Source organism: Brevundimonas sp. AVps5 (assembly GCF_058681515.1).
The window spans coordinates 1,346,258-1,398,887 of the sequence record NZ_CM178740.1; the positions used below are offsets into that span (position 1 = coordinate 1,346,258).

68 protein-coding genes, 1 tRNA gene and 1 pseudogene (2 of these 70 cut by a window edge) are annotated in these 52,630 nt (G+C 66.6%); 53 read left to right on the forward strand and 17 right to left on the reverse strand.

The annotated features are described in order from the left end of the window. The 3 genes from ACW18A_RS06890 to ACW18A_RS06900 all read left to right on the forward strand — a co-directional run. Nucleotides 1-155 carry the end of a hypothetical protein gene (locus tag ACW18A_RS06890; protein WP_492024042.1) on the forward strand. The gene continues 385 nt to the left of window position 1, outside the view, so the window shows 155 of its 540 coding nt (coding positions 386-540); its start codon lies beyond the left edge, outside the window; its stop codon occupies nt 153-155. Nucleotides 156-280: 125 nt separating this feature from the next. Next, a complete protein-coding gene (locus tag ACW18A_RS06895; protein ID WP_492024043.1) occupies nt 281-1,261 on the forward strand; it encodes an SPFH domain-containing protein in 981 nt (326 codons plus the stop codon). Between the two features lie 14 nt (nt 1,262-1,275). Continuing rightward, entirely contained in the window at nt 1,276-1,737 is a 462-nt protein-coding gene (locus tag ACW18A_RS06900; RefSeq protein WP_492024044.1) for an NfeD family protein, read from the forward strand. A gap of 4 nt (nt 1,738-1,741) precedes the next feature. Here ACW18A_RS06900 and ACW18A_RS06905 read toward each other — a convergent pair whose 3' ends face one another. Further along, entirely contained in the window at nt 1,742-2,341 is a 600-nt protein-coding gene (locus ACW18A_RS06905; protein WP_492024045.1) for a hypothetical protein, read from the reverse strand. 63 nt (nt 2,342-2,404) lie between these two features. Beyond that, nucleotides 2,405-2,851: a ribonuclease HI gene (rnhA, locus tag ACW18A_RS06910; protein ID WP_492024046.1), complete on the reverse strand. Its 447-nt coding sequence runs from the start codon at nt 2,849-2,851 to the stop codon at nt 2,405-2,407. A gap of 103 nt (nt 2,852-2,954) precedes the next feature. On the opposite strand from rnhA, the gene ACW18A_RS06915 reads away from it, so the two are divergent. Genes ACW18A_RS06915 through tatC form a run of 3 tightly spaced genes read left to right on the forward strand, consistent with a single transcriptional unit; the run spans nt 2,955 to nt 4,641 of the window. After that, nucleotides 2,955-3,173, forward strand: coding sequence for a twin-arginine translocase TatA/TatE family subunit (locus tag ACW18A_RS06915; protein ID WP_492024047.1), 219 nt, complete (start codon nt 2,955-2,957; stop codon nt 3,171-3,173). 26 nt (nt 3,174-3,199) lie between these two features. Further along, the gene (gene tatB, locus ACW18A_RS06920) at nt 3,200-3,763 is read left to right on the forward strand and encodes a Sec-independent protein translocase protein TatB (RefSeq protein ID WP_492024048.1); all 564 of its coding nucleotides are present in this window, start codon (nt 3,200-3,202) and stop codon (nt 3,761-3,763) included. Continuing rightward, nucleotides 3,760-4,641, forward strand: coding sequence for a twin-arginine translocase subunit TatC (tatC, locus tag ACW18A_RS06925; RefSeq protein ID WP_492024049.1), 882 nt, complete (start codon nt 3,760-3,762; stop codon nt 4,639-4,641). Before tatB ends, tatC begins: the two co-directional genes overlap by 4 nt. Before the next feature lie 104 nt (nt 4,642-4,745). On the opposite strand, the gene ACW18A_RS06930 is transcribed toward tatC, so the two are convergent. Beyond that, on the reverse strand, nt 4,746-5,777 hold the full coding sequence (locus tag ACW18A_RS06930) for an AraC family transcriptional regulator (RefSeq protein ID WP_492024050.1): 1,032 nt from the start codon (nt 5,775-5,777) through the stop codon (nt 4,746-4,748). Nucleotides 5,778-5,863: 86 nt separating this feature from the next. On the opposite strand from ACW18A_RS06930, the gene ACW18A_RS06935 reads away from it, so the two are divergent. The 3 genes and pseudogenes from ACW18A_RS06935 to ACW18A_RS06945 form a co-directional block, all read left to right on the forward strand. Continuing rightward, the gene (locus tag ACW18A_RS06935; RefSeq protein WP_492024051.1) at nt 5,864-6,673 is read left to right on the forward strand and encodes a DUF2306 domain-containing protein; all 810 of its coding nucleotides are present in this window, start codon (nt 5,864-5,866) and stop codon (nt 6,671-6,673) included. 152 nt (nt 6,674-6,825) lie between these two features. Further along, nucleotides 6,826-7,317, forward strand: a complete 492-nt coding sequence (locus tag ACW18A_RS06940; protein WP_492024052.1) for a hypothetical protein — start codon at nt 6,826-6,828, stop codon at nt 7,315-7,317. Nucleotides 7,318-7,386: 69 nt separating this feature from the next. Beyond that, a pseudogene (locus tag ACW18A_RS06945) lies at nt 7,387-7,536 on the forward strand (twin-arginine translocase subunit TatC); the annotation flags it as partial. Here the strand turns inward: ACW18A_RS06945 and ACW18A_RS06950 are convergent. The 3 genes from ACW18A_RS06950 to ACW18A_RS06960 form a co-directional block, all read right to left on the reverse strand. After that, on the reverse strand, nt 7,533-8,159 hold the full coding sequence (locus ACW18A_RS06950; protein ID WP_492024053.1) for a glutathione S-transferase family protein: 627 nt from the start codon (nt 8,157-8,159) through the stop codon (nt 7,533-7,535). The pseudogene ACW18A_RS06945 and the gene ACW18A_RS06950 overlap by 4 nt on opposite strands. A gap of 74 nt (nt 8,160-8,233) precedes the next feature. Next, a complete protein-coding gene (gene glnA / locus ACW18A_RS06955) occupies nt 8,234-9,643 on the reverse strand; it encodes a type I glutamate--ammonia ligase (protein WP_492024054.1) in 1,410 nt (469 codons plus the stop codon). Between the two features lie 55 nt (nt 9,644-9,698). Next, nucleotides 9,699-10,037, reverse strand: coding sequence for a P-II family nitrogen regulator (locus ACW18A_RS06960; RefSeq protein ID WP_492024055.1), 339 nt, complete (start codon nt 10,035-10,037; stop codon nt 9,699-9,701). 118 nt (nt 10,038-10,155) lie between these two features. Here ACW18A_RS06960 and ACW18A_RS06965 point away from each other — a divergent pair, with 118 nt between their 5' ends. The 4 genes from ACW18A_RS06965 (at nt 10,156) to ACW18A_RS06980 (ending at nt 13,753) form a co-directional block, all read left to right on the forward strand. Then, complete coding sequence (locus ACW18A_RS06965) at nt 10,156-10,974, forward strand: NAD(P)H-hydrate dehydratase (protein WP_492024056.1); 819 nt, start codon at nt 10,156-10,158, stop codon at nt 10,972-10,974. 41 nt (nt 10,975-11,015) lie between these two features. After that, nucleotides 11,016-11,525, forward strand: a complete 510-nt coding sequence (locus tag ACW18A_RS06970; protein WP_492024057.1) for a flavin reductase family protein — start codon at nt 11,016-11,018, stop codon at nt 11,523-11,525. Further along, nucleotides 11,522-12,376 carry an NAD(P)-dependent oxidoreductase gene (locus tag ACW18A_RS06975; RefSeq protein ID WP_492024058.1) on the forward strand — a complete coding sequence of 285 codons (855 nt, stop codon included), beginning with the start codon at nt 11,522-11,524 and terminating at the stop codon, nt 12,374-12,376. The genes ACW18A_RS06970 and ACW18A_RS06975 overlap by 4 nt, the downstream gene beginning before the upstream one ends. Nucleotides 12,377-12,676: 300 nt before the next feature. Further along, on the forward strand, nt 12,677-13,753 hold the full coding sequence (locus tag ACW18A_RS06980; RefSeq protein WP_492024059.1) for an alpha/beta fold hydrolase: 1,077 nt from the start codon (nt 12,677-12,679) through the stop codon (nt 13,751-13,753). On the opposite strand, the gene ACW18A_RS06985 is transcribed toward ACW18A_RS06980, so the two are convergent. Both ACW18A_RS06985 and ACW18A_RS06990 read right to left on the reverse strand, forming a co-directional pair. Next, the gene (locus tag ACW18A_RS06985; protein WP_492024422.1) at nt 13,750-13,905 is read right to left on the reverse strand and encodes a hypothetical protein; all 156 of its coding nucleotides are present in this window, start codon (nt 13,903-13,905) and stop codon (nt 13,750-13,752) included. The two genes, ACW18A_RS06980 and ACW18A_RS06985, sit on opposite strands and share 4 nt — an antisense overlap. After that, nucleotides 13,884-14,666 carry a LytTR family DNA-binding domain-containing protein gene (locus ACW18A_RS06990; RefSeq protein ID WP_492024060.1) on the reverse strand — a complete coding sequence of 261 codons (783 nt, stop codon included), beginning with the start codon at nt 14,664-14,666 and terminating at the stop codon, nt 13,884-13,886. Before ACW18A_RS06990 ends, ACW18A_RS06985 begins: the two co-directional genes overlap by 22 nt. 134 nt (nt 14,667-14,800) lie before the next feature. Between ACW18A_RS06990 and ACW18A_RS06995 the strand changes: the two genes are divergently transcribed. Next, nucleotides 14,801-15,751 (forward strand): alpha/beta hydrolase family protein, encoded by a 951-nt coding sequence (locus tag ACW18A_RS06995; RefSeq protein WP_492024061.1) that lies wholly within the window; start codon nt 14,801-14,803, stop codon nt 15,749-15,751. On the opposite strand, the gene ACW18A_RS07000 is transcribed toward ACW18A_RS06995, so the two are convergent. Beyond that, nucleotides 15,748-16,356: a peptidylprolyl isomerase gene (locus tag ACW18A_RS07000; protein ID WP_492024062.1), complete on the reverse strand. Its 609-nt coding sequence runs from the start codon at nt 16,354-16,356 to the stop codon at nt 15,748-15,750. The two genes, ACW18A_RS06995 and ACW18A_RS07000, sit on opposite strands and share 4 nt — an antisense overlap. Then, a complete protein-coding gene (hemB, locus tag ACW18A_RS07005) occupies nt 16,353-17,354 on the reverse strand; it encodes a porphobilinogen synthase (protein ID WP_492024063.1) in 1,002 nt (333 codons plus the stop codon). Before hemB ends, ACW18A_RS07000 begins: the two co-directional genes overlap by 4 nt. A gap of 263 nt (nt 17,355-17,617) precedes the next feature. Here hemB and ACW18A_RS07010 point away from each other — a divergent pair, with 263 nt between their 5' ends. The 5 genes from ACW18A_RS07010 (at nt 17,618) to ACW18A_RS07030 (ending at nt 21,401) form a co-directional block, all read left to right on the forward strand. After that, a complete protein-coding gene (locus ACW18A_RS07010; protein WP_492024064.1) occupies nt 17,618-18,757 on the forward strand; it encodes an acyl-CoA dehydrogenase family protein in 1,140 nt (379 codons plus the stop codon). A gap of 81 nt (nt 18,758-18,838) precedes the next feature. Next, nucleotides 18,839-19,117 (forward strand): type II toxin-antitoxin system Phd/YefM family antitoxin, encoded by a 279-nt coding sequence (locus ACW18A_RS07015; RefSeq protein WP_492024065.1) that lies wholly within the window; start codon nt 18,839-18,841, stop codon nt 19,115-19,117. Next, nucleotides 19,098-19,511 (forward strand): type II toxin-antitoxin system VapC family toxin, encoded by a 414-nt coding sequence (locus ACW18A_RS07020; RefSeq protein ID WP_492024066.1) that lies wholly within the window; start codon nt 19,098-19,100, stop codon nt 19,509-19,511. The genes ACW18A_RS07015 and ACW18A_RS07020 overlap by 20 nt, the downstream gene beginning before the upstream one ends. A gap of 9 nt (nt 19,512-19,520) precedes the next feature. Then, on the forward strand, nt 19,521-20,564 hold the full coding sequence (locus ACW18A_RS07025; RefSeq protein WP_492024067.1) for an enoyl-CoA hydratase/isomerase family protein: 1,044 nt from the start codon (nt 19,521-19,523) through the stop codon (nt 20,562-20,564). A 30-nt stretch (nt 20,565-20,594) separates the two neighbouring features. Beyond that, nucleotides 20,595-21,401 (forward strand): class I SAM-dependent methyltransferase, encoded by an 807-nt coding sequence (locus tag ACW18A_RS07030; RefSeq protein WP_492024068.1) that lies wholly within the window; start codon nt 20,595-20,597, stop codon nt 21,399-21,401. Here the strand turns inward: ACW18A_RS07030 and ACW18A_RS07035 are convergent. Further along, on the reverse strand, nt 21,398-21,706 hold the full coding sequence (locus ACW18A_RS07035; RefSeq protein WP_492024069.1) for an EthD family reductase: 309 nt from the start codon (nt 21,704-21,706) through the stop codon (nt 21,398-21,400). The two genes, ACW18A_RS07030 and ACW18A_RS07035, sit on opposite strands and share 4 nt — an antisense overlap. 128 nt (nt 21,707-21,834) lie before the next feature. Here ACW18A_RS07035 and ACW18A_RS07040 point away from each other — a divergent pair, with 128 nt between their 5' ends. Then, entirely contained in the window at nt 21,835-22,590 is a 756-nt protein-coding gene (locus ACW18A_RS07040; protein WP_492024070.1) for a class I SAM-dependent methyltransferase, read from the forward strand. Nucleotides 22,591-22,633: 43 nt separating this feature from the next. After that, nucleotides 22,634-23,536, forward strand: a complete 903-nt coding sequence (mmsB, locus tag ACW18A_RS07045) for a 3-hydroxyisobutyrate dehydrogenase (RefSeq protein ID WP_492024071.1) — start codon at nt 22,634-22,636, stop codon at nt 23,534-23,536. A gap of 3 nt (nt 23,537-23,539) precedes the next feature. On the opposite strand, the gene ACW18A_RS07050 is transcribed toward mmsB, so the two are convergent. Next, nucleotides 23,540-24,631, reverse strand: coding sequence for an agmatine deiminase family protein (locus ACW18A_RS07050; protein WP_492024072.1), 1,092 nt, complete (start codon nt 24,629-24,631; stop codon nt 23,540-23,542). Nucleotides 24,632-24,895: 264 nt separating this feature from the next. Between ACW18A_RS07050 and hemA the strand changes: the two genes are divergently transcribed. From hemA to ACW18A_RS07120, 14 genes are all read left to right on the forward strand, one after another. After that, entirely contained in the window at nt 24,896-26,122 is a 1,227-nt protein-coding gene (gene hemA, locus ACW18A_RS07055; protein WP_492024073.1) for a 5-aminolevulinate synthase, read from the forward strand. Between the two features lie 40 nt (nt 26,123-26,162). Beyond that, nucleotides 26,163-26,519, forward strand: a complete 357-nt coding sequence (locus tag ACW18A_RS07060) for a hypothetical protein (RefSeq protein WP_492024074.1) — start codon at nt 26,163-26,165, stop codon at nt 26,517-26,519. Continuing rightward, nucleotides 26,516-26,710 carry a DUF6898 family protein gene (locus tag ACW18A_RS07065; RefSeq protein ID WP_492024075.1) on the forward strand — a complete coding sequence of 65 codons (195 nt, stop codon included), beginning with the start codon at nt 26,516-26,518 and terminating at the stop codon, nt 26,708-26,710. Before ACW18A_RS07060 ends, ACW18A_RS07065 begins: the two co-directional genes overlap by 4 nt. A gap of 70 nt (nt 26,711-26,780) precedes the next feature. Next, entirely contained in the window at nt 26,781-27,197 is a 417-nt protein-coding gene (locus ACW18A_RS07070) for a DUF6326 family protein (RefSeq protein WP_492024076.1), read from the forward strand. Nucleotides 27,198-27,307: 110 nt separating this feature from the next. Beyond that, the gene (glyA, locus tag ACW18A_RS07075; protein WP_492024077.1) at nt 27,308-28,594 is read left to right on the forward strand and encodes a serine hydroxymethyltransferase; all 1,287 of its coding nucleotides are present in this window, start codon (nt 27,308-27,310) and stop codon (nt 28,592-28,594) included. 9 nt (nt 28,595-28,603) lie between these two features. Continuing rightward, nucleotides 28,604-29,080, forward strand: a complete 477-nt coding sequence (nrdR, locus tag ACW18A_RS07080) for a transcriptional regulator NrdR (protein WP_492024078.1) — start codon at nt 28,604-28,606, stop codon at nt 29,078-29,080. Further along, nucleotides 29,080-29,715, forward strand: a complete 636-nt coding sequence (locus ACW18A_RS07085; protein WP_492024079.1) for a RibD family protein — start codon at nt 29,080-29,082, stop codon at nt 29,713-29,715. The genes nrdR and ACW18A_RS07085 overlap by 1 nt, the downstream gene beginning before the upstream one ends. A gap of 57 nt (nt 29,716-29,772) precedes the next feature. Beyond that, on the forward strand, nt 29,773-30,363 hold the full coding sequence (locus ACW18A_RS07090) for a riboflavin synthase (RefSeq protein ID WP_492024080.1): 591 nt from the start codon (nt 29,773-29,775) through the stop codon (nt 30,361-30,363). Next, entirely contained in the window at nt 30,363-31,508 is a 1,146-nt protein-coding gene (ribB, locus tag ACW18A_RS07095; RefSeq protein WP_492024081.1) for a 3,4-dihydroxy-2-butanone-4-phosphate synthase, read from the forward strand. The genes ACW18A_RS07090 and ribB overlap by 1 nt, the downstream gene beginning before the upstream one ends. Further along, the gene (gene ribH, locus ACW18A_RS07100) at nt 31,505-31,966 is read left to right on the forward strand and encodes a 6,7-dimethyl-8-ribityllumazine synthase (RefSeq protein ID WP_492024358.1); all 462 of its coding nucleotides are present in this window, start codon (nt 31,505-31,507) and stop codon (nt 31,964-31,966) included. The genes ribB and ribH overlap by 4 nt, the downstream gene beginning before the upstream one ends. After that, nucleotides 31,963-32,493: a transcription antitermination factor NusB gene (gene nusB / locus ACW18A_RS07105; protein WP_492024082.1), complete on the forward strand. Its 531-nt coding sequence runs from the start codon at nt 31,963-31,965 to the stop codon at nt 32,491-32,493. Before ribH ends, nusB begins: the two co-directional genes overlap by 4 nt. 2 nt (nt 32,494-32,495) lie before the next feature. Continuing rightward, the gene (gene thiL, locus ACW18A_RS07110; RefSeq protein ID WP_492024083.1) at nt 32,496-33,485 is read left to right on the forward strand and encodes a thiamine-phosphate kinase; all 990 of its coding nucleotides are present in this window, start codon (nt 32,496-32,498) and stop codon (nt 33,483-33,485) included. 80 nt (nt 33,486-33,565) lie between these two features. Then, nucleotides 33,566-33,994 carry a hypothetical protein gene (locus ACW18A_RS07115; protein WP_492024084.1) on the forward strand — a complete coding sequence of 143 codons (429 nt, stop codon included), beginning with the start codon at nt 33,566-33,568 and terminating at the stop codon, nt 33,992-33,994. Between the two features lie 236 nt (nt 33,995-34,230). Further along, the gene (locus ACW18A_RS07120) at nt 34,231-36,384 is read left to right on the forward strand and encodes a sodium-translocating pyrophosphatase (protein WP_492024085.1); all 2,154 of its coding nucleotides are present in this window, start codon (nt 34,231-34,233) and stop codon (nt 36,382-36,384) included. Between the two features lie 248 nt (nt 36,385-36,632). Here ACW18A_RS07120 and ACW18A_RS07125 read toward each other — a convergent pair whose 3' ends face one another. After that, nucleotides 36,633-37,112 carry an outer membrane protein assembly factor BamE gene (locus tag ACW18A_RS07125; protein WP_492024086.1) on the reverse strand — a complete coding sequence of 160 codons (480 nt, stop codon included), beginning with the start codon at nt 37,110-37,112 and terminating at the stop codon, nt 36,633-36,635. Between the two features lie 92 nt (nt 37,113-37,204). On the opposite strand from ACW18A_RS07125, the gene ACW18A_RS07130 reads away from it, so the two are divergent. From ACW18A_RS07130 to ACW18A_RS07160, 7 genes are all read left to right on the forward strand, one after another. After that, entirely contained in the window at nt 37,205-37,744 is a 540-nt protein-coding gene (locus ACW18A_RS07130; protein ID WP_492024087.1) for a ubiquinol-cytochrome C chaperone family protein, read from the forward strand. Continuing rightward, on the forward strand, nt 37,741-38,265 hold the full coding sequence (locus tag ACW18A_RS07135) for a YceD family protein (RefSeq protein WP_492024088.1): 525 nt from the start codon (nt 37,741-37,743) through the stop codon (nt 38,263-38,265). Before ACW18A_RS07130 ends, ACW18A_RS07135 begins: the two co-directional genes overlap by 4 nt. Before the next feature lie 129 nt (nt 38,266-38,394). Continuing rightward, nucleotides 38,395-39,438 (forward strand): phosphate acyltransferase PlsX, encoded by a 1,044-nt coding sequence (gene plsX, locus ACW18A_RS07140; protein ID WP_492024359.1) that lies wholly within the window; start codon nt 38,395-38,397, stop codon nt 39,436-39,438. Further along, nucleotides 39,435-40,412, forward strand: coding sequence for a beta-ketoacyl-ACP synthase III (locus ACW18A_RS07145; RefSeq protein WP_492024089.1), 978 nt, complete (start codon nt 39,435-39,437; stop codon nt 40,410-40,412). Before plsX ends, ACW18A_RS07145 begins: the two co-directional genes overlap by 4 nt. Nucleotides 40,413-40,466: 54 nt before the next feature. Next, entirely contained in the window at nt 40,467-40,805 is a 339-nt protein-coding gene (locus ACW18A_RS07150; RefSeq protein ID WP_492024090.1) for an integration host factor subunit alpha, read from the forward strand. Further along, complete coding sequence (locus ACW18A_RS07155) at nt 40,805-41,221, forward strand: MerR family transcriptional regulator (RefSeq protein WP_492024091.1); 417 nt, start codon at nt 40,805-40,807, stop codon at nt 41,219-41,221. The genes ACW18A_RS07150 and ACW18A_RS07155 overlap by 1 nt, the downstream gene beginning before the upstream one ends. Nucleotides 41,222-41,294: 73 nt before the next feature. Beyond that, nucleotides 41,295-41,371, forward strand: a tRNA-Pro gene (locus ACW18A_RS07160). A gap of 125 nt (nt 41,372-41,496) precedes the next feature. On the opposite strand, the gene ACW18A_RS07165 is transcribed toward ACW18A_RS07160, so the two are convergent. Both ACW18A_RS07165 and ACW18A_RS07170 read right to left on the reverse strand, forming a co-directional pair. Further along, nucleotides 41,497-41,709: a DUF2842 domain-containing protein gene (locus ACW18A_RS07165; protein ID WP_492024092.1), complete on the reverse strand. Its 213-nt coding sequence runs from the start codon at nt 41,707-41,709 to the stop codon at nt 41,497-41,499. Further along, entirely contained in the window at nt 41,709-41,963 is a 255-nt protein-coding gene (locus tag ACW18A_RS07170) for a transglycosylase (protein ID WP_492024093.1), read from the reverse strand. Before ACW18A_RS07170 ends, ACW18A_RS07165 begins: the two co-directional genes overlap by 1 nt. A 131-nt stretch (nt 41,964-42,094) precedes the next feature. Between ACW18A_RS07170 and ACW18A_RS07175 the strand changes: the two genes are divergently transcribed. The 8 genes from ACW18A_RS07175 to ACW18A_RS07210 all read left to right on the forward strand — a co-directional run bounded on the left by ACW18A_RS07175 (nt 42,095) and on the right by ACW18A_RS07210 (nt 47,710). Next, complete coding sequence (locus tag ACW18A_RS07175) at nt 42,095-43,186, forward strand: COX15/CtaA family protein (RefSeq protein ID WP_492024094.1); 1,092 nt, start codon at nt 42,095-42,097, stop codon at nt 43,184-43,186. A gap of 183 nt (nt 43,187-43,369) precedes the next feature. Next, on the forward strand, nt 43,370-43,846 hold the full coding sequence (rplM, locus tag ACW18A_RS07180; protein WP_492024095.1) for a 50S ribosomal protein L13: 477 nt from the start codon (nt 43,370-43,372) through the stop codon (nt 43,844-43,846). Nucleotides 43,847-43,887: 41 nt separating this feature from the next. Further along, nucleotides 43,888-44,364 carry a 30S ribosomal protein S9 gene (gene rpsI, locus ACW18A_RS07185; RefSeq protein ID WP_492024360.1) on the forward strand — a complete coding sequence of 159 codons (477 nt, stop codon included), beginning with the start codon at nt 43,888-43,890 and terminating at the stop codon, nt 44,362-44,364. 134 nt (nt 44,365-44,498) lie between these two features. Continuing rightward, nucleotides 44,499-45,005 (forward strand): RNA polymerase sigma factor, encoded by a 507-nt coding sequence (locus tag ACW18A_RS07190; protein WP_492024096.1) that lies wholly within the window; start codon nt 44,499-44,501, stop codon nt 45,003-45,005. Beyond that, on the forward strand, nt 44,995-45,603 hold the full coding sequence (locus tag ACW18A_RS07195; RefSeq protein ID WP_492024097.1) for a hypothetical protein: 609 nt from the start codon (nt 44,995-44,997) through the stop codon (nt 45,601-45,603). The genes ACW18A_RS07190 and ACW18A_RS07195 overlap by 11 nt, the downstream gene beginning before the upstream one ends. 62 nt (nt 45,604-45,665) lie before the next feature. Continuing rightward, nucleotides 45,666-46,601, forward strand: coding sequence for an N-acetyl-gamma-glutamyl-phosphate reductase (gene argC, locus ACW18A_RS07200; RefSeq protein WP_492024098.1), 936 nt, complete (start codon nt 45,666-45,668; stop codon nt 46,599-46,601). A gap of 185 nt (nt 46,602-46,786) precedes the next feature. After that, complete coding sequence (gene msrB, locus ACW18A_RS07205) at nt 46,787-47,290, forward strand: peptide-methionine (R)-S-oxide reductase MsrB (RefSeq protein WP_492024099.1); 504 nt, start codon at nt 46,787-46,789, stop codon at nt 47,288-47,290. 39 nt (nt 47,291-47,329) lie between these two features. Then, nucleotides 47,330-47,710, forward strand: coding sequence for a hypothetical protein (locus ACW18A_RS07210; RefSeq protein WP_492024100.1), 381 nt, complete (start codon nt 47,330-47,332; stop codon nt 47,708-47,710). On the opposite strand, the gene ACW18A_RS07215 is transcribed toward ACW18A_RS07210, so the two are convergent. Both ACW18A_RS07215 and phaC read right to left on the reverse strand, forming a co-directional pair. After that, complete coding sequence (locus tag ACW18A_RS07215) at nt 47,707-48,060, reverse strand: hypothetical protein (protein ID WP_492024101.1); 354 nt, start codon at nt 48,058-48,060, stop codon at nt 47,707-47,709. The genes ACW18A_RS07210 and ACW18A_RS07215 overlap by 4 nt on opposite strands. A 17-nt stretch (nt 48,061-48,077) precedes the next feature. After that, nucleotides 48,078-50,054 (reverse strand): class I poly(R)-hydroxyalkanoic acid synthase, encoded by a 1,977-nt coding sequence (phaC, locus tag ACW18A_RS07220; RefSeq protein ID WP_492024102.1) that lies wholly within the window; start codon nt 50,052-50,054, stop codon nt 48,078-48,080. An 86-nt stretch (nt 50,055-50,140) separates the two neighbouring features. Between phaC and ACW18A_RS07225 the strand changes: the two genes are divergently transcribed. The 3 genes from ACW18A_RS07225 to recJ all read left to right on the forward strand — a co-directional run. Beyond that, nucleotides 50,141-50,596 (forward strand): hypothetical protein, encoded by a 456-nt coding sequence (locus tag ACW18A_RS07225; RefSeq protein WP_492024103.1) that lies wholly within the window; start codon nt 50,141-50,143, stop codon nt 50,594-50,596. A 62-nt stretch (nt 50,597-50,658) separates the two neighbouring features. Beyond that, nucleotides 50,659-51,615 (forward strand): class II fructose-bisphosphatase, encoded by a 957-nt coding sequence (gene glpX / locus ACW18A_RS07230; RefSeq protein WP_492024104.1) that lies wholly within the window; start codon nt 50,659-50,661, stop codon nt 51,613-51,615. Further along, nucleotides 51,615-52,630 carry the 5' portion of a single-stranded-DNA-specific exonuclease RecJ gene (recJ, locus tag ACW18A_RS07235; RefSeq protein WP_492024105.1) on the forward strand. 820 nt of this gene lie beyond the right edge of the window, so 1,016 of the gene's 1,836 nt are visible here — the first part of the coding sequence; it begins with the start codon at nt 51,615-51,617; the stop codon falls past the right edge of the window. Before glpX ends, recJ begins: the two co-directional genes overlap by 1 nt.

Sequence of the window (52,630 nt, forward strand, 5' to 3'; positions counted from 1 at the left end):
AAGACGAGGACTACGACGACGAGGAAGATGAGGACGAAGACGAAGACGAGGACTACGACGACGAGGACTACGACGACGAGGAAGATGAGGACGAGGACGAAGACGAAGACTACGACGACGAGGAAGAAGAAGAGGACGAGGAAGAAGAAGAGTAATCTTCCGACTCATCCTTTGCGACGCGGCGGCTCCCGGGAGGGGGCCGCCGTTTTCGTTTCAGGGTGTCCGGATTCCGTGGCGTGTCGGTGCGCGTCGGGGTAACTTGCGTTCAGGAGGATCCCGAATGACCTATTTCGCCGTCGTGCTGCTGGTTTTCGCAGTCATCTTCGTGTTCAGCACCGTCAAGATCGTGCCCCAGGGGCGGGAACTGACGGTCGAGCGGTTCGGCAAATATACCAAGACCCTGAAGCCCGGCATCAGCATCCTGATCCCCTTTGTGGAACGGATCGGCCGGCGGATGAACATGATGGAGCAGGTCCTGGACGTGCCTCAGCAGGAGGTCATCACCAAGGACAATGCCATGGTGAAGGTCGACGCGATCGTCTTCATCCAGGTGATGGATGCGCCCAGCGCCGCCTATCGGGTCGAGAACCTGCCCTATGCGATCACCCAGCTGTGCTCGACCAATCTGCGCACCGTGGTCGGCTCGATGGATCTGGACGAGGTCCTGTTCCAGCGGGACAACATCAACTCGCGCCTGCTGACCGTGATCGATGCGGCGACCGAGCCGTGGGGCGTGAAGGTCAACCGGATCGAGATCAAGGATCTGACCCCGCCCGTCGACATCACCAACGCCATGGCCCGCCAGATGAAGGCCGAGCGTGAGCGCCGCGCCGTCATCACCGAGGCCGAGGGCGAGAAACAGGCCGCCATCGCCCGCGCCGAGGGCGCCAAACAGGCGGCGATCCTGGAGTCCGAGGGCCGCAAGGAGGCTGCCTTCCGCGACGCCGAGGCGCGCGAACGGGCCGCCGAGGCCGAGGCCAAGGCCACGGCCATGGTGTCCGAGGCGATCGCCCGCGGCGACGTCAACGCGATCAACTATTTCGTGGCCCAGAAATACGTGGAGGCCTTCGCCGAACTGGCGCGCAACCCGACCGCCAAGACCGTCATTGTGCCCGCAGAAATGAGCGGCCTGGTGGGGACCATCGCCGGTATCGGCGAACTGGTCGGACTGGCACGAACCCAGCAGCAGACTGCACGGCCGGCGCCGCCGGCACCGGCGCGTTCGAACAAGGCCGGCGGTGCCGTGCCGCCGACCGCTTGACGGAGGACTGACCGATGGACGTGATTCTGGACATCTACGCCTCCCAGCCGTTCTGGATCTGGCTGGCCGTGGGCGTGCTGCTTCTGGCGGTTGAAGCGGCCCTGTCGACCGAGTGGTTGCTCTGGCCCGCGGTCGCCGCAGGGGTCGTCGCGGTTCTGACCGTTCTGGGTCTGCGAATGGGGCTGGCTGTCGAGGTCGGACTGTTCGCCGGCCTGACTGTGCTGGCGACCGCCCTGTCGCGCCGGCTGATTCAGCGCGTGAACCCCGACGACCATCCGGACATCAACGACCGCGATCTCCGCCTTGTCGGGCAGCGGGCGCGGGTCGTTCAGGCCTTTGTCGAGGGCAGGGGACGGGTATTCGTTTCCGGCGCCGAATGGGTGGCCCTGATCGACGGGGACGCCCCGCCCGTAGGCGACAGCGTCGTGGTGGACCGGCTGGAAGGTCCGTCGCTGAAGGTGCGCCGCGAGGCCTGACCGGTCAGCCGATGCCGGCGACCACGCCGACCTCGTCGCGACAGGCGCTCGACGCAGCGTTCAGCTGATCTGTTTCCTCGCCGGAGAGTCGTTCGAGGTCAGTGATGTCCTGGGCCGTGATGACGCCGGCGTCGAGCACCTCCACCTGTTTGTTGTACAGGGCCACCCGCTTCTCGCTGGCGGCATAGGCGGCGTCGCTGATCTCGTCAGGGAAGACCATCGTCATCTGCAGATACTGTTGGTAGATCGACGTAGAGATGGCGTCGCCGGCTTCCATGCGCGCGGTGATCTCGGCACTGACGTCGTCGTCGATCGGACCCTCGTACAGGGCTGCGGCCTTTTCACTGTCCGACGAGGCGCGGGCGGTCAGTTCGCTGAACTGCAGGCAGGTGGCCAACTGGGTTTCGAAGATCTTCTGCCTGGCCGCCGTCCGTGACACATCGAGCGCCTGCACCGCCGTAAACATGGACGCGGCTGCGACGATCATGGCCGAGATGGCCGAGACGGTGGCGATCGTGCCTTCGACGGAGACGCGCTGGGTCTTGCCCGGTTTGCCGTTGTCGATCGGGTCGGTTTCGGGGGGAATCGGGGTCAGGTCGGTCATACGGAGACCTGACCTCATCCTTGGCCCGTCGGCAAGGTGCCGACCCGCGTTCGTCGGACCCCGTCAGGCCGAGGTGGCTCGCATCCGTTCGATCCCGAGGTTGGCCAGCTGGTCCGCGCGCTCGTTGAGCGCGTGGCCGGCGTGACCCTTGACCCAGTGCCATTTCACCTCGTGCCGGGTGCGGGCGACATCGAGCCGTTTCCACAGGTCATCGTTCTTGACCGGCTTTTTGTCGGCCGTCTTCCAGCCGCGCGCCTTCCAGCCGTGGATCCAGCCGGTGATCCCGTCCATCACGTATTTGCTGTCGGTATGAAGGTCGATCTTGCAGGGGCGCGTCAGGGCTTCCAATGCCATGATGGCGGCGGTCAGCTCCATGCGGTTGTTGGTGGTCAGGGGTTCGCCCCCGCACAGTTCCTTTGTCTTGCCTGACGCCTGCAGGATCGCGCCCCAGCCGCCGGGGCCCGGATTGCCCTTGCAGGCGCCGTCTGTATGGATGGTGACGTGACTCATTTGCGCGCACTTACAGCTTCCCTTGGCGCGTCGCCATCCGCTGGACTATAGGAGCCCTATGTTTGACGCGGGTCGCTTCCGGCCCGTTCGAGGAGACCGTTCCGTGGGCAGCTTCAGCATCTGGCATTGGGCCATCGTCATCGTCGTCGTCGCCCTGCTGTTCGGCGGCAAGGGCAAGATTTCGGGCCTGATGGGCGACGCCGCCAAGGGCATCAAGGCGTTCAAGGATGGCCTGAAGGAAGAGGACAAGAAGGACGGCCCGACCGAGGGTGTGTCCAGCCTGCCGCGCACCGACGCGGAAAAGGAAGAGCTGAAGCGCTAGGTCCGGTACGGGAAAGAGCCTGACGCATGGGCGGCCTCGGCCCCGGGATCGGGGGCCTCGAATATCTCGTGATCGGCATCGTCGCCCTGCTCGTGGTCGGACCTGAGCGGCTGCCCGGAATGTTGCGCCAACTGGGCAAGATGGTCGCCAAGGCGCGCGGCATGGCCAATGAGTTCCGCGCCAGCTTCGACGAGATGGCGCGTCAGTCCGAACTCGACGAGCTGCGCAAGGAGGTCCAGGCGCTGCGCGACGGTCAGGGATCGGTGGGGCAGGGGATGGTCCGCCTCGGCGACGAGGCCAACGCCGCCTTCAAGGACATCAAGGCCGAGCTGGAAGCACCCGCCTATGTCGAGCCGCCGCCTCGTTCGGTGATGCTGGACCAGCCGGAGTTCCCCGAACCGGCGACGACGCCTCCGGTCGTGCCTGCAGCCACGGCGAAGCCCCGCAAGGCCCGCGCGACCGCCACCAAAGCTGCGGCGGCTCCCGCGCCGACGCTGCGCGCCAAACCGGCCGCCAGGCCCGCAGCGAAGACTGCAGCCCCCAAGGCTGTGAAGCCGCGCGCGCCGCGTAAGCCCAAGACCGCCGAATGACCGACCGCGACGAAGCCGAGATCGAAGCGTCGCGTGCGCCGTTGATGGATCACCTGGTCGAGCTGCGTGGCCGGCTGGTGACCTGCGTCGTGGCGTTCGGCCTGGCCTTCATCCTCTGCTTCTTCTTCGCCGGCCCGATCTATGTGTTTCTGGTCAAGCCGTTCGCGGCGGCCAGCGCCCTGCACGCCAATATGGTCGGGCACAGTGTCTCGCCGGTCGACCTGATCCTGGTCACGGCCGGCATCTATCCGATGCCGCCCACCACGAACGAGGCGGCGCAGCTGATCTATACGGCACCGCTGGAAATCCTGTTCACCAAGATGAAGCTGGCCGGTTTCGGGGCGGTCTTCCTGGCTTTCCCGGTGTTGGCTTTCCAACTCTACAGGTTCGTCGCCCCGGGCCTGTATCGCAATGAAAAGGGTGCCTTCCTGCCCTTCCTGGTGGCATCTCCCCTGCTTTTCCTGCTGGGGGCGGCGCTGGTCTATTTCGTCATGCTGCCGTTCGTCATGTGGTTCTCGCTGAGCCAGCAGATCAGCTCGGAGACGGTGGCCGTCGCCCTGCTGCCCAAGGTGTCGGAGTATCTGAACCTGGTGACCGCCCTCGTGCTTGCCTTCGGCCTCTGCTTCCAGCTGCCGGTTGTGATGACCCTGCTGGGTCTGGCCGGGCTGATCACGTCGAAGTTCATGAGCGAGGGCCGCCGCTATGCCATCGTCGGCGTTGTGGTCCTGGCCGCCATCGTGACGCCGCCGGACCCCATCAGCCAGCTGATGCTCGCCGTGCCCCTGTGCATCCTCTACGAGATCTCGATCTGGTGCGTCCGGCTGATCGAGCTTCGTCGCAAGACGGACGACGACGCGGAAGACCTGGCCGCCGCCTGAACAGGACAGGACGTCGGTTGTCGACCCAAGGCGGCGGTTGACGACGTCAGCCTTGGGGACCCTGTCGGGTAGACGGCCCGGCGGTTCCTGGCCAGCCACGGCCTTCAATCTGCAGCCCCATCTGATTTCCCGCCCTGGACCTCGCGGGGGCTCTTGCCGGTCCAGCGTTTGAAGGCGCGGGAGAAGGCGGCGGCTTCGGAGAAGCCGACGAGGTAGGCGGTCTCGTTGACCGAGGCCCTGGCACCGGCCAGGTAGCGCAGCGCCATGCGGTGGCGCAGGGCGTCAAGCACCTGTTCGTAGGTGGCGTCCTCGGCCTTGAGCTTGCGGAACAGGGTCTGGCGGCTGAAGCCGAGGGCTCGGGCGACGGCCTCGGCGCCGACCTCGCCGGTGTGCAGCAGCGGAAGCAGCACAGCCTCGACCCGGCCGCGGACGGTCTTCCGGTCCTCGAGCTCCTGGAGCAGGCCGTCAGCGCGCTGCGTCAGGACGCCGAACACATAGCGCGGCTGAAGCGCCACGGGCCAGGTCGCGATGCGCGGGTCGAGCCGCATGGCGTTCCAGCCACTGGAGAAGGACACCGGGCACTGGAAGATGCGGTCGTGCTCGGCTCTCCAGGCCGGTGCCGGATGGGAAAACTGCACCTCCAGAACGTGCGGCTCGGGCAGGAAGCGGCGCGGGCCGCAGACCAGCCGGACGAAGGCTCCTTCGCTCAGTTCGGGGAAGGTGTCGGGATCAGCGCGCGTATCGACCATCCAGAGCTGGCCGTCGCGCGCGGTCAGCACGAAGCGAGGCCCGTCACTGAGCCCCTCGGTCTCCAGCGTCAGCCGGCCGAAGCGCTGCATCTGGGCGAACGCCTCACCCATGGTGGCCGAGGCATTCATGATCAGCCCGACGATCGACACCTCCGCCAGGTCGACTGCCTCGCCGAAATGAAGGGCCAGCGCCGGGTCGCCGCAGAGGTCCTGGGCCGCCCGCATCAGGGCCACATAGGTCTCGAACGCCAGGCGGGCGTCGGGGTCCTCCAGGTCGGCGGGGTGCAGGCCGGCCCGGCCCATGAGCGCGGCACGATCAGCGCCTCGCTGGACGGCGAACGCGATCAGGCCGGCTGCGACTCCTGCTGACGTCGTCAGGTTCGACATCGATCCGGCCCCCGGTGTTACGAACGATCATGCGTGCGGTACGCACGATCATGGCACCCGCCGCATCTATTGGTAAGGAAGGGTCCATGAAACCCCGGATTCTCGTCTTACCTGTCCTGTTCGCCGTCGCCGCGCTGCTTCCGTCAGTCGCCCTGGCAGACACTCTGCAGGCCAGGCCCGGCGATCCGGCCTGGATGCATCTTGGCGCCAACGCCCTGCTCTGGGCGCACATCGCCGGCGGGGCGATCGGGATGATCACCGGCGTCGTCGCCCTGGCCTCGCGCAAGGGCCAGCGGATCCACCGCGCGGCGGGATCGGTGTTCTTTCTGGCGATGTTCATGGCCTACGCCATCGGCGCGGGCGTGGCGCCGTTCCTTGAAACCGGACAGCGGCCCAACTTCGTCGCCGGGATCATGGCGCTGTACCTTCTGGTCAGTGGGGCCATGGCGGCTCGACGGCGGGACGTGAAGGCCGGCACCCCGGAGGTCATCGGGCTGATCGTCGCCCTCTCCATTACCGCCGCCGGCGTGATCTTCATGCGGATGGGGGCGGCCAGCCCCAGCGGCACGGTGGACGGCTCGCCGCCGCAGGCTTTCCTGCTCTTCACCATCGCCGGGGTCTTCGCAGCGGCAGGTGAGCTGCATGTGCTCGTGCGCAAACAGTTGTCCAACGTCTCGCGGATCGCCCGGCACCTGTGGCGGATGTGCTTTTCGCTGTTCATCGCCTCAGGGTCGTTCTTCCTTGGGCAGATGCAGGTGTTTCCCGAGGCCGTGCAGAACTCCCCGCTGCTGTACATCCTCGCCCTGGCACCGCTGCCGGTCATGCTGTTCTGGCTGGGCAAGGTCCGCTTCGACGACTGGCGCCGTCGGCGGGTGAAGGCGGCGGTCGCGGCCTGAGGGTCCAGAGGTCGCAATTTGCAGCCTGAGACTCTGACTGGCCCGCCTTGGTCTGCGCCGCTTCTGCCCGCAGGATCCGGTGAGCGGCATGACCCGGAATGTCCGGCCGCTGGCGGACCCGGAACTAAAAGTGGCTGAATTGCTGAAGGCGCATGAACATGCTGGATCGTCTATTTCCGCAGAGTCTCACCAACGCCTATCAAGGGTCGTGGGCAGCTGTTTTTCTGCTTTTGCCTGTCTTGATCATGAAGACGGTGATTGGATTTAACTTCAGTGGCCTCAATCCCTTCGTCAGTGTGAGCGTAGTCCTGCAGACGGTAGATGGCGTGCCGCTCGACACGTTCAGCCCTGAAGCAGCGGCGACCATCGTTGGCTCGGCGGGCGCGTGGGGCATGGCGCTATTGGCCTTGTGCCTGTTTGTCTGGCTCGTCGTCGTCCGGTATCGCTCCGGCCTGCCGGCGGCTATTCTGGTGCTCATGACTGAGCAGGTTGGCCGCACGGGTGTCGATACGGCGCGCCTGGTCGCCGAGGTGGTGGCCACACCGGCAATGCCTGCGGCTGGCGCGCTCATCAATCTCGGGATGACCGCGCTTCTAGCCATCGCCTTTCTGCTTTCGTTGATGCGAGCAAGGGCTCCCAACTAGCCGCGGACCCTTGCGGGTTTGGGCAAATCCAATAGCCCGCCCGCGCGATCCGACGGGCAGGCCGACGGACTGGCACCTCCGGACCCTATCAGCCCGCCGATGCTCACCGTGCCTCTGTGCATCCTCTACGAGATCTCGATCTGGTGCGTGCGGCTGATCGAACTGCGCCGCAAGACGGACGGGGACGCCGGGGAAACCGGGTCGGCGGAGCTGGCCTAGGGCGTATCGGCCGTCGCGAATTCAGCGAACCGGGTCTCGTCCGTCAATCTTTGCATCCACAGGCGAACGGCCGGCAGCGGAGCATGCTCTAGCGGCGTGCTGAAGTACCGATGCGCCGACAGGCCCAGAACGATGTCAGCGACCGTGAACGTGGCCCCCGTCGCATAACGTTCGGTCGCGGCAAGTTGGGCATCGAGAATTTGCATCATCCCGGTCCAGCGGTCGATGCTGTGTCCGATCAGGTTGCCGTCCCCGTAGCCGTCAGCTCCACGGACCAGCGCCATGAAGGCGTAGGTCCACGCATTGTTAAGTTCGGTCGCCTGCCAATCCATCCACATCTCTACGGTTGCGGCGGCGGCTGGATCGGTCGGCAGCAGATCGTCACGGTCGTACTTGCGCGCAAGGTAGCGGCAAAGGGTGTTGGACTGCCACAGAACACCGCGTTCGTCCTGGTAGACGGGCACCAGCCCATTCGGGTTCAGATTCAGGAAGGCAGGCGTTCGGGTGGGTGCCGCGGGCGACGCCCAGTGGGCCTCGTGTGTGAAAGGCTCTCCGACTGCCGCCAGCGTCCAGAGGACTTTGCGAACATTGATGGAGGTCTTCCGGCCCAGAAGTCGTGACATGGTGTCTCCAGGCACTGCAAGGCGCCGGACGGTTTCCCGTCCGGCGCCCCGGTGTCGTTAGCCGATCGAACCGATCAGCAGCTGTAGTACATGTCGAACTCGACCGGGTGGGGGTGCAGGGCCAGGCGCATGACCTCTTCCATCTTCAACTCGATGTAGGAGTCGATGAAGTCGTCATCCATGACGCCGCCCTTCTTGAGGAAGGCACGGTCCTTGTCGAGGTTCTCGAGGGCTTCCTTGAGTGAGCCGCAGACCTCGGGGATCGAGTGGCGCTCTTCCGGCGGCAGGTCGTACAGGTTCTTGTCGGCGGGACCGCCCGGATCGATCTGGTTCTCGATCCCGTCGAGGCCGGCCATGAGCAGGGCCACGAAGGTCAGATAGGGGTTGCCCATCGGATCGGGGAAGCGGGCCTCCAGGCGCTTGGCCTTGGGGTTCGAGGTGTGCGGAATGCGGATCGAGGCCGAACGGTTGCGGGCCGAATAGGCCAGTTTCACCGGGGCTTCGTAGCCGGGCACCAGGCGCTTGTAGGAGTTGGTGGTCGAGTTGGCGAAGGCGTTGATAGCCTTGGCGTGTTTGATGATGCCGCCGATGTACCAGAGACACTGCTGCGACAGGCCGGCGTATTTGTCGCCGGCGAACTGGGGCTTGCCGTCCTTCCAGATCGACATGTGGACGTGCATTCCCGAGCCGTTGTCGGCGAACATCGGCTTGGCCATGAAGGTCGCCGACTTGCCATAGGCCGCGGCCACGTTGTGGATCACGTACTTATAGAGCTGAAGCCGGTCGGCCATGGTCAGCAGGTCCGAGAACTTCAGGCCCAGCTCGTGCTGCGCCGGGGCGACCTCGTGGTGGTGCTTCTCCGGGTTGAGGCCCAGGTCGCGCATGACGCCCAGCATCTCGCCGCGCAGGTCCTGGCCCGAGTCGACCGGGTTGACTGGGAAGTAGCCGCCCTTGGGTCCCGGGCGGTGGCCCATATTGCCCTCGGTGTATTCCGCGCCCGTGTTGGCCGGCAGCTCGATCGAGTCATAGCTGTAGCCGGTGTTGTGCGGAGCGGTGTTCCAGCGCACGTCGTCGAAGATGAAGAACTCGGCTTCCGGGCCGAAATAGACCACGTCGCCCACGCCCGAGGACTGGACATAGGCCAGGGCCTTCTTGGCCATCGAGCGGCTGTCGCGGTTGTAGGGTTCGCCGGTGTCCGGGTTCATGACGTCGCAGAACAGGAACATCGTGGTCTGCTGGTAGAAGGGATCGATATAGGCCGTGGTCAGGTCGGGCATCAGCAGCATGTCGGACTCGTTGATCGCCTTCCAGCCGGCGATGGACGAGCCGTCGAACATCGTGCCCTCTTCGAGGAATTCCTCGTCGACCAGGTCGATGTCGAAGGTGACGTGCTGCAGGCGACCCTTGGTGTCGGTGAAGCGGACGTCGACGTATTTCACGTCCTTGTCCTTGATCTCCTGCAGGATTTTCTTGGCGGCGCTCATAGTCGATGATCCTTCTTCGTTTCTTCTGGGGAGGAAGTCTGTTGCGGAGTTCGGCTCAAACGGCCTGGGCTCCGGTTTCGCCGGTGCGGATGCGGATGACGTCGATCACCTCGGAGACGAAGATCTTGCCGTCACCGATCTTTCCGGTGCGAGCGGCGGTCTGGATGGCCTCGACCACGGCCGGGTAGAGGTCGTCAGCGACAACCACCTCGATCTTGATCTTGGGCAGGAAGTCGATGACGTATTCTGCGCCGCGATAGAGTTCGGAGTGACCCTTCTGGCGACCGTATCCCTTGGCCTCCAGCACAGTCATGCCCTGCACTCCGATGTCCTGGAGCGCTTCCTTCACGTCGTCGAGCTTGAACGGCTTGATGACGGCTTCGATCTTTTTCATGGGCGACCCCGAGGCGGCATCAGGTGGGCCAGACGCTCGGGAACCAAAGGGACATCGCATCGCAACATAAGGCAAGGGGCGATTTGCATTTTCGTCACGGAAGCGCGTTGAAAGAAGCATGAGCGAAACCAACGATCCCGTCCTGTGGCGCAGCCTCCTGCCGTGGCCCGGCCCCGATACCCACAAGCATCAGCGCGGCCGGCTGGGCGTGGTGTCGGGCGGAATGCTCAACACCGGGGCGGCGAGGCTGGCGGCGAGGGCCGGTCTGAGGGTCGGGGCAGGGCTGGTGCGCATCCTGTGCCCACCGGAGGCAGGGCCGGTGATCGCGGGGGCGGTGGAGGCGGTGATGGTCGCCGACTTCGATACGCCGGAAGCGCTGGCGGAGCTGGCCGGGCCGCTGGATTGCGTGGTGATCGGGCCGGCGGCGGGGCTGACCGAGGCGACGGCGCCGAATCTGAGGGCGCTCGCGGGGACCGGGGCGGCCCTGGTTGTCGACGCCGATGCGCTGACCCTGTTCAAGGGCAGGACGGAAGAGCTTTTTGGCTTGCTGGACGCGAGGGACGTGATCACGCCGCACGAAGGTGAGTTTGAACGGCTGTTCCCGGGCCTGCTGAATCACGGGCGGGAGGCAGCGGCCCTGGAGGCGGCGCGGGTCAGTGGTGCGCAGGTCGTGCTGAAGGGCCGGGAGACGGTCCTCGCCGCACCGGGCGGCCGGGTGCGGATCAACCGGAACGGCTCGCCCTGGCTGGCGACGGCGGGGAGCGGTGACGTTCTGGCCGGCCTGATCGGCGGACTGATCGCGCAGAAGATGGACGCCTTCGACGCGGCCTGTGCGGCGGTCTGGATGCATGCGGACGCAGGCGGGCGGTTCGGGCCCGGTCTGACCGCCGAGGATTTGCCCGGACTCATCCCTGCGGTGCTGCGCGATCTCCGATGACGCCGGTTGCCTCTGCGTCACGGGTCGCCTAGGTCCATCCGGTGAGCCTTGAATCCCTTCCTGAAGAGGTCGCCGTCGGCGACGTGACCGCCTACCGGCGCGCGCTGGGTGCCTTCGCGACCGGGGTCTGCGTGGTGACGGCCGACAGCAGCCTCGGGCCGCTGGGGATCACCATCAACTCCTTCACCTCCGTGTCGCTGACGCCGCGTCTGGTGCTATGGTGTCTCGATGAGCGGTCGGAGCGGTGGCAGGCCTTCTGTGAGGCGGAGCGGTTCTCGATCCATGTGCTCGACGCCCAGTCGGAGGCCCTGGCGCGCCGGTTCGCCAAGGGCATCGGCCTGATGGAGGCGCACGAGTTCCAGCGGGTCGGCGATGCGCCGCCGAGGCTGGGCGCCGCCGCCGCCCGGTTCGACTGCAAGACCCACGACCGGGTGCAGATGGGCGACCACATGATGATCATCGGCGAGGTCACGGGCTTCGAGTCCTCGGATGCTGCGGCCCTGACCTATTTCCGGGGACGCTACGGTGTCGCGGGGGGAGCCCAGGCGTGAGGATCGGTTTCGCCGGACTGGGCGTCATGGGCGGGCCGATGGCGCGTCATCTGGTCGCGGCCGGACATGAGGTCGCCGGCTACAACCGATCGCCGGAGAAGGCGCGCGCCTGGGCGGAGGCCAACGGCGGCCGGTTCGCCGCGTCTGTGGTCGAGGCGGCGCAGGGCGCGGACCTGTTCGTCCTGTGCGTCGGCACCGACGATGACGTGCGTCAGGTGGTCGGCGAAGCCCTGTCGGTGCTGAAGCCGGGCGCTGTGATCGTGGATCACACCACGACCTCTGCCAGGGTGGCGCGGGAGATGGCCGAGCTGTGCGGTGCGGCGGGTGTCGCCTTCATCGACGCGCCGGTGTCCGGCGGACAGGCCGGGGCAGAGAACGGCCAGCTCAGCGTCATGGCGGGCGGAGACGCATCGGCGCTGGAGACCGCCCGGCCGGCGGTCATGGCCTATTCGAAGGCGATCCAGCACATGGGGCCCCCGGGCTCCGGCCAGCTGACCAAGATGGTCAACCAGATCGCCATCGCCGGCGTGGTCCAGGGTCTGGCCGAGGCGGTCCATTTCGCCCAGGTCGCGGGTCTGGACACCGACGCCGCCTACGACGCCGTGTCCAAGGGTGCGGCCCAGTCCTGGCAGATGGACAACCGCTGGAAGACAGCCGCGAAGGGCGAGTTCGAGTTCGGTTTCGCTGTCGACTGGATGCGCAAGGACCTGGGGCTGGTGCTGGACGAGGCGCGGGCCAACGGGGCGCGACTGTCGCTGACGGCCCTGGTCGACCAGTTCTACGCCGAGGTTCAGGCCATGGGCGGCAACCGCTGGGATACCTCGAGCCTGAAGGCGCGGCTGAAGTCCTGAGCCCGGTCGGGTTGGACTCACAAAAAACGGAGTCCAGGAGTCCAGATCGCTTAGGAAAGACGCGTAGTTATCTGACTCTGAACAACTAATGACTTCGGACGGATTTGCACCCGCCGTGCAACGGGTCCGATCGGCGCGCTGCAGCGTCGGTTCGGCGGGATGTCAAAGACCAGCGATCATCATACCATGACCGCGAGGGGCGCCTGTGATAGCGCCTCGAAAATCATGAATGTCCCGCGATTTCAGCGTCTTGTTCGGCGTCGAAATGCGCACTCGGGGCACAGGGGAATGAAGACGGCCATGCGTATCGCGACGATCCTGCTGTTTCTGCTGGTCTGCTGTGGTCAGGCGCACGCCCGGACCCCGCAGACCTGGAGCCCGACCGAGGGCGATGCAGCCATCGGCGACCTGCCCATGGCGCGGGGAGAGACCCTGACCAACGCCCGCATCCACTACCGGACGCTGGGCGAGCCCCGGCGCGACGCGACCGGCAGGGTGACCAATGCTGTCCTGCTGCTGCACGGCACGGGCGGGACCGGCGCGACCTTCCTGTCTCCGCAGTTCGCGGGCGAACTGTTCGGACCGGGCCAGCCACTGGATGTGACGCGCTACTACATCATCATGCCGGACAGTCTGGGACACGGCGCCTCGACCAAGCCGAGCGACGGCCTGCGGGCCCGGTTCCCGGAGTACGGCTACACCGAGATGGTCGAGGCGCAGCGGCGGCTGCTGGTCGACGGGCTGGACGTTGACCGTCTGCGTCTGATCGTCGGCACCTCGATGGGGTGTATGCACATCTTTGTCTGGGGGACGACGCACCCTGACTTCGCCGACGCCCTGATGCCCATGGCCTGCGAGCCGACCGCCATCGTCGGCCGAAACCGGCTGTGGCGGACCATGCTGAAGGATGCGATCCGGGCCGATCCGGTCTGGGCGGGCGGCGACTATCAGACCCAGCCGGTGCAGGGCCTGCGCACAGCCGTCGACCTGTTGCTGCTGGCAGGGTCGGCCCCGATGGCGATGCAGCGGGATCTGGCGACGCCGGAGACAGCGGATGGCTATCTGGCGACCCAGATGGAACGGCGACTGTCGGCGCTGGACGCCAACGACCTGTGGTACCAGGTCAACGCCTCGTGGGACTATGACCCGTCGGCGGAGCTTGAGCGGATGACGGCACCGACGACCTGGATCAACTCGGCGGACGATTTCATCAACCCGCCGGAGCTGGGTCTGTCGGAACAGTTCGCGCCGAGGCTGGCGAACGGGACCTATCGACTGATCCCCAACAGCGCCGACGGCAAGGGTCACGGAACCCACACCTGGGCGCGGTTCTGGAAGGACGACCTGGTCGCGCTCATGGCCCGTAGCGAGCCTTAAGAACCGACTTCGCGCCAGGCCTGGAGGATGGCGATCTTCGGCTCCCGCATCTGGCCGCGCATGACGCCTTCGCCCCCGGTCGGGGAGGTCGGGCCGGCGAGGAGGGCGCGAACGACCTCCTGATCGCGAATCAGGCTTCGCCGACCGGCCATCCGGCGGCCCTGAGTTCGGCCACCTTGGAGCGGGCGACAGGGGCCTCCAGTCCCGTGGCCAGCTTCAGGCGCAGGTTCCGCCCGTCCTGAACGACGCCCTGCACTGCCTGTCGCGCCACCCACCATGAGCGATGCACCTGCATTCCATCGATACCGCCGACCTGGGTGATGGCGGTGCGCAGGGGCGTCAGCACGAGCACGGAGCCTTGCGGCGTATGGAGGCGGACGTAGTGGTCCTCCATCTGCAGGCACACAAGGTCTCGTCCCAGCCGAGCGGGCAGCCGGTCGAGGATGCGCGCCTCGGCCGTTCCTGCGGTCGCGGCCGGCGATGCAAGCGACGGACCTCGGGCATGCGCCGCGACGTAGATTGCCAGGAATACAAGTTCGATCAGGAGGGTCTGTCCGTACCACTCACCCAGACTCACCGCGTCGCGGATGCCCGGCCAGAGGCCTGTGGCGAAGACGCGGGCGAACAGGCCGAGCGGACCCGTGATCACCACGGCCAGGACAGGAACCCAGACCCACGCGGCGACACCGCGCCGTCGGGCGAGAGGCCAGACCCCGCGCACGCTCGCGCTGATGAGCACGCCGCTGACGAGGCACAGGGTCATCCAGTAGGCGACGCGCACGGGCAGGCTGTCGTTGAAAAAGCTTCCGAACGGCCCGACCGCGCCGAGGATCGCCCCGACGACGGCCCAGGCGACAAGGTCGATCGCCCAGGCGCGCGGCCTATTCATCGACCGGTGCGGCGCATCGTTCATGGCGCGACTATACCGAAGCAGACCGCGAGCGGAACCTTTCGCCGCCCGGCGAACCCGTTCGCCCGTTCACGAAACCGGGCTGGCGGCAGCGAACGGGCGGCAGGCAGGAGGGGTCATCCAACCCGGAGATCCTGATGCCACTGTCCCTGTCCTTCCCGCGCTTCCTGTGCGCCCTGTTCGCCTTCGTCATGATCGGAACCATGCCCGTCGCGGCGCGCGCCCAGTCCGACGCCCCCGACCAGATCATCCAGTTCGCAGGCCCCGGCGGCGAGTTGATCGAGGGCGGCGTCTGGTTGCCGGCAAGCGCCGTCGATGGTTCGCCCCGACCGCTGGTGGTCATCTCGCACGGCAACAGCGGCTGGTATCGCGGCCACTCCGACACCGCTGAGGCCCTGACCGAGGCCGGGTTCGTGGTCGCTGCCCTGACGCATCCCGGAGATAACATCCAGGACCAGAGCCGGGGCCTCCGCCTGACCGGACGCGCGCCCCAGCTCAGCGCCCTGATCGATTACATGACCGGGACCTGGGTCGGGCCGGTGGAGATCGACGACGACCGGATCGGCGCCTTCGGATTCTCGGCGGGCGGGTTCACGGTGACGTCGATCATCGGCGGGGTTTCGGACGCCGGAGCGATCCAGACGCATTGCGCGGCGCAGCCCGAGGTCTTCGCCTGCCGACTGGTCGCGATGTTCGGAGGGCTGGACCTGGCCAACTGGCGTCCCGGGACCCGCGATGCGCGCGTCAGGGCGGCCGTCATCGCCGCGCCGGCGTTCGGCCTGTCGTTCACCGATGAGAGCCTGGCCGCGATCACCGTTCCGGTCCAGCTTTGGCAGGCCGCTGACGACCGGATCCTGCCCTCGCCCTACCACGCCGAACCCGTGCGGGACCGGCTGGGCGGGTCAGTCGACTATCACCGGGTCGAGAACGCCGGCCATTACGACTTCCTGACGGCCTGCGCGCCGGAGATGAGGGCGGCGGTGCCGGAGTTGTGCACGTCGGCACCCGGCTTCGACCGCGCCGCGTTCAAGGCCAGCTTCAATGCCGAGGTTGTGCGGTTCTTCGGCGAGGCGCTCGGCGAACCCTAGGGTGCCGTCTCTCGCCAGGCCTGGAGGATGACGATCTTCGGCTCCAGCATCTGGCCGCGCATGAACCCTTCGCCTTCGGTAGGAGACGTGGGGGCGGCGAGGATGGCGCGGATGACCTCCATGCCCCCGACCACCCGGCCGAAGACGGCAAAGCCGTCGGGATCGACCGAGAACGAACGTCCTGCATCGTAGGACAGGGTCGGGCCGACCGAGACGAAGAAGTCTCCGGTCGCCGTGCCGGGCGCGTAGCGGGCCATCGAGACGGCGCCGTCGATATGGCTGAGGCCCGTCTGCGTGGTCGGCTCGTGGGCGATGGGCGGCAAGACCCGCTCGGGATCGTTGTTCACCCCGCCCTGGACCAGACCCGTCCCGGGGCCGGACGACATGGCGCGATAGAAGGTGGCCCCGTCGAAGCGGTGCTCGTCGACATATCTGAGGAAGTTGGCGGCCGTGACGGGGGCCTTGACGGTCTCGACCTCGATGACGACGCGACCGGCGGAGGTCTCCATCTGCACGCGGGGCAGGGGCGGGGCGGCGTCCTGCGCGACGGCGAGGGCGGGCCACAGGACTGCTGCTGCGACGCCGAGAAGGGTGCGGCGGATCATCCGAGCAACCTCGCGGCCTGCGGGGCGAAATACGACAGCACCCCGGCGCAGCCCGCGCGTTTGAAGCCGTGCAGGGTCTCGAGGATGGCGCGGTCCTGGTCCAGCCAGCCGTTGGCGATGGAGGCCTGCATCATGGAATACTCGCCGCTGACCTGATAGGCGAAGGTCGGGATCCTGAAGGTCTCGGACACCCGCCGGATGATGTCGAGATAGGGCATGCCCGGCTTGACCATGACCATGTCGGCGCCTTCGGCGATGTCCATGGCGACTTCTTTCAGGGCCTCGTCGGAGTTGGCGTAGTCCATCTGATAGGTCTTCTTGTCTCCCGTGAGCATCTTCGCCGAGCCGACCGCGTCGCGGTACGGGCCGTAGAAGGCCGAGGCGAACTTGGCCGCGTAGGACAGGATCAGGGTGTCGTGGAAGCCGTTGGCCTCCAGCGCCTCGCGGATGGCCTGGACGCGGCCGTCCATCATGTCCGAGGGCGCGACGACGTCGGCCCCGGCATGGGCCTGGATGAAGGCCTGTTCGGCGAGGCGGTCCAGCGAGGCGTCGTTGACGATGCGGCCGTCCTCCACGACGCCGTCGTGGCCGTGATCGGTGTAGCAATCCAGCGCCACGTCGCACATGACGCCGATCTCGGGCGCCGCGTCCTTGATGGCCTTGATGCAGTCGGGGATCAGGCCGTCGGGATCGGTGGCACCGGTGCCGATCGCGTCCTTGGTCGCGGCGTCGACATTGGGGAAGAGGGCGACCATCGGGATGCCGAGATCGCGGGCCTCTATTGCCGCCGCCGCTGCGGCTTTCGGCGACAGGCGGAAGACACCGGGCATCGAGGGGACGGGGACACGGTCCTCGGCGCCGTCGTGGACGATCAGGGGCCAGATCAGGTCGGACGGCGTCAGGGTGGTCTCGGCCACCAGTCGGCGCACCCAGGGCTGGCTGCGCAGGCGGCGGGGACGGGCCATGGGGAAGGCGGCGGGCGCGAAGGGCAGGGTCATGGGCCGGCTCCTAACATCTTTCGTCATCCTCCGGCGAGCGTAGCGAGACCGGGGGACGCAGCGGCGCCGAAGGCGATCTGTTCAGGCAGGATGTTGACAGCGGCGGTGCGCGCGACAGGTTCGCGCTCTCGCGCGCCGCTGCGTCCCCCGGTCTGCGGCGCGAAGGCGCGCCTTGCCGGAGGATGACGAAAAGAAAAGGGTTCTGGTGACGCGGTGTCGGCCCGCCGCTAGAAGCCAAAGAAAACGACCAACCGGGACACCCTATGGATTTCGCCCTCACCGACGACCAGCGCGCCATTCAGGACGCGGCGCGCGCCTTTGCCGATGCGGAGCTGGCGCCGCATTCGGCCGAGTGGGACGAGACCAAACATTTCCCGGTCGACGTGATGCGCCGCGCGGCCGAGACCGGGTTCGCCGCCATCTATGCCGGCGAGGAGCACGGTGGCATGGCGCTGGGCCGGGTCGAGGCGGCCCTGATTTTTGAAGAACTGGCGCACGGGGACGTGTCGACGGCGGCCTTCATCTCGATCCACAACATGGCGACCTGGATGATCGACCGGTTCGGGTCGGACGATCTGCGGGCGCGCTATGGACCGCGGCTGGCGATGATGGAGCTGATCGCCTCCTACTGCCTGACCGAGCCCGGGTCCGGGTCGGACGCGGCGGGGATGCGGACCAGCGCGACGCGGGACGGCGACGACTATGTGCTGAACGGCTCCAAGGCCTTCATCTCGGGGGCGGGCACGTCGGACGTCTATGTGGTGATGGCGCGGACCGGCGAGCCGGGGCCGAAAGGTATCTCGGCCTTCGTGGTCGAGAAGGGCGCGCCGGGGCTCAGCTTCGGGGCGCAGGAGAAGAAGATGGGCTGGAACTCCCAGCCCACGGCGATCGTCCAGTTCGACGACTGCCGCGTGTCGGCGGCCAATCTGCTGGGCCAGGAAGGCGACGGCTTCCGCTATGCGATGATGGGGCTGGACGGCGGGCGGCTGAACATCGCGGCCTGTTCGCTGGGCGGGGCGCGGCTGGCCCTGGAGACGACCCAGGCCTATGTCGCGACACGCAAACAGTTCGGCAAGGCCCTGGCCGAGTTCCAGAACACCCAGTTCAAGCTGGCCGACATGGCCACCGCGCTGGAGGCCGCGCGGCTGATGGTGCTGCGCGGGGCCTGGGCGCTGGACACCAACCATCCCGAGAAGACCAAATGGTGCGCCATGGCCAAGCGGATGGCGACCGACGCCTGTTTCGAGATCGCCGACGAGGCGCTGCAGTTGCACGGCGGCTACGGCTATCTGAAGGACTATCCGCTGGAGCGGATCGTGCGCGACCTGCGGGTCCATCGCATCCTGGAAGGTACCAACGAGATCATGCGGGTGATCACGGCGCGGGAGATGATGCGGCAGTGAAGGATCCTGCCGGTTGAGAGCCGGCCGCTGGACCGACAGGAAAAGGGCTGTTATTCTGACCATAATGGTCAGGAGTGCGAAATGCGCGAAGTGGGTATCCTGGAAGCCAAAACCGGGCTGTCGGGACTGGTCGCAGATGTTGAACGCACGGGAGAAGCAGTGGTCCTGACGCGACATGGTCGGGCCGCCGCCAAGATCGTACCCATCGACCGTTCGCCGAAGGCAGGTTCACGTGATCGCGCCGAGGTTGTTCGGGAAATCCTGGCCAGGCGTGACGCCCGACCTGTACTCTCCGACTGGGAACAGCTGAGTTGGGATGTATTGAAGCGGATCGCGCGAAATGAAGACCGTCACGATTGATGCATCGGCCGCCGCGAGTTGGCTACTTCCGATGCAGCGAACGTCGGCAGCGGATAGTTTTCTTGAGGATGATCAGCCGCGCCGGCTGATTGCCCCGGACATCTTCGCGTGGGAAATCGGCAATCTTCTTGCCCGCAACGCGAGGCGCAATGTGGAGGCCGCTGCGGGTTACCTACAGGATCTCCACGCCCTGGATATTCAGGTCACGGCCCCCCGGGATAGCGAGTCGGTTCTGGGACTGGTGGACTTCGCGGCCCGGGAAGGGCTGAGCCTTTTTGACGCGGCCTATCTGTTCCTCTGTCTGGAGCGAGGCGCAGCGCTGGCTTCGCGTGATGCACGCCTTCTGGACACCGCTCGCGCCGCTGGCGTGGACGTATTCGATCTTCGTGACTAAGCGGGAACCATGATTCCTGAACCTGAAATCCTTACGCGTATCGCCTCCGGCGTTGGCGTCATCACCCTGAACCGGCCGAAGGCGCTGCATGCGCTGAATCTCGGCATGTGCGAGGCGATGACGGCGGCCCTGCTGGCGTGGCGGGACGATCCGGCGGTGACCTCGGTGCTGCTCGACCATGCGGGCGAGCGGGGCTTCTGCGCCGGTGGGGACATCCGGATGATCGCCGAAAGCGGGGCGACCGATGCGGTGGAGGCGAGGGCCTTCTTCCTCAGCGAGTACCGGCTGAACCATCTGATGTTCGAATACCCGAAGCCGGTCACGGTGATCGTGGACGGGATCGTCATGGGGGGAGGGGTCGGGATTTCGGAGCCGGCCAACGTGCGGATCGCGACGGAGCGGACGACCTATGCGATGCCGGAGACGGGGATCGGCCTGTTCCCCGACGTGGGCGGAGGCTGGTTCCTGCCGAGGCTGCCGGGGGAGACCGGGACCTGGCTGGCGTTAACGGGCGCGCGGCTGAAGGCGGCCGACACGGTGGCGCTGGGGATCCACACCCATTTCGTCGCCTCGGAAGGCGTGCAAGCGCTGAAGGCGGACCTGCTGACCCGGGGGGCGGACGTTGTCGCGGGTCACTCGACGGAGGCCGGGCCCTCGCCGCTGGCACCGTATCGCGAGGGCATCGACCGGCTGTTCGCCTTCGACACGGTCGAGGACATCTTCGCCGGGCTGGAGGCCGACGGGTCGGACTGGGCGATGGCGCAGCTGACGACGCTGAGGACCAAGTCGCCGCAGTCGTTGAAGGTCACCCTGCGCCAGTTGCGGGCCGGGCGGGCGATGCAGACCTTCGCCGAGGTGATGGCGATGGAATACCGGCTCGGCGGCCGGGTGGTGCGGAGCCACGACTTCCAGGAGGGGGTGCGGGCCGTCATCGTCGACAAGGACAATGCGCCGAAATGGTCGCCGGCGACGCTGGAAGACGTGTCGGACGCCGCTCTCGACGCCCTGTTCGCGCCGCTGCCCGCCGACGAGGACTGGACGCCGCTGTCCTGATCCCTTGCATCCTGTGACGCTCTCGCGCGTATGTCCGTCGAACCGCTGTTCGAGGATCGCGCCATGCTGAAAATGTCCCTGCTCGCCGCAACCGCCCTGGCCCTGGGCGCGTGCGCGCCGATGATGTCGGGGGAGACGCCGGTTGATCCGGCGGACCGTCCCTCGGCCGTCGTCAACGACTATGCCCTGGCCATCGCCGATCCCCTGCGGCCGGCCGGCGAGGTGGCGCGTGATCCGCTGAGGAAGCCGGCCGAGATGCTGGCCTTCGCACAGATCGACGGCGGCGAACGGATCGCCGACGTGCGGCCGGAAGAGGGCTATTTCAGCCGCCTGTTCGCCCGCGCCGTGGGTCCGGAAGGCCGGGTCTACGCCTATGTGCCGAACCAGACGGCGGCACGCGAGAACGCCTTCGGCGACACCCTGGCGACCGACTATCCGAACGTGACCCGGCTGACCGGAGCGCTGGAGGAATTCGCCATCCCCGAGCCGCTGGACGTCGTCTTCATGGGCCAGGAATACCACGACTTCGTCATCGACCGGTTCAACGTCGACGTGGCGGCGATGAATGCGGCGGTGTTCAAGGCGCTGAAGCCGGGCGGCCTCTATGTCATTCTCGATCACCAGGCGGCACCGGGAGCGGGGACCTCGGTCGTCGGCACCCTGCACCGGATCGAGGGATCGGCCCTGCGCGCCCAGGTCGAGGCCGCAGGCTTCATCTTCGACGGCGAGACCGGGGCGGTTCGCAACCCGGAGGACGACCACAGCCTGTCGGTCTTCGACGAGGCGATCCGGGGCCGAAGCGATCAGTTCGTCTATCGCTTCCGGAAGCCGGGCTAGACCTCGCGCGTTTCGAACATCAGCATCGAGGCTCCGCCGGTGGCGAAGCCGGCGACGTCCCCGGCGGCTGCCTGACCCTGGGGGCTGGCGAAGGCGGCGGCGATGTCCGCAAGGCTGTCGAACGTCAGGGTGGCGATCAGATGGACGTCGGAGGGACCCTCCGGCGTCATGACCGGGCCCTCGGTGACCTCGAAACGTCGCAGACCCGGGATCGCCCTGGCGAGCGGGATGAGGACGTCACGATAGTGGGTATCGAAGGCTGCGGGGTCAGCGGGCTTGCCATAGGTCACGATGAGCTGGGCCACGGACATCTCCTTGGGTTGGGATCCAGCGATATCATGAATTCGAGGACAGGAATCCGGCTTCCGCTGACGCCGTTCGCCGGACGCGATACAAGGCTGGGCGCGCCGCGAGAGCGCCAAGGGAGAGAGCCATGCGTCGTTCGCTGATCCTGGCCGTTTCGGCCGCCGTCCTGATGTCGACCGGAGGCTTCGCGCCCGGGCCCCAGGACGCCGGTGCCTATGCCGCCGTGCTTGCCGACCCGGATCGGCCCGAGGCCGATACGGCCCGGGACGCAGCGCGCAAGACCGCCGAAACCCTCGCCTTCGCCGAGGTCGAGCCGGGTCAGACGATCGGCGACATGATCATCGGCGGTGGCTATTTCACCCGCGTCTTCGCCAGCGCTGTGGGCGATGAGGGCGGCGTCGTCGCCTGGCAGCCGGCCGAGTTTATCGCCTTCCAGGCCAGCTACGGCGAGAGCCTGACCACGGTGGACGAGGCGAAGGAGAACGTCTCGGCCATCCGTTCTCCGATCGGCGCTCCGGAGTTCCCGGCCGGGATGGACCTGATCTTCACGGCCCAGAACTATCATGACCTGCACCTGCAGCCCTTCCCGGCGGACACGGCGGCGAAGGTCAATGCGGCGGTGTTCGCCGCGCTGAAGCCGGGCGGCCTTTATGTGATCATCGACCACGCGGCGCTGCCGGGCGCAGGCATCGGCGTCGCCCACACCCTGCACCGGATCGACATCGCCGACGTGAAGCGCGAGGTCGAGGCGGCGGGTTTCGTGCTGGACGGCGAGAGCGGCATCCTGCTGAACGCTGAAGACCCGCTGACGGCCAACGTCTTCGACCCTTCGATCCGGGGACAGACCAGTCAGTTCATGCTGCGCTTCCGCAAACCCGCCTGACGGTCTAACCCGGAGGAAAATCGCTTCCGGGAGAGACTCAGCCATGACCAGGATCGCCTTCATCGGCCTCGGCAATATGGGCGGCGGCATGGCCGCCAACCAGGCGAAAGCCGGCCATGCGGTCGCGGCCTTCGACCTGTCGGCGGCGGCGCTGGACCGGGCGAAAGGCGCGGGCTGCACGCCGGTCGCCTCGGTCGCCGAGGCCGTGCGCGACGCGGATGTGGTCATCACCATGCTGCCGGCCGGACCTCATGTGCTGAAGGTCTATTCGGAACAGATCATCGGCGTGGCGCCGTCCTCGGCCCTGCTGCTCGACTGTTCGACCATCGATGTCGATACGGCGCGCAAGGTCGCGGGACTGGCGCAGGAGGCGGGCTACGCCTTCGCCGACGCGCCGGTGTCGGGCGGGACGATGGCGGCGGACGCCGGGACCCTGGCCTTCATGGTCGGTTGCGACGAGGCGGACTTCGCCCGCATCGAGGCGGCGCTGGAGCCCATGAGCCGGGCGACCTTCCGCGCCGGCGACCACGGGGCGGGGCAGGCGGCCAAGATCTGCAACAACATGATCCTGGGCATCACCATGCTGGGGACCTGCGAGGCGATCGCCCTGGCCGAGAAGCTGGGGCTGGATCCGGTCAAGTTCTTCGATATCGCGGCCAAGTCGTCGGGCCAGAGCTGGTCGGTGACCACCTACTATCCGTGGCCCGGTCCGGTGCCGACGGCACCGTCGAACCGGAACTACGACGGCGGGTTCGCCACGGCGATGATGCTGAAGGACCTGAAGCTGGCCCAGGACGCGGCGGCGAAGGCGGGGGCGAGCACCCCGCTGGGGGCCCAGACCGAGGCCCTGTTCCAGCTGTTTGACCGTCTGGGCTTCGGCGGCCGCGATTTCTCGGGCATCCTGCAGATGCTGCGCGGGAAGCTGGACGAGTTGCCGAAGGGGTGAGGTCTAGGCGGGCTGCTGCTGGGTGGCGCAGTGTATGCCGCCGCCGGACTCGCCCAGGGCATCGATGTTCAGTTGCACGACGTCCCGGCCGGGGTAGAGGGAGGCCAGGATCTCGCGCGCTTCCGCATCCACCCGACGGTCGCCGAACTCGGGTGCGATGACCGCTCCGTTGCAGACGTAGTAGTTGACGTAGCTCGAGACGAAATCGTCGCCGTGACCCCGGATGTCGATCGGCTCGGGCAGGCGCACGATGTCCAGCTTGCGCCCTCGCGCATCGGTCGCCTGTTTCAGTACGTCGAGGGTTTCGTGGGCCGCGACCGACCATGGGTCGTCAGGGTCGACCTCGTTGTCGATCTGGATGATCACCCGGCCGGGCTCGACGAAGCGGGCGAGGGCGTCGATGTGGTAGTCGGTGATGTCCGCGCCGATGACGCCGGGCGCCCAGATCATCCTGGTGGAGCCGATGGCCCGGCCCAGACGATCCGCGATCTGATCCGCCGTCAGGTCGGGGTTGCGGTTGGCGTTCACCCAGCTGCTGGCGTGCGCCAGCATGGTTCCGGCCCCGTCATGCTCGAGCCCGCCCTGCTCGCCGATCACGCCGCTGTCGATCAGCGGCAGTCCGAGGCGCTCGGCCACCCGTGCGGCGATGCGGGCGTCGTTCCGATGAGGTTGCTTGTCGCCCCAGCCGTTGAACTGGATAAGGGCGACGGCCAGGTTTCCAGCGGCGTCCTTCACGAAGGTCGGACCGCTGTCGCGGCACCACAGGTCGTCGGTGGGGATGTCCCAGATCTCGACCTGGCCACTGAACCGGCGCGGATCCAGCCCCGGTGCATCCGGAGCGGCCATCAGGGCCACGGGCTCGTGATCGCTGATGGCGTTGGCGATGTCGACGATGGTCGACTGGACGGCGGCGAGATCGCGCGGACCATAGACATCGAGGCTCACCGGCCATTGCATCAATGTCCGCAGATGCGGCGCGCTCTCCGGCGGCATGTGATGGCCACCGGCGGCCCGGGTCGGGGACGGTGAGCAACCCGTGGAGGCCAGGCCCATGGTGACAAGTCCGGTGCGGATCATCTGACGGCGATTCATCATCGAGAGTCCGGAAGGCGTGAAATCCATAGTGAAACCGCTCGACCGAGCGCCGTTGGCGACCTGAACCATATTTTTTCAGGGAACCCCGGGGCCGGGGCACCAGTCTTTTCAGGGTGGCGACTTTGCGCGCAAGACCGCACGAACGAAACTGAGAACCGTTATCAATTAGAAGGTTGCGACCATTTTGCAGCCGGTGGCGATAGACTTTCGCCGGCCCGGAGCGCACATACCGGGCGATCCAGAGAGACCACGCGAGTATCAGGGTTGTTCGACTACACCGCCGCATTCCAGTCCGCCGTCGACCAGGTGAAGGGCGAAGGGCGCTATCGCGTCTTCGCCGACCTGAAGCGGGTGCGTGGCCAGTTCCCGAAGGCCGTGCGTCGCCGTGAAGACGGGTCCGAGCAGGACGTGGTCATCTGGTGCTCCAACGACTATCTCGGCATGGGCCAGCATCCGGTCGTGCTTGAGGCCATGCAGGCCGAACTGGACGCCGTGGGCGCTGGTGCCGGCGGCACGCGCAACATCTCGGGCACCACGCGTTCGGCGGTGGATCTGGAGGCCGAACTGGCGTCCTGGCACCAGAAGGAAGCGTCGCTTCTGTTCACCTCGGGCTATGTGGCCAACGAGGCGACGCTGACGACGCTGCAGCGCATCCTGCCGGGCCTGATCATCTTCTCCGACAGTCTGAACCATGCCTCGATGATCGCGGGGATCCGGAACGGCGGCTGCGAGCGGCATGTCTTCCTGCACAACGACCTGACCCACCTCGAACACCTGCTGGCCGCAGCGCCCGCCGATGCGCCCAAGCTGATCGCCTTCGAGAGCGTCTATTCGATGGACGGCGACATCGCCGACCTGGCCGGGACCATCGCCCTGGCGAAGACATACAACGCCCTGACCTATCTCGACGAGGTCCATGCCGTGGGCCTCTACGGCGCGACCGGTGCGGGCGTGGCCGAGCGCGACGGCGTGCTCGACGGCATCGACATCGTCGAATGCACCCTGGGCAAGGCCATCGGCGTCATGGGCGGATATATCGCCGGCGATGCGATGATCATCGACGCCGTGCGTTCGTGGGCCTCGGGCTTCATCTTCACAACCTCACTGCCGCCGGCCCTGACCGCCGGTGCCCTGGCCTCGGTAAGGCATCTGAAGGCCCATCCGGAGTTGCGGGTCGCTCATCAGGAGCGCGCGCAGACGCTGAAGGACCGTTTTGCCGCCGCCGGCATCCCGGTGATGCCGAGCGAGAGCCATATCGTGCCGGTCTTCGTCGGGGATCCGGTTCATGCCAAGCTTATCTCCGATATGCTGCTGGAAGAGTTCGGCGTCTATGTGCAGCCGATCAACTATCCGACCGTGCCCAGGGGCACCGAGCGCCTGCGCTTCACCCCCTCGCCAAACCACGACGACGGCATGATGGACGCCCTGGTCAGCGCGATGGACAGGCTGTGGACCCACTGCCACATCGCCCGGATGCCGGTCGCAGCGTAAGCGATTTCCGGCTGCTGCGGATTCGCGGTATGCTGACGGCATGAACGTCCACCAGCCGATCCCGGAGGCACCGGTCGAGGAGGAAGACTTCTTTCTCATGTCGAACCTGCGCCCGAAGCACACCGGTTTGCCGATGACTGTGTGGGTCAGCCACAAGGGCCACGCTCGACACGATGCCCGGGTAAAGGTGAGCCGGACCCCTGGCGACAAGATCGACATCGAGGATATGGCCGTCGTCGGGATTCGACCGACGCCCACCCTGATCGAGGGTCAGCTCGACGCGACAAGCCTGCGGCAGGTCCAGCACTGGATCGGGCTGAACGAGGCCGTTCTGATCGGTTTCTGGGACGGCGAACTCGATACCGTCGAGATGCTCCAGGGCCTGAAGCGCCTTTGACCGACGACCTGGGCGAGGTCATCATCGAGGCGATCCGCAACGGGACCTATCTCAAGGTCACGGCCGTCCATGTCGCCACGGGGTTGGAGGCGGCGGCTGTAGGCCCCGCGGCGGAACCCAGGGCGGTCGAGCGTCTCGCCATCGCCAAGCTGGGCGCAGCCGTCCGACGGGGACGTGCGACGGGCGTATAAAAGATCCGTAAGTTGCGGTCAGCGGGATCAAGAGCGAAGCTGCGCGCGTCTTGGGAAATGGAGGGGCGGCGTGACCGATCTGGATTCAAAGCCTGTCCGGCTTCAGACGGGGCTCGCCCTGTCGCTGCTCTGGGCGACCCTGATGGGTCTCTACATCTACAACGACTATTTCAGCCTCTATATGCCGGGTACGATCGAGGATATGGCGGCCGGAAAACTGGGTCCCCTTGGTCAGGCCAACGATGCGGTGATGGTCGCCGTGTCGGCGATGCTGGCCATACCGGCACTGATGATCTTCCTGTCTTCGGCCCTTCCGCGTGCAATCAGCAGATGGACAAATGTGGTGCTGGGCGTGGTCTATACCGCCATCCAGGTGTTGACTGTCATCGGCGGGTCCAAACCCTTCTATCTGATGGTGGTGGCGCTTGAGATTCTGGTGACCCTGACCATTGTGGTCTATGCTCTCCGCTGGTCTCGGGAGCACTGATCCGGGCCACGCGGCTGCAGCCTTTGGTCGGCTTCTGACACAAGATGTTGTGGTCAACCGGCGCGAGGACTAGACAGGCGGCCTCCCTTCCCGTCAGCCCGGACCTGCCCGTGACCGCTCCCTTCATTCACGACGCCTATTTCTCCAAGGGTCTGGCCGCGGCCGATCCGGACGTGTCCGGCGCGATCCAGAACGAACTGCATCGTCAGCAGGAACAGATCGAGCTGATCGCGTCCGAGAACATCGTCTCCAGGGCGGTGCTGGAGGCCCAAGGGTCGGTGCTGACCAACAAATATGCCGAGGGCTATCCGGGCCGGCGCTACTACGGCGGCTGCGAGTTCGTCGATGTGACCGAGGATCTGGCGCGCGAGCGGGCCAAGCAACTGTTCGGTGCGGCCTTCGCCAACGTTCAGCCCCACTCGGGCGCACAGGCCAACCAGGCGGTGTTCTTCGCCCTGCTTCAGCCCGGCGACACCTTCCTGGGGATGGATCTGGCGGCCGGCGGCCACCTGACGCACGGTTCCCCGGCCAACCAGTCGGGCAAATGGTTCCGGCCAGTGACCTACAAGGTCCGCGAGAGCGACCACCTGATCGACTACGACCACGTCGCCGAGATGGCCCAGAAGGAAAAGCCCAGGCTGATCGTGGCCGGTGCCAGCGCCTACAGCCGCCACATCGACTTCGCCCGGTTCCGCGAGATCGCCGACAGCGTGGGTGCCTGGCTGATGGTCGACATGGCCCACTATGCGGGGCTGGTCGCCGGCGGCGCCTATCCGAACCCGGTGCCGCATGCCCACGTGGTGACGACGACGACCCACAAGACCCTGCGCGGTCCGCGTGGTGGCATGATCCTCAGCAACGACATCGAGCTCGGCAAGAAGTTCAACTCGGCCGTCTTCCCGGGTCTGCAGGGCGGGCCGCTGGAGCATGTCATCGCGGCCAAGGCCGTGGCCTTCGGCGAGGCGCTGAAGCCCGAGTTCAAGCTCTACGCGAGACAGGTCGTGGCCAATGCGCAGGCGTTGGCCGGTGTTCTGATCGAGCGCGGCCTGGCGGTCGTTTCCGGCGGCACCGACAGCCACATCGTTCTGGTCGATCTGCGGCCCAAGAGCGTGACCGGCAAGGCGACCGAGCTGCAGCTCGAACACGCCCTGATGACCTGCAACAAGAACGGCGTGCCGTTCGACACAGCGCCGTTCACGGTCACCTCGGGCGTTCGCCTGGGCACGCCGGCCGGTACGACGCGCGGGTTCCGCGAGGAAGAGTTCAGGCAGATCGGTCACTGGATCGCCGACGTCGTTTCGTCGATGAACGGAGGCGACGAGGCCGATCCGGCCGTGATCGCCGAGGTCGCCGGCCAGGTGCGGGCCCTGACCGCCCGCTTCCCGATCTACGGATAAGGCGCTGAAATGAAGTGCCCCTTCTGCGGCAACGCGGACAGCCAGGTGAAGGACAGCCGCCCGTCGGACGACGGTGCTGCGATCCGTCGTCGCCGGTCCTGTCCCAACTGCAACGGGCGCTTCACGACCTTCGAGCGGGTCCAGTTGCGCGAGCTGGTGATCCTCAAGCGCAACGGGCGGCGCACGCCCTTCGACCGCGACAAGCTGGAACGGTCGCTGGCCATCGCACTGCGCAAACGCCCGATCCAACCCGAGCAGGTCGAACAGCTGGTCAGCCGCATCGTGCGTCAGCTGGAGAGTCTGGGCGAGACGGAGATCCCGTCCAGCGTCGTCGGCGACTTCATCATGAAGGCGCTGAAGGGCGTCGATGAGGTCGCCTATGTCCGCTACGCCTCCGTCTACAAGGACTTCCGGGCGACCGGTGATTTCGCCCGGTTCCTCGGCGACGAGGGCCTGGACGACGATCAGGGATCATCGAGAAGCTGATGAGACCGCGCATCACCTGGAAGGTCGCCACGTCGCTGGACGGGCGGATCGGCACGTCGACAGGCGAGAGCCAGTGGATCACGGGCTCACAGGCGCGCGAGCAGGGCCATCGGCTGCGTGCCGCCAACGACGCCGTGCTGGTTGGGGTCGAGACCGTGCTGGCGGACGATCCGCGCCTGACGGTGCGGCTGCCAGAGGGCGAGACGGGCAAGGATCCGTTGCGGGTCGTGCTGGACAGCCGGCTGAGAACGCCGTCTTTCGCGCGACTGGCCAGGTCCGGCACGCTGATCCTGACGACCCGGGAGCCGAGCCCGGTCGGTGAGGCGGAGGTCCTGAAGGTGAAGGGCGATTCCCATGGCCGCCCAACCGTCGACGCCGTGCTGGAAATCCTGTCCGGGCGCGGCGTGAAATCCCTGATGATCGAGGGCGGCGGGCGGGTGGCGGCCTGTTTCGTGACGGCGGGCGTGGTCGACGCCATCGAATGGTTCCGGGCCCCGATCCTGCTGGGCGGAGACGGCCGTCCCGGCGTCGCGGCCCTGGCTCTGGCCCGTCTTGCGCATGCGCCGAAATACCGGCGCCTTGCGGCGGAGCCCATGGGTGACGACCTGTGGGAACGCTACGAGAAAGTACTTTGATGTTTCCCGCCGTCTTATCCGAAAACCGGCGTCCACTTTGCGGGACGGCGGGCTGACATGTTCACCGGAATCATCACCGACATCGGCCGGGTCCGCTCGGTTGTCCAGACGGCGCGGGACCGTCGTTATGAGGTCGAGACGACCTGGGACGTCCCGGGCATCGACCTGGGGGCGTCCATCAGCCACGCCGGGTGTTGCCTGACCGTGGTGGAGAAGGGCGACGTCTGGTTCGCCGTCGAGGTTTCGGGCGAGACCCTGGACAGGACGACGCTGGGCGACTGGGCTGCCGGAACGCCGGTCAATCTGGAGCGGGCGACGAGGGTCGGCGACGAACTGGGCGGCCATATTGTCTCGGGTCATGTCGACGGACTTGGCACGGTCGTGGAGATCACGCCCGAGGGTGGATCGCACCGGATCGTCATCGAGGCGCCGGCGCCGCTGCACCGGTTCATTGCCGCCAAGGGCTCGATCACTGTCGACGGGGTCTCCCTGACGGTGAACAGGGTGGACGGCCGCCGCTTCGGGCTGAACATCATTCCACACACCTGGGAGGCGACGACACTCGGCACCCTCAAGGTCGGGAGCGCGGTCAATCTGGAGATCGACATGCTGGCGCGTTACCTCGCGCGGTGGCAGGAGACAGCGTGATGACCAACACCATCGTCCTGGCCCGCGACATGTTCGACAGTCCGATCAGCCCGATCGAGGATATCCTCGAGGACGCCCGCAACGGCCGTCCCTACATCCTCGTGGACGCCGAGGACCGGGAGAACGAGGGCGACATCATCATTCCGGCGCAGTTTGCGACCCCGGACCAGATCAACTTCATGATCCGTCAGGCCCGTGGGCTCGTCTGCCTGGCCCTGACCGCAGACCGCGCCAGCCAGCTGCGCCTGCCGCCGATGGCCGCCGACAACCGCGAGAGCATGAAGACCGCCTTCACCGTCTCGATCGAGGCGAAGGACGGCGTGACGACCGGCATCTCCGCTGCTGACCGGGCGCGGACGATCCAGGTCGCGACCGACCCGTCGAAGGGCATGGATGACCTCGTCTCGCCCGGCCACATCTTCCCGCTTGTGGCGCGCGACGGCGGCGTGCTGGTCCGTGCTGGCCATACCGAAGCTGCCGTCGACATCAGCCGTATGGCCGGGTTGAACCCGTCCGGCGTGATCTGCGAGATCATCAAGGACGACGGCGAGATGGCCCGTCTGCCGGACCTGATCGGCTTCGCCCAGCTGCACGGGCTCAAGATCGGCACCATCGCCGACCTGATCGCCTATCGACGCCGCACCGAGCGGTTCGTCGAGCGGATCATGGACCAGCCGTTCGAGAGCGTGCACGGAGGCCCGTTCCGCCTGATGCTGTACAGGAACACCATCGAGGGCGCCGAGCACGTCGCCCTGGTCCACGGCCGGATCGAGCCGGACAAGCCGACCCTGGTGCGGATGCATCAGGTGGACTTCGCCGCCGACCTGCTGGGTCATGTCGAGCAGCGTCAGAGCTATATTCCCGACGCCCTGAAGACGATCACCGCTCATGACGGCCCGGGCGTCGTCGTCTTCCTGCGCGATCCGACCCTGCAGGGACTGGCCGAGCGGCTGGCGGGCGTCGACAGGCCGGCGGCGCTCGATCGGTCGCTCAGAAACTACGGTGTGGGCGCGCAGATCCTGCTGGATCTGGGGGTCAAGGACATGATCGTCATGAGCTCGACGCGCCCCGAACCCGCCGCCATCGAAGGCTATGGCCTGCGCATCGTCGGCTGGCGTGACATGGACGGAGAAGACCAATCCTGAAGGATCCCCCCCGCGTTCTCATCGTCGAGGCGCGCTTCTATGACGAACTGGCCGACGCGCTTCTGGAAGGTGCGAAGGATGCGCTGCGTTCGCAGGGTGTGTCGTTTGACGTCGTCACCGTGCCGGGCGCTCTCGAGATCCCGCCGACCATCGCCCTGGCCGAGGAGGCCGGAAAATTCCCGACCGCGCCGCGCTACGACGGCTATGTCGCGCTGGGCTGCGTGATCCGGGGCGAGACCTATCATTTCGAGATCGTGTCGGATCAGTCGGCCGCCGGGATCATGTTGCTGGGCGTCCGGGGTGCCATCATCGGCAATGGCATCCTGACCGTGGAGGACGAGGACCAGGCCTGGGCCCGGGCCCGTCTGTCCGAGGGTGACAAGGGCGGCGGTGCGGCCCGCGCCTGTATGGACCTCATTGCGCTGAAGAAGCGTCTGCGCGTAGGGCTCGGGGAATGACCGAACCCCACTCCATCCAGGCCGTCCTCGCCCAGCTGGCCGAGAACGAACGCGCCCAGGCCGAACCGCAACTGACCAGCCGCCAGCGCCGCGCGCGCACTGTGGCGCGCCTGGCCGCCGTCCAGGCCCTGTATCAGATGGAACTGGCCGGGGAGGGGGTCGAGACGGTCATCACCGAGTTCTCTAACCACCGCTTCGACAGCGACATCGAGGGTGAACCCCTGGCGGAGGCTGATGAGGCCTATTTCGCCGACGTCGTGCGCGGCGTGATCAGCGACCAGAAGGACATCGACACGGCCGTGAAGGCCCGTCTGGCGGCCAACTGGCGCATGGAACGTCTGGATGCGACCCTGCGGGCCCTGCTGCGTTGCGGGGCCTGGGAGCTGATGCACAAGATCGACGTGCCCACGGAAATCGTGATCAACGAGTATGTCGAGCTGGCCAAGGCCTTCTTCGACGAGGCCGAAGCGAAATTCGTCAACGCCGCCCTCGACGGCGTGGCCCGCGACGTGCGCCCGAAGGCATAGGCGTGGCCGCCGTCGACGCCGCCGGTGAGTTCGAGACCATCCGCAAACTCTTCGCCCCCCTGGCCCATCCGGACCACGCCCGGGGCCTGACCGACGATGTGGCGGTGATGCCGACACGGCCCGGCGCGGACCTGGTCCTGACCAAGGACGCGATCGTCGAGGGCGTCCATTTCCTGCCTGACGACCCGCTGGATACGGTCGCGCAGAAGCTGCTGCGGGTGAACCTGTCGGATCTGGCGGCCAAGGGGGCCGAGCCGTTCGGCTATCTGCTGGCCTGTCACTGGTCGCCGCGCTGCGGCTGGCCGGAGCGGCAGGCCTTTGCGGCGGGGCTGGCGGCGGACCAGAAGGCGTTCGGGATCCACCTGCTGGGCGGGGATACGGTTCTGACGCCCGGTCCGGCGTCGTTTTCCGTGACCCTGCTGGGTTGGGCCCCGAAAGGCGGACCGGTCGCCCGCGACGGGGCCAGGCCGGGCCACGGCATCTATGTCACCGGGATGATCGGCGACGGCTGGCTGGGGCTGCAGGCCGCGCGTGGCCGACTGTCGCTGGAAAAGGAGCGCCTCGAAGCCCTCGCAGAACACTATCGCCGCCCCGTGCCGCGTCTGGCCTTCGGTCAGGCGGTGCAGGGGCTGGCCACGGCGATCATGGACGTTTCGGACGGGCTGATCGCCGACCTTGGCCATATCGCGGCGACCAGCGGTGTCGCGGCTTCGGTTCAACTGGAGCTGCTGCCGCGATCGGCGGCGGCGGCGGCCTGGTTTGACACCCGGATCGACGAGGAGGCAGCCCTGGTGAGCCTGGCGACCGGCGGCGACGACTATGAGCTGGTTTTGACGGCCCATCCGTCGGACGAGCCAGCGCTGAGACGCGAGGCGGACCGCCAGCACCTGCGCCTGACCCGCATCGGCACCATCTCGCATGGACGGGGCGTGACGGCGACCCATATCGGCAAGGCGGTCGAGATCGGCAAACCCGGCTGGACCCACGACTGAAACGGTCCCGACCCTGCGCTTCGCTACGGCCGGGATGACAAGGCAACGGAATCTCAACCGGTCCGCGCGATAAACGCGTCATGCGCCGCAGAGATCTCATCGCCCTCGGAACCCTGGCCCTGGCCGGAACAGCGGCCACAGCCGCTTCAGCGTCGGAGGCACCCTCGGGCGGCGGCGCACAGACACTGAATATCGCAGGGGTCGGCCTGCCGATCATCGCGGGTGGCCGGATCCGCAACTATGTCTTCGTGACCATCAGCCTGACGCTCGGCGCACACGCCACGCCGGAGCAGATGCGCGCCAAGGAACCGTATTTCCGCGATGCCCTCGTCCGCGCTGCGCACCGCACTCCGTTTGTGCTGGCCGATGACTGGACCCAGGTCGACGCCCCGGCCGTCTGCGCCATGCTCATGCGGGTCGCGCCGTCGATCTCGGGAGCCGGCTCCATCGCCAGCGCCCAGGTTGCGCTTCAGGCACCGCGTCGCCGCACGGGCGTCCGGCCGACATAGCACAAGCGCTAACGCTCGCGACGCGGTCGCCCGCTGCCTGAGCGCGAGCCCAATGCATTGCTGACAAAAGCGCTGTTGCGTCGACACGACGCAGTTGGCAAGGTTCCGCCGCAATTCCCGCGGGACGCGCTATTGCGTCCGGACTGCGCACGGGGGGACCGGAAGGCGGACAGAGGCGAATAACGCCCGCCGCGCCAAGGGTCCGCGCGCCTAATGCTTTAGGTATGGAAACGCCAATGACGAATTATCTGTGGCTAGTGATAGCCGCCGGTGCGCTGGGGGTCCTTTATGGACTGATCCAGACCGCCAGTTTGATGAAGGCCGAAACCGGCAACGACAAGATGCGGGAGATCGCAGCGGCCATTCAGGAAGGGGCCTCGGCCTATCTGAAGCGCCAGTACACCACCATCGGTATGGTCGGCGTGGTCATCCTGATCATCGCGTGGCTGCTGATCGGCCAGTACGCGGCGATCGGCTTCGTGATCGGCGCGGTCCTGTCGGGCCTGGCCGGGTTCGCCGGCATGCTGATCTCGGTCCGCGCCAACGTGCGCACGGCACACGCCGCGTCGCAGAGCCTGTCCAAGGGTCTGGACCTCGCCTTCCGCTCGGGCGCCATCACCGGCATGTTCGTGGCGGGCGGAGCCCTGCTGGGCGTCGCTGGCTACTACGGCGTGCTGACCGAGGTGCTGGGTCTTGATCCGACGGGCCGCGAGGTCATTGACGGTCTGGTCGCCCTGGGCTTCGGGGCCTCGCTGATTTCCATCTTCGCGCGTCTGGGCGGCGGCATCTTCACCAAGGGCGCCGACGTGGGCGGCGATATGGTGGGCAAGGTCGAGGCCGGCATCCCCGAGGATGATCCCCGCAACGCCGCGACCATCGCCGACAACGTCGGCGACAACGTCGGCGACTGCGCCGGCATGGCCGCCGACCTGTTCGAAACCTATGCGGTGACCACGGTCGCCACCATGGTGCTGGCCGCCATCTTCTTCCGTGATCAGCCCTATGTCGAAACCATGATGCTGTTGCCGCTGGCGATCTGCGGCATCTGCATCGTGACCTCGATAATCGGGTCGTTCTTCGTGCGTCTCGGCAAGTCCAACAACATCATGGGGGCCCTGTACCAGGGCCTGATCGTCACCGGCGTCCTGTCGATCGGCGCGGTCTATCTGGTCATCAACCAGCTGCTCCCTGACAATGCGATCGTCGTAACGACCAGTGGATTGTCCATAACGGCGATGAGTCTGTTCTGGTCGGGTCTGGTCGGTCTGGCGGTCACCGCCGCCATCGTGGTGATCACCGAATACTACACGGGCTCGAACTTCCGTCCCGTGCGGTCGGTCGCCAACGCCTCGGTCTCTGGTCACGGCACCAATGTGATCCAGGGTCTGGCGGTTTCGCTGGAGTCGACGGCCCTGCCGGCGCTGGTGATCATCGTCGGTATCGTGGCCAGCTTCCAGCTGGCCGGTCTGTTCGGCATCGCCATCGCGACCACGACCATGCTGGGTGTTGCGGGCATGATCGTGGCGCTGGACGCCTTCGGTCCCGTGACCGACAACGCCGGCGGCATCGCCGAAATGGCCGGGCTTCCAGCTGACGTCCGTCACGTCACCGACGCCCTCGACGCTGTGGGCAACACCACCAAGGCCGTGACCAAGGGCTATGCGATCGGTTCCGCGGGCCTCGGCGCGCTGGTGCTGTTCGCCGCCTACACCTCGGACCTGCAGTATTTTGCCGCCAATCCGGCGGAGTACCCGTTCTTCGCCAACATGGGCGTGGTCGCCTTCGACCTGACCAATCCCTACGTCGTCGTCGGCCTGCTGTTCGGCGGGCTGCTGCCCTTCCTGTTCGGCGGCATGTCGATGATGGCTGTGGGCCGCGCGGCCGAAGCCGTCGTCGAGGAAGTCCGTCGACAGTTCCGCGAGAACCCCGGCATCATGACCTATGAGGTCAAGCCGGAGTACGGTCGGGCCGTCGATATCCTGACCAAGGCGGCGATCCGCGAGATGATCGTGCCGTCGCTGTTGCCGGTGCTGTCGCCGATCGTCCTGTTCACCGCGATCCTGTTCATCTCGGACAAGGCCAACGCCTTCGCTTCGCTGGGCGCCATGCTGATGGGCGTGATCGTGACCGGCCTGTTCGTGGCCATCTCGATGACCTCGGGCGGCGGTGCCTGGGACAACGCCAAGAAGGTCATTGAAGAGGGCTTCACCGACAAGAACGGCGTCGTCCACGGCAAGGGATCCGAGGCGCACAAGGCCGCGGTGACCGGCGACACGGTCGGCGATCCCTACAAGGACACGTCCGGCCCGGCGGTGAACCCGATGATCAAGATCACCAACATCGTGGCCCTGCTGCTGCTGGCGGTGCTGGCGAGCGGGAACATCGGCTGATCTGCACACGTAGCTGAAACGAAAGAGGCCCCGGAGATCGCTCTCCGGGGCCTTTGTTTTTCCTTTTCCCCTTGCGGGAGAAGGTGGCTCGCGAAGCGAGACGGATGAGGGGTCACGCCGACCGTTGGTGTTGAGGGATCGGTCGCCAACTTCCGCTAGCTGCGTGACCCCTCATCCGACCGCGCCAGAACGACGGCTTCGCCGCCGTGCGCGATCTCCTACTCCCGCAAAGAGAGAAGGACGAGATCCTAGTCCGGACGGCGCTGGCCGGGGACGTCCTCGTCGGTGCGGGGCAACTGGCCGCGGCCGACGTTGCCGAGCAACTGTTCAAGGATGGTCAGCTCACGGCCGCGGGTCGGGGTCTCGCGACGCTCCATGGCGATCTGCTGGCCGTCTTCGAGGTTCAGGTTGCGGACCTCGGTGACCTTGTCGTCGGTTTCGCTGAAGGTGATGGCGGTGACGCTGCGCTGGGACACCTGGGGGCGGTTGTAGGTGTACCGCTCGGTCGTCTGGGAGATGTAGTACCAGATGTTGTCCTCGAAGGTCGAAACCGCCGAGGGCGAACCGAGCTGGGCCAGGACGGTCGACTTGGTGTCGGTACCCGTCACGATATCCTTCGGATTGATGTCGACGACCTGGAAGCCGTGGTTGCCCACGACCGGAGCGCAGGCGACCGCCAGCGGCGCGAGGGCGGCCAGAACGGCGAGACGAACGACGATCTTATTCATGGATACGGGCGCCTGGGACGAAACAAGGTCTTTGACCTAACCGGACCTGACGCCTAGTTCAACGGCGCGGCGGAAAAGGGGCCGTCTACCTGATGCTGAAGAACCTGTTCCGAACCCGATCCGCCGAGCGCATGGGACTGCCGTTGTACACGGCGGCCGTCGAACAGGCGCGCGATCCGCGATTCTACACCGCCCTGGGCGTAAACGACGAGATCGACGCCCGGTTTGAACTCTACACCCTGCACGCGCTGCTGCTCATCCTGCGCCTCCGCGACGAGACGGGAGCCGAAGCCGAACGGGGCGCGGAGGCGGCGCAGAACCTTTTCGATGTCTATGTCTCGGCGCTCGACAACGCGCTGCGGGAGCTGGGCGTGAACGATGTCAGCATGGCCAAGAAGATGCGACGGCTCGGCGAGGCCCTGTACGGGCGGATGACCGCCTATGAAACGGCGCTGCGCGCCGGTGACGCTTCTGAACTGGCCGACGGACTGGCGCGCAATGTCTATGCGGCAGAGTCCGCTGAGCGGGCCGGCGGACTGGCGGCCTATGCCCTGACAGCGCGTGGGGTGCTGGCGAAACAATCGATCGACACGGTGCTGACCGCGCCGGTCTGGCCGGAGGTCAAGGCATGAACCCGGAGCACCGTCTGCCCTTCAGCGAGGTCGTCCGCGTCAACGAGATCGGAGCCGGCCTCGAACGGCATCTGGTTCCCGACGAGGAAGCCCGGAAGCGAATCATCAAGGCGCTGGACCTAGCCTCTTTGGCCGCATTCGAGGCCGATCTGAAGATCGCGCCCGGCCGGGTCGGCTGGACCCTGACGGGTCGGGTCACCGCCACCCTGGAGCAGGTCTGCGGAATCACCCTGGACCCGTTGCCGGTCGAAATCGACGAGCGGTTCTCGGTCAGTCTGGTCGAGGCCGTCGATCCGGAGCCGGACGAGATCGAGGTCACCCTGGACGACGACGCGCCCGACGTCATCGAGGACGGCCGAATCGACCTCGGTCAGTACGCCGTCGAACAGCTGGCCCTGACGCTGGATCCCTTCCCCCGGACGCCCGGCGCGGAATTCGTCCAACCGGAAGAGCCTGCCGAAATCTCGCCTTTCGCTGTCCTGAAAGCATTCACGGCCAGGGAAGACGACGGAAAATCTTGACGTAGCGTCGGCAGCGTTTGCATCCGTTCGTCGCGGCGGTATCCTTGAGACCAGCAGAACGCGTCGCAACGTCGGCGCACCGGAGTTTCCGACCCCTTGCCAACCCCCACATCAATTTCGCTGGACGCCATGGGCGGCGACCATGGTCCGTCCGTCGTCGTCGGCGGTATCCGGGACTATATCCGACGGCATGGAGGGGAGGGGGTCACCTTCCTGCTGCACGGAGACGAGCAGGCGATCGTCGCGGAACTGGCGAAGTTCAATCTGACGTCCGAAGTCTGCGACATCCGCCACACCGAAAAAAAAATCGCGTCCGACGAAAAACCGGCACAGGCGATGCGGCGGGGCAAGGGCTCCAGCCTGTGGAACGCCATCGAAGCCGTGAAATCCGGTGAGGCCGGGGCGGTCGTTTCCGCCGGGAACACCGGCGCCCTGATGGCCATCTCCAAGCTCATCCTGCGCATGTCCGCCCCGGGGCTGGAGCGGCCCGCGATCGTCGCCAGCTGGCCGACCCTGCGGGGCGTCACTGCCGTTCTCGACGTCGGCGCCAATATCGAGAGCGACGCCGAGCAGCTGGTGGAGTTCGCCATCATGGGCGAGGCCTTCCACACCGCCGTTCATGGCGTGGCAAGGCCCACCATCGGCATCCTGAACGTCGGCTCGGAGGACATGAAGGGCCACGAGGCGGTGCGCGAGGCTGCGCGGATCCTGCGCGAGGGCGGTCTGGGTCTGAACTACCACGGCTTCGTCGAGGGCGACGACATCGCCAAGGGCACTGTGGACGTGGTCGTCACCGACGGCTTCACCGGCAACATCGCCCTGAAGACCGCCGAGGGAGTGGCGCGGTTCATCTCGACCCTGCTCAAGGAAGCGCTGACGTCCAGCCTGCAGGCCAAGGTGGGGGCCCTGATCGCCATGCCGGCGTTGAAGGCCATGGGCCAGAAGATCGATCCCAGCGCCATCAACGGCGGCCCCCTGCTGGGGTTGAACGGCATCGTGGTGAAGAGCCATGGCGGTGCCGACGCCAAGGGTTTCGGCAACGCCATCCGCATCGCTGTCGATCTGGCCCGCAGTGACTATATGCAGACCGTCGGCGCCAACCTGGGTCGCCTGGACGACGTCATGCACGCCCCCGCGGCCCCCCAGGCACAGTCCCAAGAGAGCGTTTCGTGAGCGTTACCCGCAGTGCCGTAACCGGCGTCGGCTCCTATCTGCCGGAACAGGTTGTAACCAACGCCGACCTGGCAGAGTTCGTCGACACGTCCGACGAATGGATCATCGAACGCACCGGCATCCGCCAGCGTCACAGGGCGCGCGACGACCAGCCGACCAGCGATCTCGCGGCCGAGGCGGCCCGTCGGGCGCTCGCCGACGCGGGCAGGACCGCCGCCGATGTCGACATGATCATCGTCGCCACCACGACGCCGGACATGACCTTCCCGGCCACCGCCTCGATCGTCCAGCGCAAGATCGGCGCGCCCGTCTGTATCGCCTTCGACGTCCAGGCTGTCTGTTCCGGCTTCGTCTATGCCCTGAGCGTCGCCGACGGCTTCGTGGCGCGGGGCCTGGCCAGATGCGCCCTGGTCATCGGTGCCGAGGAGATGACCCGGCTGATGGACTGGACCGATCGGACGACCTGCGTCCTGTTCGGCGACGGGGCGGGTGCCGTCGTGGTCGAGCCGCGCGAAGGCCAGGGGACCTCTGCCGATCAGGGCCTGCTCGGCTTCGCCCTGCGCTCGGACGGCACCAAGACCGATCTGCTCTATGTCGACGGGGGCCCCTCCAGCACGGGGACGGTGGGTCATCTGCGAATGGCGGGCAATCAGGTGTTCCGTCACGCCGTGGTGAACATCGCCGAAGCCATCACGGCCGCCTGCGCCGCCTCCAGCATCACCGTGCCCGAGGTCGACTGGTTCGTCCCGCATCAGGCCAACCAGCGAATCATCAAGGGTGTCGGCGACCGGCTGGGCCTGGACGAGCAAAAGGTGATCTCCACGGTCGCCATACACGCCAACACCTCGGCCGCCTCGATCCCGCTGGCGCTTGACGCCGCCATTCGGGACGGTCGGATCAAGAAAGGCGATCTGGTGCTTCTGGAGGCCATGGGCGGCGGTCTGACCTGGGGCGCGTGCGCCTTCCGGCTGTGACCCAAGGCGGCAGCGGCCACGGTTGGCTTTGACTTCGCCCGCTTTTCGCCTTCTATGGTATGTCAGGATCAGAGGGGACGAACCTTGGGCGAACTGCAAACCTTGACCCGCGCAGACCTGTGCGAGGCGGTCCACGAAGAGGTCGGCCTGTCGCGACAGGAATGCTCGAACATGGTCGAGCGGACTCTGGAGCTCATCGTCGAGAGCCTCGAGAACGGCGAGACGGTCAAGCTGTCGGGATTCGGCGTCTTCCAGGTGCGCGAGAAACGGGCCCGCATGGGCCGAAACCCGAAGACAGGCGAGCCGGCCGCGATCAACCCGCGCCGCGTCATCAGTTTCCGCGCTTCCCAGATCATGAAATTCCGCGTCCACAGCGCAGGCACCGGCGCCTGATGGCCAAGGGGCCCGACGCCTTCCGGACCATTTCGGAGGCCGCCGAGGCTGTTGGCGCGCCACAGCATGTGCTGCGGTTCTGGGAGACCAAGTTTCCGTTCGTCGCCCCGGTGAAGCGCGCGGGCGGTCGGCGGTTCTACAGGCCTCAGGACATCGTGGTGCTGAAGGCCATCCGCCGGCTGCTGCACGACGAGGGCCTGACCATCAAGGGTGTGCAGCGACTGCACAAGGAACAGGGGCTGGCCCGTATGGCCGCCTATGGCGATCCCGATGCCGGTTTCAGCATGGACGCGGCCCCCGCACCGACCGGGAAACCGACTGCGCCGTCATCCGGGCGTTCCGAGAGCGAACTGCGGGCGATCCTGGCCGATCTGGAGGCTGCCCGCACCCGCCTCGACGCCGTTCTCGCGGGCTGAAACCGGCCATCGAACGCCGGGTGCGTTTTCTCGTTTGCGGCGACGCGAACCCCCCGCTATAGGACCGGCCTCTCGGAGCGTGGCGCAGCCTGGTAGCGCACTTGACTGGGGGTCAAGGGGTCGCAGGTTCGAATCCTGTCGCTCCGACCATCTTCCTCTTCAGGAAAATGAGTCGGCTAGAGGGGTCGCTTTCGGGCGGCCCCTTTTGCATTGTTCAGGGCGCTACCGTTCGCCGCGCGGCGGCTCTCTGCTTGAGCGCGTTCGGAGCGTGACGTCTACCGCTTCTTGAGGAACGGCTTCCCCTCGGCCCATGACATCAGCGGCAACAGGGGGAAACCCCACAGGGTTCCGGCCAGCCCATAGAACAGCAGGGTCGCGACCGGATGATCGGGCACATGGGCACCGACGGCGATGACCAGCCAGACGTAAAAGCCCAGGAAGACAAGGATGCCGACCGAGGCGACCGCACGGCGCGCTCTCAGCCCCATCAGCGGGTGTTCCGGAACAGGTAGTAGGTGATGAGGCCGAGGATCGATCCGCCGCCTGACCAAAGGGTCCAGCCGAACTCGTCCATGGTCGAGGCCCCGAACACCCGCACGGCGAGGAACCAGCCGCAGGCCGCCCCGGTGAAGGCCACAAGCGAGGCGGCGAACAGCCCCCGTCGCCCGGTCAGGAGATCGGCGATCCAGGCCAGCACAAAGGCCCCCACGATGGCGATCACGATATCGGCGTATTCCAGCACACGGCCTCCAGGCAGGTCGGGTTGCGACCTTGCGTCATGACTTCGGACTTTGATCTCGCCACGATCGAAGTGCATACCGCCCCGGTCGTCACGAAAGGCGACAGTGTATCCGTTGGAGCGTCGGGCGTCGAATGAGCCGTTTCGGAAATCGGGACCAGTCGAAAACCGTCGCCATCTGGCTGTTCGTCTGCGCCGCCATGGTGTTCGCCATGGTGGTCATCGGGGGGATCACCAGGCTGACGGGATCGGGCCTTTCGATCACCGAATGGAAGCCGATCATGGGTGCCGTGCCGCCGATGACCGCCGCCGACTGGGCCGACGCGTTCGAGAAATACAAGGCGATCCCGCAATACGTCCAGGTCAACGCCGGCATGAGCCTGTCGGAATTCCAGGGCATCTTCTGGTGGGAATGGCTGCACCGGTTGTTCGGACGGCTGATCGGCCTGGTGTTCGCCCTGCCGTTCTTTGCCTTCCTGGCCTTCCGCCTCCTGTCCGAGCGGTCGTTCCTGGGGCGTCTGGCGATCCCGACCCGCCTGATCTGGCGCTGCGCCGTCCTGCTGGCGCTGGGCGGGCTTCAGGGGGTGATCGGCTGGTGGATGGTGTCCTCGGGCCTGTCCGAACGGGTCGATGTCGCACCCGAGCGGCTGGCGACCCACCTGGGACTGGCCCTGGTGATTTTCGCCGGCCTGATCTGGACGGGGCTGGAAGCCTGGGCCGGCGAGGAGCATTCGCGTTCGCCCGCGGGCTGGAGCAGGGGTGCCGCGATCCTGCTCGGCGCGGTCTTCGTCCAGTGCCTGCTCGGCGGGCTCGTCGCCGGGGCCAAGGCCGGCTTCATCTATACCGACTGGCCATTGATGAACGGCGCCATCCTTGCGCCCGTCGACTGGGGTCTGGGCGGGCTCACCTTCCTGCACGACCACGCCCTGGTCCAGTTCAATCACCGGATCTTCGCCTATGGCCTGCTGATCGCCGGGACGATCTACGCCGTCCAGGCGTGGCGCTGGCGGCTGGCCGAGGGACTGGGCGTTTCGGCCTTCGTCCTGGCCGGCGCACTGTGGCTGCAGGCGGCTCTGGGGATCGTGACCCTGATCCACGCCGTACCGATGTGGCTGGGGGGACTGCATCAGGCCGGGGCGGCGATCGTCCTGGCCCTTGCGACGGCCAATCTGTGGCTCGTCCGGCGCTCCCAACCCCGGCTTTTCATGTCCGGACCGCGCCTCTAGGCACCCGAAATGTGCGGTATTTTAATACCGTTACAAGAAAAACGTGACAGAACAGTATGTTAGTAGATATCAGGCACCGAAACCGGCATTGACGCCTGTGGACGTTTCCCCTACTAGCGCGCCTTCGCTCGCTTCGGCCCGTCCGGAGCGACCCCGTTTCGCCTCCTGTTCAGGAACCACCTCATGCTGAAGAGCACCACGGCTGCCTTGAAGCCGTCCGAGGTCACGAGAAAGTGGATCCACATCGACGCTGAAGGCGTCGTCGTGGGCCGTCTCGCGACCTTCATCGCCATGCGCCTGCGTGGCAAGCACCTGCCGACCTACACCCCCCACGTGGACTCGGGCGACTATGTCGTCGTGACCAACGTCGACAAGGTCGTGTTCACCGGCAAGAAGCTGACCGACAAGGTCTACTATCGCCACACCGGCCACCCGGGCGGCGTCAAGTCGACGACCCCGCAGAAGGTCCTGAACGGCCGCTTCCCCGAGCGCGTGCTCGAGAAGGCCGTTGAGCGCATGATGCCCAAGGAAAGCCCGCTGGCGCGTGGTCAGATGACCCACCTGCGCCTGTTCGCCGGCTCCGCTCACGAGCACGACGCCCAGCAGCCCGAGACCATCGACTTCGCCGGCCGTTCGGCCAAGAACACCCGGAGCATCTGAGCATGACCGACGTCACTGAAGACACGGCTGGCCAAGAAAAGATGGGCGGCTTCGACGCCCTGAAGGGTCTCGCAACCTCGGACAACGGCTACGACAACTCGGCTCCGGTCTATGTCCGCAAGGTCGACGCCCAGGGCCGCGCCTATTCGACCGGCAAGCGCAAGAACGCCATCGCCCGCGTCTGGGTCATGCCCGGCACCGGCCAGTTCACCGTCAACGGCAAGGACCAGCTGCAGTATTTCGCCCGCGAAATCCTGCGCATGATGATCGCCCAGCCGCTGGTCGTCTGCGGTCGCGAGACCGAGTTCGACGTCGTCTGCACGGTCGAGGGTTCGGGCCTGTCCGGCCAGGCCGGCGCCATCCGCCACGGCCTGTCGCACGCCCTGACCCACTATGAGCCGGCCCTGCGCCCGGTCCTGAAGCCGCACGGCTTCCTGACCCGCGACAGCCGCGTCGTCGAGCGCAAGAAATACGGCCGCGCCAAGGCCCGCCGTTCGTTCCAGTTCTCGAAGCGCTAGGCCGCTTCACTACGCTATGGATTGGGGCGCTTCGGGACACCGGAGCGCCCTTTTTCTTTGCGCCATTCGGGTGACACCGCCTTTTTTGCCGTACGATTGTAAGGTCGGTCCGGCAGCGGCGTCTAACTGATGGAATGACCCCGCACGACGAACGATTCAAAAGCTGGATGAAGGATCACCTTGCGGTGCTCCACCGGGTCAGTCGCGCCTTCGCTGAACCGGCCGATCAACACGATCTCCTGCAAGAGCTCATGATAACCGTGTGGAAAGCTGCGCCGTCGTTCCGCGGCGACAGCGCGCCCGCAACCTTCATTTACCGGGTCGCCCACAACCGCGCCATCAGCTGGCGACGTCGTGAGTTCGGACGGATCCGCGGCGCGGCCTCCATTGAGCAGGACTGGCCGTTGTTGAACGTCGGATCAGAAGGTGCCGACGATGCCGTAGTGCTGGATCGACTTTATGCGGTCATCCGGATGCTGGGCACTCTGGATCGCTCTCTCGTCCTGCTCTCGCTGGAGGGCGCAAGCTACCGCGACATGTCTCGCCTGCATGGGCTTTCAGAAACAAACGTCGGCGTGCGGCTGAACCGCGCGCGGGCATGGATCGCGGCCCAGATGGAGGCGTACGGCGATGGACTTTGACCGGCTGGAGCGCGTCTGGCGCTCGAATGCAAATTCACCGAACGCGGCTTCGGCCGCTCAACTGATGGAGGAAGCCATGGATGCCCTGAAGCGCAAGCGGCGGGATTTCGAAATGTTCACCGGGCTGATTGGAGTGGCGCTGTTCATCTGGACGGCGAAGGTGATCTGGGACGGGGTGACCGGCCAGTTTCCCTTTGATCCGGGCGTGGAATGGGGCCTTTTCCTGCTGCTCGCCTTGCCCTGGATCGCACTCTTCACCGTCCGGCGCGCGTACAATAAACATCTGCATGCATATCCAGACCCGTATGCGTCCGCGCCGGATACCCTGCGTGCCTTGATGGATGAAAACGACACCGCGCGTCAGCGAGTATGGCTGATCGGCTTGTTCATGGGAGCCATGGTCGGCGGCGTCGCCCTGGTGCTGTGGCAGTTGCTTGGGGTGGGCAAGATGTCCTCTCAGGACGTGATGCAAGGCTCGGTGCTGTTCGGCGGGCTCCTTGTAGTGGTCGGGATCGGGACGGCGGCCGACTATGCCTTCAGGCTGAGGCCGGAAGGTCGGCGACTGCGACAACTCCTTCGTGAGTATGACGAGCAGTAGCCGTTTCCGCGCCGCGCCCCTCCGACCTTTTCATGCGCCGGCAGGGGGCTTAGGACGGTGGCATGCATACCCTCTTCATCGACGGCGAGGCCGGGACCACGGGGCTGGAGATCCGTCAGCGGCTGGATGGCCGCGCGGACCTGGAGTTCATCTCCCTGACCGGCGACCGTCGCAAGGACCCGGCCGCGCGCGCCGGGGCGCTGAACGCCGCCGACGCTGTGATCCTGTGCCTGCCGGACGAGGCGGCGAAAGAAGCGGTGGCCATGATCGAGAACCCGGACGTGCGGGTCATCGACGCGTCCACCGCCTTCCGCACCGCCACCGGCTGGACCTATGGCTTCGCCGAGATGGATGCGGTCCAGCGCGGCGAGATCATCGGCTCGCGCCGGGTCTCGAACCCCGGCTGCTATCCCACCGGCTTCATCGGCCTGATGCGGCCACTGGTGAAGGCCGGGCTGGTGCCCGCCGACTGGCCGGTGACGGTCAACGCCGTCAGTGGCTACTCCGGGGGAGGGAAGTCCATGATTGCCGAATTTGAACAAGACGGCGGCGCGCCGGCCCATCGCGCCTATGGCCTGTCGCTCCAGCACAAACATGTGCCGGAGATGACCAAACACTCGGGCCTGAAGCACGACGTCCTGTTCACGCCCGCCGTCGGTGCCTTTCGCCAGGGCATGCTGGTCGAGGTCCCGCTGCAACTCGCGGCCCTGCCGGAGACGCCGTCGATCGACCGTCTGCACGGTGCCCTGGTCGAGGCCTATGACGGCTGCCGCTTCGTCGAGGTGGCGGGGCTGGACGAGACCGCAGCCATGACCGGTCTGGATCCCGAGGGGTTGAATACCAGCAACAGCATGCGTCTGCACGTGTTCGGGAACCGGGATGGATCGCAGGCGCGTCTGGTCGCCCTGCTGGACAACCTCGGCAAGGGTGCGTCGGGCGCGGCAGTGCAGAACCTGAACCTGATGCTGGGTCTGGACGAGGCGACGGGGCTTACTTGATCCGAGCATCCCCGCGAAGGCGGGGACCCAGACTTTCGCCTCGCCACCGGCTTCGCGATTGTCCGATGGTTGGTTCAGCCAGCGTTCGCACGGTTCAAACCTGGGTCCCCGCCTTCGCGGGGATGCTCGGGGTTTTCAGGCTGGATACTTGAAACCCTCTACGTCTTCACGACGTATGTAACACCATGACCCATGCCCTCACGACCTCCCGCCGGACCCTGTTGCTCGGTGCCGCCGCGACCGCCCTGGCGTCCTGCACCTCGGGCGAGGCCGATGCCTCGGTGGCGCAGTACGCCAACTCGCCGTTACGCCGGGTGACCGACGCCCAATGGCGCCAGCGCCTGCCGGGCCTCAGCTATGATGTCCTGCGTCACGAGGCGACCGAGCGGCCGTTCACCAGCCCGCTGAATGACGAACACCGCGCGGGGACCTTCGTCTGCCGGGGCTGCGATCTGCCGTTGTTTGCGTCGCGGACCAAGTTTGACAGCGGCACCGGCTGGCCGAGCTTCTACGACTACATCCCGGGCTCGCTGGGCATGAAGCAGGATTTCGCCATCGGCATTCCCCGCACCGAATACCATTGCGCCCGTTGCCTGGGGCATCAGGGCCATGTGTTCGACGACGGTCCGCGTCCGACCGGCAAACGCTACTGCAACAACGGCGTCGCCCTGACCTTCCGCCCGGCATGAACCTTGGTTAGCTTGGCTGCCTGACTCAAGGAGGGCGGAATGCTGGAATGGGTGTTGGCGGGTGCCATCGGGGTAGCGCAGCCGCGACAGGAACTCCCGGATCTGGAAGTGCTCAAGACTTGCGTCGCCCATGTTCTGGCCGTCGATACGGCGGTCGAGGAGGGACATTGGGCGTCCGTCCCCGGAGCAGAGCTGCCCCGGCCCGGGTCCTGGTGGCGGACAAGCAGTTTCATTCTGTTATTTGACGCCCTCGCCAAGGCGGCTGAGCGGGAGGGGGTCGACGTGGCCAGCCTCAGGCTCGGTATCGAGGCGAAGGCGGCGGCGGCCCCCCTGGCGCAGTCGGCCGAGGACGTCGCCATGGCGTTGAAGCGCGAGAGCGACTGTTTCCGCCTGCTGGACGTCGAGGAGCCAGAGGACTAGGCGCGTCGTGCCTTGAGCGCAGACTCGGCCGTCACCCCGAACCAGACGGCGGCGATGATGACCAGCAGGCCATAGTCGATGCCGGGCCAGAAGACCGGCACGGCGGCGCACAGGATCACCACCATCGGGAACAGGCCCGCCCAGGCAGCCGTGCCGGGGCTGTCGGAATGGATCATCGGCGGTCGGGCCGGGCTCTTCATGGTCCGCATCAGGATGGGGTTCAGCAGCACGAAGCCGCCCGAACAGATCACGGCCAGAAGCAGGTTCCGAAGCAGCGCGCCCGCGCCATAGACGCTGGCCGTCAGGGTGACGAGCAGCAGGGCGATGCCGGTGGTGAGCGCGAGCAGCAAGTTCGGCTCCAGACGCTTCAACTCTTCACCTTCACATAGGATCCCGGCGCGGGTTCGATCGGCGCAAGCGGGCCGGTCTTCGGATCGCGGGCGGGGATCCAGTCGCCGGATTTCCCATGCAGCCACTCGGCCCAGTGGTTCCACCAACTGCCCGGATGCTCGACCGCCGCGGCCTGCCATTCGGCGAGCGAGCCGGGCAGGGCGTCGTTGGTCCAGTGCTGGTATTTGTTGGCGCTCGGCGGATTGATGACCCCGGCGATATGGCCGGAACCCGCGAGGGTGAGGGTGACTGCGGCGTTCGAGAAGGCCCTGGCCGAGCGATAGACCGAGTTCATCGGCGCGATATGGTCCTCGCGACTGGCCTGGAAGTAGAGCGGGATCGTCACCTTCGACAGATCGACCTTGATCCCGCCGATCTCGAACTCGCCGCGTGACAGCTTGTTCTGGCCGTACATGGAGCGGAGGTAGTCCATGTGCAGCTTCTTCGGCATGCGGGTCTGGTCGGCGTTCCAGAACAGCAGGTCGAAGGCCGCGGGCGACTTGCCCATCAGATAGTTGGACACGAAGAACGACCAGATCAGGTCGTTGGCGCGCAGGGCGTTGAACGTCTCGGCCATGGCCGCGCCGGGCAGGACGCCGCCCGCCGCGTCCATCTGCTGCTCGACCTCGTTCAGCCAGTGTTCGTCGGTGAACAGCAGCAGGTCGCCGGCTTCCGCGAAATCATGCTGGGCGGCGAAGAAGGTGGTGGCGGCGACGCGGCGGTCTTTTTTTGCGGCCATATGGGCCAGGGCCGCCCCCATCAGGGTCCCGCCGATACAGTAGCCGACGGTGTTCACCGTCTCCGATCCCGTCTGCTCCAGCGTCTTCTCGACCGCGCGATAGATACCCTTGTCCAGATATTCGTCGAAGCCGAACCCGGCCTTGTCCTTGTCCGGGTTGACCCAGGAGCAGACGAAGACGGTGAAGCCCTGGGCCGACAGCCAGCGGATCAGCGAGTTCTCCGGCTGCAGGTCCATGATGTAGAATTTGTTGATCCACGGCGGGAAGATCAGCAGCGGGACGGCGTGCTGTTTCTCCGTCGCTGCGTCGAACTGGATCAGCTCGAACAGTTCGTCGCGCCAGACGACCTGACCCGGCGCGGTGGCGACGTTCTCGCCGACGACGAACTTGCCGTAGTCGGCCTGGCTGATCTTCAGCTTGCCCATGCCGCGCTCGAGGTCGGCGGCGAAATTCTGCATCCCCTTCACCAGCGATTCGCCGTTGGTGTCGGCCATGGCTTTCAGCGCGGCGGGGTTGGAAGCGAGGAAATTCGACGGCGAGAAGGCGTCGGTCAGCAGTTTGGTGAAGAATTCGGCCCGCCGCTTGGTGCGCGGATCGACGTCCTCGACCGACGAGACCAGCCCGTTCATCCAGTCCGAGGTGACCAGATAGGATTGGCGCATGACGTCGAACATCGGGTTCTCGGACCAGGCAGGGTCCTTGAACCGCTTGTCTTTGGACGGGGCCGGAGGCTCCTCACCCGAGACCCGACGGGTCGTCGACGCCCACAGGTCCATGTAGCGGTTGAACAGGTCGGCCTGGGCGGCGAACAGTTTGTCGGGACGCGAGGCGAGGCTGGTCATCACCGAGTTCATCGCCGGGCCGACGTTGAACGGATCAGGCGACAGGGCGGTGGGACGATCAGCCTGCGACAGGGCGGCCTCGGCGATCGCGGACTGGGCCGTCATCGCCGCCCTGGCCAGGTTCAGCGACAGGGCCTCCAGCATCTGGCGCTGGTCGGCGCCCGGGAAGGCGAAGGGGTTGTCGGCGGCAGGCGGGATCGCCCCGGGCGAGGGCGCGGCGGGCGTCGGCTCCGCCGCGGGTGGGGCTTCCGCCTTTGTCGCCGGCTTCTTCGCACGCGGCGCACGCGGCTTTGCAGAGGTCGGGCGCCCGGACTTGCGGGGGGCCTTGGCAGCCGCCAGCGGTTCGGGCGGTTTCGTCGGTGTCTTGGCCATGAGGTCCTCCGCGCGGTCCCGTTATGACGCCGGACGTATGCTCCGCCCTTCCGCCTGTCATGATCATGGCTTAGACCGGACCCGAAATGAACGCGCATCAGGCGAAAAAGATATTCGGCGGTCTGGCGATCCCCGTGGCCGCCGTGGCGCTGAGCGGATGCGCCGGCGCGTTCAACCCCGAGACCGACACCGCATCGCCGATTGCGCCCCGGGTGCAGGCCCTGGTGGACGCCAATCGCACCTATCCTCGCTGGGAGGATTTCCCGCGCTCGAGCGAGCTCCTGCCGGAGCCGGTCGAGGTGGCGTCGCGGGTGAACACTCTGCTGGGCAACGGCACGGATCTGGCCGCCGAGGCCGCGCGCATCGACTGGCAGACGGGCGACCCGGTCGCCTTCGCCGCCGAGGTCAACAGCCGTATCGACGCCCGGGCCATCGCCCCCGTCACGGCCGAGACCCAGGCCGAGGTCGAGGCCTTCGCCGCCCGCACGCGCCAGCGTGGCGCAGCCCCGCCGCCCGTTGATCGGGGCCCGGCGCCCCGCTGATTTCGTCCCTATCGCCCGGTCGAGAGAATCCGGGGATCATCTCTCCTCAGGAGTCTTTCGACATGGCTGACACGGCCCCCTTCGCCTCGACCCTCGCTGCCGACGCCGCCATGGTCACGGAACTGGCCGCGATCGCGTCCTGGGCCCAGATCGGCCGGGGCGACGAGAAGCACGCCGACCAGCTGGCGGTCGACGCCATGCGCACGGCGCTCAACAGCCTCGACATCGACGGCAAGATCGTCATCGGCGAGGGCGAGCGCGATGAGGCCCCGATGCTCTACATCGGCGAGAAGGTCGGAACCGGCAAAGGCCCGGCCATCGACATTGCGCTGGACCCGCTGGAAGGCACCACCCTGACGGCCAAGGCGATGGCCAACGCCCTGACGGTGCTGTCGATGTCAGCGGGTGGCGGCATGCTGCATGCGCCTGACACCTATATGGACAAGATCGCCATCGGGCCGGGCTATGCGCCGGGCACCGTCGATCTGGACATGAAGCCGGGCGACAACGTCCGTTCGCTGGCCTCGGCCAAGGGCGTGCGGCCCGAAGACATCACCGTCTGCGTCATGGATCGTCCGCGCCACGAAGCCCTGATCGCCGCCCTGCGCGAGGTCGGTGCCCGCGTCATGCTGATCACTGACGGTGACGTCGCCGGCGTGATCCACACGGCCGAGCCGGAGACCGGTATCGACCTTTATCTGGGTTCGGGCGGGGCGCCGGAGGGCGTTCTGGCGGCCTCTGCGCTGAAATGCGTGGGCGGGCACTTCCAGGGCCGTCTGCTGTTCCGCAATGACGACGAGCGCGCCCGCGCCCAGCGCACCGGCGTCACCGACTTTGATCGCAAATACGACCTGCACGAACTGGTGTCGAAGGACGCAGTCTTCGCCGCCACGGGCGTGACCAAGGGTGCCATGCTGGACGGCGTCCAGATGGGCAATGGCTTCGTCACCACCCATACGCTGGTGATGGACTCCTCGACCCGCACCGTGCGGCGCATCCGCACCACGCGTCCCCTCTGATGGCCGACGGAGCCCCGGCCACCGGCCCTCTTCAGGAAGGATGGGCACCGGGGTTCCTTGACGTTTCGCGCTCGCTGTCGGGCCGCGCCTGGCGGCAAAGACCGGCCGAGGCTTCGGTCATCCGCGCCCATATTCAGGGACTGGGCCTGACCGAGCCGCTGGCGCGGGCGCTGGCGGCGCGCGGCGTGGCAGCAGACCAGGGCGCAGACTTCCTCGAGCCGACGCTGAAGCGGCTGTTTCCCGACCCCTCGTCCTTCATGGACATGGACGCTGCGGCTGAGGCCATCGTTTCGGCCATGCAGGGGGGCGAGAGCCTCCACGTCTTTGCCGACTACGACGTCGACGGCGCATCGAGCGCGGCCCTGCTGGTGCGCTGGTTCCGATCGTTAGGGGCGGACCTGCCCATCTATGTGCCTGACCGCCTGACCGAGGGCTATGGCCCCAGCCCGCTGGCGTTCGACCGGCTGAAGGCCTCGGGCGCGGATCTGGTCATCACCGTGGACTGCGGCGCGGCGGCCAACGAAGCCATCGCCCATGCCTGCGGGATCGGGCTGAAGGTCGTGGTCATCGACCACCACATGATGCGGGAGGAACCGCCGCAGTGTCTGGCGGTCGTCAATCCCAACCGGCCCGGCGACACGTCGGGTCAGGGCAATCTGGCGGCGGCCGGCGTGGTCTTCGTCCTGCTGGCCGCCCTGAACCGCGAGGCGCGCAGGCGCGGCCTGTTCGCCGACCGGGCCGAACCCGACATCCGCCAGTGGCTCGATCTCGCCGCCCTGGGTGCCATCTGCGACGTCACCGGCCTGACGGGGTTCAACCGGGCCCTGACCAGCCTCGGCCTGAAGGTCATGTCCCACTGGAGCAATCCGGGGCTGAAGGCCCTGCTGGCCGTCGCCGGCGCCGAGCCCGGCCCGGCCAAATCGAATCATGCCGGCTTCATCCTCGGACCCCGCATCAATGCCGGCGGCCGGATCGGCCGGGCGGATCTCGGCGCCCGCCTGCTGTCCACCGATGA

Bases quoted from the DNA above. Each gene is read 5' to 3' on its own strand.
- ACW18A_RS06895 (WP_492024043.1), top strand. From the start codon at position 281: ATGACCTATTTCGCCGTCGTGCTGCTGGTTTTCGCAGTCATCTTCGTG.
- ACW18A_RS06900 (WP_492024044.1), top strand. From the start codon at position 1,276: ATGGACGTGATTCTGGACATCTACGCCTCCCAGCCGTTCTGGATCTGG.
- ACW18A_RS06905 (WP_492024045.1), bottom strand. From the start codon at position 2,341: ATGACCGACCTGACCCCGATTCCCCCCGAAACCGACCCGATCGACAAC.
- rnhA (WP_492024046.1), bottom strand. From the start codon at position 2,851: ATGAGTCACGTCACCATCCATACAGACGGCGCCTGCAAGGGCAATCCG.
- tatB (WP_492024048.1), top strand. From the start codon at position 3,200: ATGGGCGGCCTCGGCCCCGGGATCGGGGGCCTCGAATATCTCGTGATC.
- tatC (WP_492024049.1), top strand. From the start codon at position 3,760: ATGACCGACCGCGACGAAGCCGAGATCGAAGCGTCGCGTGCGCCGTTG.
- ACW18A_RS06930 (WP_492024050.1), bottom strand. From the start codon at position 5,777: ATGTCGAACCTGACGACGTCAGCAGGAGTCGCAGCCGGCCTGATCGCG.
- ACW18A_RS06935 (WP_492024051.1), top strand. From the start codon at position 5,864: ATGAAACCCCGGATTCTCGTCTTACCTGTCCTGTTCGCCGTCGCCGCG.
- ACW18A_RS06940 (WP_492024052.1), top strand. From the start codon at position 6,826: ATGAACATGCTGGATCGTCTATTTCCGCAGAGTCTCACCAACGCCTAT.
- ACW18A_RS06950 (WP_492024053.1), bottom strand. From the start codon at position 8,159: ATGTCACGACTTCTGGGCCGGAAGACCTCCATCAATGTTCGCAAAGTC.
- glnA (WP_492024054.1), bottom strand. From the start codon at position 9,643: ATGAGCGCCGCCAAGAAAATCCTGCAGGAGATCAAGGACAAGGACGTG.
- ACW18A_RS06960 (WP_492024055.1), bottom strand. From the start codon at position 10,037: ATGAAAAAGATCGAAGCCGTCATCAAGCCGTTCAAGCTCGACGACGTG.
- ACW18A_RS06965 (WP_492024056.1), top strand. From the start codon at position 10,156: ATGAGCGAAACCAACGATCCCGTCCTGTGGCGCAGCCTCCTGCCGTGG.
- ACW18A_RS06980 (WP_492024059.1), top strand. From the start codon at position 12,677: ATGCGTATCGCGACGATCCTGCTGTTTCTGCTGGTCTGCTGTGGTCAG.
- ACW18A_RS06985 (WP_492024422.1), bottom strand. From the start codon at position 13,905: ATGGCCGGTCGGCGAAGCCTGATTCGCGATCAGGAGGTCGTTCGCGCC.
- ACW18A_RS06990 (WP_492024060.1), bottom strand. From the start codon at position 14,666: ATGAACGATGCGCCGCACCGGTCGATGAATAGGCCGCGCGCCTGGGCG.
- ACW18A_RS06995 (WP_492024061.1), top strand. From the start codon at position 14,801: ATGCCACTGTCCCTGTCCTTCCCGCGCTTCCTGTGCGCCCTGTTCGCC.
- ACW18A_RS07000 (WP_492024062.1), bottom strand. From the start codon at position 16,356: ATGATCCGCCGCACCCTTCTCGGCGTCGCAGCAGCAGTCCTGTGGCCC.
- hemB (WP_492024063.1), bottom strand. From the start codon at position 17,354: ATGACCCTGCCCTTCGCGCCCGCCGCCTTCCCCATGGCCCGTCCCCGC.
- ACW18A_RS07010 (WP_492024064.1), top strand. From the start codon at position 17,618: ATGGATTTCGCCCTCACCGACGACCAGCGCGCCATTCAGGACGCGGCG.
- ACW18A_RS07015 (WP_492024065.1), top strand. From the start codon at position 18,839: ATGCGCGAAGTGGGTATCCTGGAAGCCAAAACCGGGCTGTCGGGACTG.
- ACW18A_RS07020 (WP_492024066.1), top strand. From the start codon at position 19,098: ATGAAGACCGTCACGATTGATGCATCGGCCGCCGCGAGTTGGCTACTT.
- ACW18A_RS07025 (WP_492024067.1), top strand. From the start codon at position 19,521: ATGATTCCTGAACCTGAAATCCTTACGCGTATCGCCTCCGGCGTTGGC.
- ACW18A_RS07030 (WP_492024068.1), top strand. From the start codon at position 20,595: ATGTCCGTCGAACCGCTGTTCGAGGATCGCGCCATGCTGAAAATGTCC.
- ACW18A_RS07040 (WP_492024070.1), top strand. From the start codon at position 21,835: ATGCGTCGTTCGCTGATCCTGGCCGTTTCGGCCGCCGTCCTGATGTCG.
- mmsB (WP_492024071.1), top strand. From the start codon at position 22,634: ATGACCAGGATCGCCTTCATCGGCCTCGGCAATATGGGCGGCGGCATG.
- ACW18A_RS07050 (WP_492024072.1), bottom strand. From the start codon at position 24,631: ATGATGAATCGCCGTCAGATGATCCGCACCGGACTTGTCACCATGGGC.
- ACW18A_RS07060 (WP_492024074.1), top strand. From the start codon at position 26,163: ATGAACGTCCACCAGCCGATCCCGGAGGCACCGGTCGAGGAGGAAGAC.
- nrdR (WP_492024078.1), top strand. From the start codon at position 28,604: ATGAAGTGCCCCTTCTGCGGCAACGCGGACAGCCAGGTGAAGGACAGC.
- ACW18A_RS07085 (WP_492024079.1), top strand. From the start codon at position 29,080: ATGAGACCGCGCATCACCTGGAAGGTCGCCACGTCGCTGGACGGGCGG.
- ACW18A_RS07090 (WP_492024080.1), top strand. From the start codon at position 29,773: ATGTTCACCGGAATCATCACCGACATCGGCCGGGTCCGCTCGGTTGTC.
- ribB (WP_492024081.1), top strand. From the start codon at position 30,363: ATGACCAACACCATCGTCCTGGCCCGCGACATGTTCGACAGTCCGATC.
- nusB (WP_492024082.1), top strand. From the start codon at position 31,963: ATGACCGAACCCCACTCCATCCAGGCCGTCCTCGCCCAGCTGGCCGAG.
- ACW18A_RS07115 (WP_492024084.1), top strand. From the start codon at position 33,566: ATGCGCCGCAGAGATCTCATCGCCCTCGGAACCCTGGCCCTGGCCGGA.
- ACW18A_RS07120 (WP_492024085.1), top strand. From the start codon at position 34,231: ATGACGAATTATCTGTGGCTAGTGATAGCCGCCGGTGCGCTGGGGGTC.
- ACW18A_RS07125 (WP_492024086.1), bottom strand. From the start codon at position 37,112: ATGAATAAGATCGTCGTTCGTCTCGCCGTTCTGGCCGCCCTCGCGCCG.
- ACW18A_RS07130 (WP_492024087.1), top strand. From the start codon at position 37,205: ATGCTGAAGAACCTGTTCCGAACCCGATCCGCCGAGCGCATGGGACTG.
- ACW18A_RS07135 (WP_492024088.1), top strand. From the start codon at position 37,741: ATGAACCCGGAGCACCGTCTGCCCTTCAGCGAGGTCGTCCGCGTCAAC.
- plsX (WP_492024359.1), top strand. From the start codon at position 38,395: ATGGGCGGCGACCATGGTCCGTCCGTCGTCGTCGGCGGTATCCGGGAC.
- ACW18A_RS07150 (WP_492024090.1), top strand. From the start codon at position 40,467: ATGGTATGTCAGGATCAGAGGGGACGAACCTTGGGCGAACTGCAAACC.
- ACW18A_RS07155 (WP_492024091.1), top strand. From the start codon at position 40,805: ATGGCCAAGGGGCCCGACGCCTTCCGGACCATTTCGGAGGCCGCCGAG.
- ACW18A_RS07165 (WP_492024092.1), bottom strand. From the start codon at position 41,709: ATGGGGCTGAGAGCGCGCCGTGCGGTCGCCTCGGTCGGCATCCTTGTC.
- ACW18A_RS07175 (WP_492024094.1), top strand. From the start codon at position 42,095: ATGAGCCGTTTCGGAAATCGGGACCAGTCGAAAACCGTCGCCATCTGG.
- rplM (WP_492024095.1), top strand. From the start codon at position 43,370: ATGCTGAAGAGCACCACGGCTGCCTTGAAGCCGTCCGAGGTCACGAGA.
- rpsI (WP_492024360.1), top strand. From the start codon at position 43,888: ATGGGCGGCTTCGACGCCCTGAAGGGTCTCGCAACCTCGGACAACGGC.
- ACW18A_RS07190 (WP_492024096.1), top strand. From the start codon at position 44,499: ATGACCCCGCACGACGAACGATTCAAAAGCTGGATGAAGGATCACCTT.
- ACW18A_RS07195 (WP_492024097.1), top strand. From the start codon at position 44,995: ATGGACTTTGACCGGCTGGAGCGCGTCTGGCGCTCGAATGCAAATTCA.
- argC (WP_492024098.1), top strand. From the start codon at position 45,666: ATGCATACCCTCTTCATCGACGGCGAGGCCGGGACCACGGGGCTGGAG.
- msrB (WP_492024099.1), top strand. From the start codon at position 46,787: ATGACCCATGCCCTCACGACCTCCCGCCGGACCCTGTTGCTCGGTGCC.
- ACW18A_RS07210 (WP_492024100.1), top strand. From the start codon at position 47,330: ATGCTGGAATGGGTGTTGGCGGGTGCCATCGGGGTAGCGCAGCCGCGA.
- phaC (WP_492024102.1), bottom strand. From the start codon at position 50,054: ATGGCCAAGACACCGACGAAACCGCCCGAACCGCTGGCGGCTGCCAAG.
- ACW18A_RS07225 (WP_492024103.1), top strand. From the start codon at position 50,141: ATGAACGCGCATCAGGCGAAAAAGATATTCGGCGGTCTGGCGATCCCC.
- glpX (WP_492024104.1), top strand. From the start codon at position 50,659: ATGGCTGACACGGCCCCCTTCGCCTCGACCCTCGCTGCCGACGCCGCC.